Source organism: Pseudoalteromonas sp. A25, from assembly GCF_009176705.1.
Classification (GTDB): Bacteria; Pseudomonadota; Gammaproteobacteria; order Enterobacterales; family Alteromonadaceae; genus Pseudoalteromonas.
In genome coordinates, this window is sequence record NZ_AP021846.1 from 568357 (window position 1) to 626027 (window position 57671).

Genomic DNA, 57671 nt, shown 5'->3' on the forward strand with positions numbered 1-57671 from the left:
GCGTTACCAGCTTAGTGAAAGCCTGAGCAAGATAGCTAAACCTTGGGGGGAAGACGAAGTGGCAGCACAAACTGACATTGAGCTTTTTTAAAGCATATTTATTTTACACTGCAAAACTTTATCTGATTGGAGGCTATGTAGCGTGTGGCGCTTTAGGTATACTAGGCGGGCATGAACACAGGAGTTTGCAGTGCTTATTCATACCCCATTTGTTGAAAATCATCCTTATTTAATAGAGCTTGAAGCGCGTTTTGCATTAACGCAATGGGCATCTCAGTCTAACAAAATAGATAATCCTCAGTTTCAGCTACTATACGATGAGAAAGGCTTACAGTTAGCCAAAGTGGATGAGCCAAAACTTGGTGCAGTATTGGTTGATTTTGTGACCGGGGCGGCAGCGCATCGTAGAAAATTTGGTGGTGGTAAGGGCCAAGCAATAGCAAAAGCCGTAGGCCTAAACAAAGGGGCAACGCCGCATGTACTTGATGCAACCGCAGGTCTTGGGCGAGATGCATTTGTACTCGCGGCCCTTGGCTGTAAGGTAACGCTGCATGAGCGCCATCCCGTTGTTGCTGCTTTATTGTACGATGGTTTGCAAAGGGCTTATCAAGATATTGAGATTGGGCCGTGGATGAAACAAAATATGCAAATGCAATTTGGCTCTAGTCATGATTTGTTAGCAAGCTCACAAGTACAACCAGATGTGGTTTACTTAGATCCGATGTTTCCTCATCGAGAAAAAACAGCCCTTGTTAAAAAAGAAATGAGGGTGTTTCAAGATCTTGTCGGAGCCGATGGCGATGCCGATAACTTACTTGATTTTGCATACCAATTAGCGCAAAAACGGGTGGTAGTAAAACGCCCTGATTATGCGCCTTTTTTAAATAATAAAACGCCAAGTATGCAGATCAAAACCAAGAAAAATCGCTTTGATGTTTATGTAAAAGCAGCAATGAAATAAAGCCGGTACTTTGATTTGTTTAGTGAATATACGATGAAAGTATGGTTTTATGTTTGTTTGTATGTTTTTTAGGTAATTTACATTAAATTGTCATAAAAGAGTAATACTCTACGCGCGCTTAAAATTTATAGGGCTGTGCTTATGCGTGTTTCATCGTTTACTCGATTATTGGCAATTTTATTGGCATCTGCCAGTGTATTTTTGGCTGCTGTATTGGTTTGGGCCTCTCAGGTTCTAAGCGCGCTCGATAGCCAGAACATGGCATATACCCAACTCAAAAATACGATTTTAATTGACCTTGAAGGTAGTATTGAAGACTATCTTGGCACGGGCGATGGTCAATACCTTAATCAGTCTTCAGAGCTGATTGAAAAAATTAAACAACAGCATTTACGTGTGCTCCCCCCTGTACTCAGTGAAAACATGCACATGCAACTTGAACAGCTAAATACTGATATAAATGGTAAGTATCGCGCTTTAGGCAAGCTCTCTGGTAATGAAATGGCGTTATTAGATAATGCACTAAGACAGATGTCAGGGTCGGCTTCTTCGCTTATCAATTACACACTAAAAGCGCCCGAGCATGAACTAGCAGCAAGCTATCATCAACTGGCTGGCGATTATTATGCACAGGTGAGTAACTTGAGTATTTATACTTATCAATTAGTGATGAGTTTTGATGAAGATACTGAAAACAACCTACAGCAAACGGTTTCTCGTTTGCAGAAGTTAGCAGATCAAATCAATCGATTAGATAACCTTGGCGTTATGTCTGAAGTTGACGAAGATGAGCTGTTTTTTGGTGCTGAGGCAGAAGACTTAGCTGAAGAGATAAAAGCTGAGCTAACAAGTTGGCCAAATCGTTTTGAGCGAGACTTGAGGTCAACGCTAACCCAATCTAAAAAGCGTCAATCAGGTATTCGCAGTTTAAGGGCTGATATTAAAAAAGTATCAGGGGTGATGCTCAGTGCTGAGCAACAACTTAAAACACAACAAGACGCCTTATCTGAGCGCGTATTAATTATTTTTGGAATAGCGATAGGGTTGTTGATGCTGTTGGCGGCAGGGGTGTATTTAGTACAGCGCAATCAGGTATTACAACCGCTACGTCACCTTCGAGATGGGTTTGCGTATTTAATTGAAAGTAACGATTTGAAGAATATTCAGAGTAAAAACCCTAATACCGAATTAGGCGAAATCGCTACTTATTTTAACCAGCTAATTGAACGCCAGCGCGCTGAAGCACAAGAACGTGAGCAAATGCTTAAGGTGATCAACGAATTTATGCAGCAGATGAGTGACCACTTAGCAAAAATCAGTGAGCAATCAGACACAACATATGCGCGTGTTGAACAAACACAAACGATGCTAGAACAAGTTAAAAGCTTAGGCAGTGAAGCGAGCGATATTAATAGCCAAGTCTCTGATAATGCTAACCAAACTTTTAGCGCAATGAATCAAAGTGTAAACTTTGCGGAGTCAATGCTCAGTGCTAGCTCTAAAAACCAACAGCGTGTAGAAGAAGGACTTGAGAGTTTGAACGAGTTACTCACAGGTGTAGCTGATGTTGGTAAGGTAATTGAAATTATTCGTAATATTGCAGAGCAAACCAATTTACTTGCTCTAAATGCTGCGATTGAATCTGCGCGTGCCGGCGAGCACGGACGTGGGTTTGCGGTCGTGGCAGACGAAGTACGTAAGCTGGCACAGCAAACTCAAGATTCATTAACTGATATTAATGCACAGCTGAATATTTTGGGTGAAAACTCTGGTCGCGTATCAACACAGATCTCAGCATTAGCTGAAGACGCTGAATTGCAAACCCATCATGCCCAAGAGCTGAAGAAGAACTCTGAAGGCGTGGCAAAAAGTGCTCAAAACGCAAATCAAGTTGCTTCTCATGCAATGGAGCTTGCGCAGCAACAAAGTGGGCTACTTGATAATTTCAGTGAAGAAATGGACCAAATGAAGTCACAAGTAAATAGCTCAAGCCAACAAGTATGTGATATTCAAGCACGCTTGCAAGAGCAAATGCAGCAAATTAAACACAGCTTAGGGCTTGTTTAATCTTCTGTTTACAGGTTGAAAGTAAATGCACCGACTTTCAGCCTCCTACTTTTTTCTGCGTGAGTATATTGTGAAGTATAGTAAGATAGTTTGAGTGTCTGTACCTTTATATTGAGCATGTAAACAATTAAGGAACGATATTTTGAAAAATAAATTGATATTAGCAAGCGCAACAGCATTGTTACTTTTGGCCCCGCAGTCATACGCTAAAGCAGTTTAAAGTGTCGCTATCACTCAGCCCCATCCATCGAGAACACAACGGACAAAGATATCAATGTGTTTTGCCCTGTGAACCTTGAGCAAGGCAAGATGATTGATAAAGTCGTGGTATATGGGAGTAGGCAAAAAGCCATTCCTTATCATTTTCTTATACATTATCTGTAAGAGGTATGTTCAACGAAGGTGTCACAGTTGGTACCTTTTCAGCTGCAAATAGCGAAAAGAGTAAAGTTCGCTTAGAACTATTGCTCTACGATGATTATGAACAACGCTTAAACTCATATAGACAAGCGTATGCAGGTCAGGATGAACTTACACTGTACATTTAACGTGTTCAATCCCGAGTGTTGCCCAGCACTACTTAACCTCAGCTGAGGTTACTTAGGTGCACCTTTTGCTTACATACGTTTCACTGGATATGCGGTGACGTATCAGTATTATTAATTATACAACCCGACTCATGGTGTATTTAAGCCTATTTAGGCTCAAGATAAGACCCGATTGTTTTGATCTTTTAATATACCTTCAGATGAGTATTAGCAGAGGTATTTATCATACCTTGCTGGTGGACGGAAAATAAGGCTAACACTTTTAGATGTTTCGGTGGTATCGCCGTCATTGTCAGTAACGCGGCCTCTTACTTCAAAAGAGTCTCCCTGCGCACCAACTAATTGAGCTGTATTGCCTGTTTGACGAACTCCATCAACCCATAGTTCATATCTCGTAATGCTACCATCTTGGTCGCTGCCATTGAGTGTGACAATTGCAGTGGTATCACCTTCTACTCTATACAAGGAAATAGGTGTTGTGGGTTTGTAATCACAGATTTCAGTGGTGCTCGCCTGCTGCCTTTCAAAGGGGATTTCAGCCCAGCAGCTTTTATAGTCAAGTCCGCTACCTTTAGAGAGGTGTACTGAGCGCAATATAGAATAAGAGTAATATTTCGCTAACCATTCGCCTTGCGTATAACACTTTGCCTTACCCCAGTATATTGTTTGATAAGTTGTGTGTTCTACAGTTAACTGGATCACCTGCTGCATTTACATTCAATGTGGTTAACGTGGATAGAGCGAAAAGAGCGAGTAGTGTACCTTTCATAACATTTCTATATTTAACATTAGTGAGTGGTGCTTGGTTGTTTTTTGAACTTACAATAGCTGTATGGTAAACAGTTGGTGTTGTATATCAACCAGGGTGGATTTCAATTTGCTCACATATTAACCAAAAAGCGATTCCGTCCTAAAATCACCGTTCCAAGCTGCTCCTCTTAGTTTCGCAGCTAAACTGTCTTTTTTACCTTGATGTTGCCTGGTTATGTTTAGACATATCCTGTTGAACAAGGCTATGTGTGCCGGCCCGTCTGGGTCTGACACCTTAAATTTACCTTCTTTTAAAAAATATCTAAGACCCAATGTAGCCGGTTTTCAATGTGCCAATGTTCGCGTATTGCTTTTGCCACTAACTCTGGTTTTACCGCCAATGAGCTGACATAGAAATGGAGGGGATAGCTGGTTTTGTTACCTAATTTACGACTTCTTGCGACCTCAATCACCGTTTTTACATGAGGCCATTTTTCTTTGAATTATTTTGGTAATTTGCTCGGTAGCTGCATAACCAGACGACTTTCACTTCTGCCATGAGCATGATCATTGCTTTGGGTTTCTTCGCGTTGGCCCTTGCTGTCATAGTGAGCTTTAAAGTGCTCAGTGATGGCATTGTGTAAATTGCGCTGATTGGCTTTGACTTGGATAATAAAGTCGCCTTTATTCTTTACAATTGTCTCTAACGTATTAGTTTGGCGATGCAGGGCGTCAAGCGTCACAATGCAATCTTTGCACGCCAATATGTCGATGATATCACGGTCAATTTGACCTTCTTGGCCTTTATTTTGCGCGGCTTGTTGATATAAAGAAAGGCCGTTACCAACGTCAAATGCACTGACCACATTGAGCGCGTTATACACATTGTCTTTCCAACAACCTCGAAGTACTTTGCCGTCAATCGCAATGTGTGGCTTTTTAGTTTGTTCACGACGAGAGTTAATCCAATCTAACAGCGCCTTGAGTAAAGCACCTGTGATTATATTTGCAATATAATGCCGCTTTGGAATGCCATATTCAAAGCGACGATGCTGCCTTAATCAATCTAATTGCATCTCACCAAATTCTTGAGTTGACTTCCAACTGTCGGCGCCACTGTTTTTTAAATGGTTTGTTTTTTGTTTGTTTTCGGCGTTCATACTAAAAGAACGGTATAGCGATAAAATAAAGCACTTAGCACCTTTTTAATAAAAAAAGCGAGCTTGAGTTAGTAGAAGTCTCTTAATTTCATTAGGTGCATTAGTGTTCCTTGTTTTTTTTACATTATTTTGTGATGTGTTTTTGGTATTAATACTTATTAAATGTATGCTTGTTGCTAAAATGTGTTTTAAGTTTAATCTTTATTAAATAAAAGATTAAATATTTTTAAATATATTTGTTATAATCTAGATTTGGCTATCGAATGTAGCCAATTTACACGTAAGTATAAGCTTTGGCATATTTAGCTATAGATTTGAGCTATTCATGCTTTTTGTAATTAAAAGGATTATTTTAATGAAAGTTAGAGTACTTAAAAATACTGCGGTTTTGGCAGTGTTATTAGCGTCATCAAGTGTATTTGCGAATGCTGTTCAAAATGACAGCAGGCTGGAGTATCAAACTGGTAACGTAATTTATGCTATTCCTGCTAATCAAGCAGAAAACGTTGATACAATTATTGATCTAATAGACTCAAACAATGACGTTAGCCCGTTTGGAGTGACTAAAGTAGAGCTAGAGGGTAGCGAAGTTATTCATACGGGCTTTGCTGATATTAAAGCATCTGGCAATTTGATTGCTTTAAAACCTTATAATGCAACAGATGTTAACGCTCCAGATGAAACATTCAGGTTCACTTGCCCGAGCAATATGTTTTTACAGCGAGTGTCTAGTTATCATGTTAACTGGGCTGAAGACCGTCGTTTTAGTTTTGAATGTGCTAAGTTCAAAACAGCATCTGGCAGCAGAGTATATCGTGGTTCTGTGAGGTGGTCAGGTTTTGTTAATGAGCCAGATCAAGCGCTAAATTACACATGCCGTGATGGGGAGTTTTTGGTAGGTATGTACTCTGAACACGTGCAATGGGCAGAGGATCGCAGATTTAAATTTGCGTGTGCGGCAATGCGAGAAAACTCTTATTTAGGTACTTTTTTAAAGCCAGAGCTATGTTCAGAAGATGGTCCATCATCACTTGATAGACCTTGGGATCTAGGTACAACCCGAGGCGCATTAATTGGCATGAAAAGTGAGCATGTAAATTGGGCTGAAGATAGAAAAACGACAGTAACTTACTGTTTAGACGCTAATAATGACGATTGGTAATGATGATGTACTGCTATAGGTTACACACCTAAAAAGCGGCATAAAAACAAAATTGAGTCGCCTCACTAGTTGTTTATGTGGCGCGACTTTATTTATAAGCTGTTCCTTTATGAATATATTGGTGCAGCAAGCCATTATATATCTTATTCACATCTCGTTCTTGTGATGAGTAGGGATTAGCAAAGCGAGAATTTTATTTAAAATGCACCACCCGCTAAACTGGGATGCTTTGCGCAGCTCATCGGTTTTATGCATTGTAGTATGTGTTTTTTGCTGAGTCTTTTTCGCTTTGGAAAACGGCGTAACAACCTAAACATTACCCTGTGTTTATTTTGAGTAACCTTTGGTTTTACGTAATAAGCAACTGCTTACTCGTCTCTGTACGCTTATATATGAATCTTCAATTGACTTTCATCTGGTTTAATTCTTTGTTTTTAAAGTGATTTTTATGGTTGGTGGAGTTGTCATGATATATGATATTGTTCCTGCTTACTTCATTTCACTTTGATGTGTAATGCTGTGTAATAGACAGCATCCTTGAAATAATAATAAGGTCACCTTTAACCTTAAACCGCCCAATCTACTGTTTAAAATAATTACAAAGTACTAGTAAAGGTTAATTTGTAGTTTTTATTTTGTGATTTTCTTATTCACATAACTTTGGTTGCTACGTCATCGCTTCGTAAATTCAATTTAAAGCGGAGAGATGATGTTAGTATCAAGGAATTCTTACCTAGCTGTATCAAATGGCACCAACCCACATGTTGAGTTTTGGGGAGTGTGGGCTGAATATAATGAGCGCGTTTTGTCATGCTGCTATAAATGGTTACATAATGACAGTGACCAAATAGAAGATGCCATGGCATTAACGCGCGAAAAAGCATTTCATGCCTACAGAAATAATATCGGTTGCATAGAAAATATGTTCGCCTGGTTATGTCGCATTGCACACAATGTGTGTATGGATATTCATCGTTTAAGTAGTAAAGAAAATGATTTGGTTGGCATAGTCAGTGGCAGTCCTTCTCAGTTTTATTTTAGCGAAAATTATTCTCGAACACTTGAAAGTGATTATGAAAGTCGTGATCTGTATCAGCAATTATCACATGCAATAAATGACCTACCAAATGATCTTAAGCAGGCGATTCAATATAAATTTATTTATGAAATGGAATATGCCGAAATTGCACAGCGGCTGCAAATCACCCCAGAAAATGTTCGAAAGCGTGTGCAGTTAGCCAGGAAAAAGCTTAGTGCACTGCGTGCTTGTTAAGGGTTGATACAGCAGCTTAAACCCCGTTAAATATTTTTTATTGAGGGGGTTCACAAACTGCGACTTAATCCGTTATCGAAATAGCAAAAAAGCGAATATCGCTTTTGATTTTAATCAATACGTAATTACATCATCTCGCTGGGGGTGATGTGGCGGAGCTTGGCTGGAGCATTTTAATGAATAATCAAAGACAGTGGTTTGTGGTGTATACCAAAGCCAATTGCGAAAAAAAGTTTGCGGATCAGGTTAATAAGTTACAAAGTAATTGTGAGGCATTTTTACCCGTTATACAACAAAGTAAACAATGGAGTGATAGGGTAAAGGTAATAGATACGCCTTTATTTAAATCATATGTTTTTGTGTTTATTGATGGTAATGAATTTCAGCAGTTAAAGCGTTTTTCTGGGTTTGTTTCTTACGTTAAATTTAATAATTTGCCGGCCATTATTAACCAAAATGAAATCGAAAAAATAAAGCAGTTTGTTTTAAATGGCAATATTGTTGACGTTTTAGCTAATCGTTTAGTTAAAGGCATGCATATTGAAATAACCAGTGGCAGTTTGAAAGGTTATCGCGGGAAACTCGTAGAGCGACGCAATAAAAAGTTTGTTGCCGTAGAAGTAGAGGGGTTAGAGCAAAGTATGTTGCTTACATTACCCGTTGAATTACTTAAACCAGTACAAGAGGATTAATCATGGCAGTGTTAACAGAGCAAGGACTACAAATGCTTAAAGAGCAGTTATTACGATATGAGGGGTTGTCTTTAAAGCCTTACCAGTGCACGCAAGGTAAAGTAACCATAGGCATTGGTCGTAATTTAACAGATAGGGGGATCACACTTGAAGAGGCCAATTTTTTACTAAGCAATGATATTAAAGATGTACTGGTTCAGGTTAGCAGCAACATCAGTGTTTTTAATACGCTAAATGAAGCGCGTAAACTTATCTTATTAGATATGGCGTTTAATTTAGGTGTGGCTGGCTTAACTAAATTTAAAAAAATGATAGCGGCACTAGAGGGGCAAAACTATGAAGATGCGGCCCGAGAAATGCTTGATTCAAGATGGGCAAACCAAGTTGGCCATCGTGCAAAAGAGCTCGCCGAAAAAATGATAGAGGGTTAAAGCATGTCGAGCCATGCCTTTAACCTTGATAGTGGGCAAAGTGCGCTAGAGCGAGAAACAGCGCATCGACTGTATGTGTTTGCCAATGCATTAAAATCCCAAGACGAGCAAGTAGGTGATGCGTTTGCTAACTTGCATGAAGTGCTTGATAAGTTAATTGCAACTCCACGCTTTAAGCACGTTTGCCGCGTATTTTCGCTCTCAACACAGGAAATAAGCATGTTGGCGCTGGTGTATTTGCAAGCGCAAGACCCAGATTTAATCGCGCCATTTTTAGGTTTAAGCTGGTTTGAGCAAGGCCCGATGCTGAGTTTAGATAAGCTTTTGACTTTGTTGGATAGCGCTCTAAACAAACAGCAGAGCATGGTGCATATTAATTGCGGCTCTGCTGTATTTAAATGGGGCTTGCTACGGCTACAAAACGACGAATATGATTTACAGCGCAGCGTATATATAACGCCCTTTGTACAGTCGTTCTTGTGCTTTGGTAGTTACAAGAGCACGGAACTAAACTATTTTGCTTTGTTGCCATTACAAGCTGATCCTGTTTTTAGTGCGTGTGGCTATGTGCAGCATGAATTAATGAACTTTGATTTGGTGCAACTGCAAGGGGGTGATGAGCAACTCAATCAGTGGTTTGTTGCGCAAAGTGCTGTGCAGCATCAGGTTAAAGCGGCGCAATATATCACCGAGCAAGCTGAGCAGATTAACTTTAATGATGTAGTGAGAGAACTGGCTTGTTTGTTACTACAGGCAAGTGGTGAACCTGTGTTGTTGTACTGGCCTAACTTAGCCGCTTTGCCAAAAGCATATCTTAGAAAATTAAGCACCTTACTTAGCTCAAACAACACACTCACACTGATCACACAAAGTGAAGACCTAACACTTGGCGATATTTTTACGAACACGCACAGTGAGCCTATGCAAGAGCCAAGCCTTGCACAGCGTGCCCAAGCGTGGTTGGCATTGTGTGCAAATGAAGTGGCTACCGAGCAAGATAAAACTTATGCCAATCAGCTGGCTGCCAAATACCCAGTGGCGCTTGCCAATATGCAGCGCTTGGCAGAAAAAGCCAAGCAGTATGATCCAAGCGACTATTGGCAAACATTGCAAGGGCTATGTTTTGAGTCGCAAAGTCAGTATTGCGACGAATTGGCCAAGCTTTGCCAAGCACGTTACACCCTTAAAGACATGATGCTACAAGACAAAGTGGCAACGCAACTGCATGAGCTGGTGGCGCGGGTAAATATGCAAACGACCTTACAAGCACGCTTACCTAGATTCAATCAAGGCTGTAAAGCATTGTTTTGGGGCAAACCCGGCACGGGTAAATCAATGGCGGCTGAAGCCATCGCGGGAGAGTTACAACTGCCTTTGTACATTGTTAACCTTGCCAATATTGCGAGCAAATGGATAGGCGAAACCGAAAAGCACTTGGCCAAATTATTTGACTCAGCTGAGCGCAATAACGCGGTACTGATGTTTGATGAAGCCGACGCTATTTTTGCCAAACGCAGTGAAGTGGAGTCGAGCCACGACAAAAATGCCAATATGGGTGTAAGTTACTTATTACAGCGCATGGAGCATTACTCAGGGTTACTGCTACTAAGCACCAACTTTAAAAACAATTTGGATGAGGCGTTTTTAAGGCGTTTTCATGGGGTAATTGAATTTACCCTACCCACCGAGCAAGAACGAATCGCCATCTGGACACACCATTTGGCAGGCAACGCCGATAGTCATTTACAGCAAGGCATCAACAAACTCGCCGCGTTGTTTGAACTGAGCGCTGCACAAATTATCAATATTTGTGAAGTGGCACTGCTACAAAGTTTGATGGCTAACAAGCCCCTCATTGGCCGTAATGAAATCGCCATGGCCATTCATCGTGAAATGGCGAAACAGCATGGTGGTTTTATGGCGCAGCAATCTCTAACCAATTGGTTACAGGGAGACAAACATGGATCCAACGCTTATCTATAAAGTGCAGCAAGCACTCAAAGCCTTACTTGAACAAACTGTTTTACCTTACAGCAACAACGTCTTACTTGGCCTAGGAGGGTCACAAACCAAGCTGAGTTTTCAAGCGCCCGACAAGGCATTCTTCGACAAAATCGTTTCAGACATTCCAGTGATTAACTGTTACTTGATAGGGATCACCGAAGATATTCAGCGTCGTCAAAGCGAGCCACCACGCACGCAAATGAACTTTACGCAAACCCACCGCACCCGTTTTATTGAGCCAAGGTTTATATCGCTTAGCTACATGATGACGGTGTGGAGCAAAGACGAGGAGCAAGGCGCTGAAATAGAGCATTTGTTTTTGAGTCATTTAATAGCAGGTTTAGGCAAATTTGATTTTATCCCAGAAGACATTATGCAAGCGCAGCAAATTGATATTTCGCCTTACGGTGTACGCAGCCAGTTATTTGGCAACGAACATAGCGAAAAAATCACCGGGCAAGTGTGGCAAGCACTGGGCAGTACGCCAAAACCAACGGTCATTTATTCGTTATCACTACCTATGCCAGTGTTCGACCCTGTTCAGTTGCCTATCATCAAGGAAATGAACAACAAACTTGATAACAAACCCAGCTAGTTTCTTCTTTTTCCCAACATTCATTCTTTATTCGGCTAGTGTTGAGCGCTCGCTCTGCGGCTGACATTTATATTTAAAGATCACAAAGGACAATTATGAGTACTTCAGATCGTAATGCTGAAATAAAAAGCTATTTCCAGCGTGGAGATATTCCAACGCAAGAAGATTTCGGCGAACTTGTTGACGCCGCAACCACAGATAAAATTGCGAATCAACGCTTACCTGAGCAAATAGACCTTAGTGTACTTGGCCAAAGCTCGTTATTAAAAGCTAAAGTGCTTATCGGCGATGGCGCGCAAATCACCAATATTGCAAATCAACACTTACCTAAGCAGATTGATTTAACCACTGCAACTGGTGATGGCACGGCGAGTTTAACAACAGAGCAACTTACCGCGACAACCGTCAGTGCTGCGGCTTTGATTGGCGATGGTGCGCAAGTGACTAATCTTGCCAATAGCAATTTACCTAAGCACATAGATTTAACCGCTGCAACTGGTGATGGCTCGGCGAGTTTAACAACAGAGCAACTCAGTGCGACAACAGTTAGTGCTAATGCTTTGATTGGCGATGGTGCGCAAGTGACTAATCTTGCCAATAGCAATTTACCTAAGCAAATTGATTTAACCACGGCAACGGGCGATGGCACTGCGAGTTTGATCGCGGATAAAGTTTACGCCACGTTAATCGGTGATGGCTCACAAGTGACAGGGTTAGATGTCAGTAACTTAAGCGGTGGCAAGATTGATAACAGCTTATTGAATGAAGCGAGCCAATCAACACAAGGGATAGCAAAATTTGCAACTGTGAGTGATTTAGAAAATGGCACGATAGATAGCGTAGTCTCGGCAGGCGATTTAAAAAGCGCGTTAGATAGCAGTAAAGGCTATGTCGATCAGGAATTAGCGCTACTCCAAGCTGGCATCAAGTTTAAAAGGGAAGTCGCAACGGTTTTTACTGACAATTATGATTTAACGCTGGGGGTGCCAACAGAGCTAGTAAATGGCTACCTTATTCAAACTGGCGACAGGGTGTTGTTTAGTGCTCAAGATGCACTTGCAGAAAACAAAGTGTGGGTAGCACAAGCAGATAACACCTGGTTACTGGCTGAAGATTTTGATAACACGCCAGAGCAAGAGCTATCAGCTGGCATATCTGTTGAAGTGTTAAAGGGCAGCGACCTTGAATACTCAATTTGGACTGTGAGTGAGGTAAGTACAGTTGATACGCAAGTGCTTTTAACATGGCGCAAGCGCAATGATGTTGTTAACTACCAGCCGGGAGACGGCATTGTTTTTGACGGTTTAACCATTAAGGGCGATCAAACTTGGGTTGAGGGGGTGGTACAAAACACCACGATTAACGCGAGCAGTTTACAAGGCGAAATCGCCAGTAATCAAATTGCGAACACCATTGAAAACAAAACGTTTACAGGCAATGGTGCAGGATTAACGGATCTTAACGCCGACAATATTATTAGTGGTAGTCTTGATATTACACGTTTGCCTTCGCAGCTAGACTTTACGCGCGGTGATACGGTTGCTAACTCAAGTGTTCAAGCGTCGCGCTTTATTGGTGATGGCAGTGAGCTATCCAATATCAGCATAGGTAACTTACCAGTCGCTAGTTTAGAAGAAGTTTTAGCCGGCGATCAGAGCAAACTCACCACCGCACAGCATGGTGCGTGGTTAAATCAAAAAATTGATGTTTTAAGTTGCCTAACACGCATACCTTTACCTATTGCTTGTATTGAAACTACACAAGACATTGATATTGATAATGTGCCTAGTGAAATAGATGGGTATGCACTTAAAAATGGCGATTTAGTGCTTTTTAACGCACAAGTTAACCAAAGAGAAAACCATATTTGGCAAGTCAACAAACTCACAGAAGGGTTCAGTGCACAGCCGACCGACTTATATTTACCTACAGATATGCGACAAGGCGATGCAGTTATTATTAGCCACGGTGACAGGTATCAAAATCAGGCATTTTTGCTAAAAACACATCATAGAACAGAAAGTGGTGACGTATATAAATGGCAGGCCACAGAGACGTTATCAATTGCTGGTACTGGTTTAGTGCAAGACAACAGCCGCTTTAGTGTAGACTTTGCTAGTGAAGATGATGTTACCAATCGAGCATTAGATAAAGTGGTTGGTAGTGCCTTGTTGCAACAACAGCTGACCACTCTTACCCCAAGTCAGTTGCAATTTTCAGGTGCTAATCAACCATCGGTGCAAAGCATTGCGCAAAATTTAGAGGCTATTGGTGCGCAGGCAGAGCAAACCTTACCGACGGTGTCTGCAGTAAATACATTGCTAAATAAGATCCAAGCAGTGGACTCACAGAGTCATAACACAGACTTTACCATTGAGCATAATACCACCTGCTTTTTGCAGTTGAATGCTGGACAAGAGGTAACGATAACATTGGATGAGTCAGTGAATCACTTTAGGGTTATAGACTTTGCCAGTTGGGACAATACCAATGCAATTGTATTGAGCCAGGCTTCGCAAGCAAACACGCTAAAGCTTCAGCTAGAAACCAGTTTAAAGAAAATTGATTTTTATAAAGTAGATAATGGATGGCATATTTTTGACGGCATGGGTAACAAAGGAGAGTTACAGGCATCACCCGCGTAAAAATGCCTTTGATGGGCCTTGTCTTTATCACTATTCGGCTCGCTATCAATCAGTATAGCGACGACAAAACTCCCCGCGGGAAACCGCTTCTAACCAAAGGAAATTCCTATGAATAACTTTATTAACGTGATCCAAAAACTGGAAGAGCTGAGCGCTCGTGATAGTAATCAAACTCTGAATATCAACCAATTAAGCAGTGCGCTATATAAGGTGCGAACCGATATGGCCCAACACCTTGATACACAAAGCACCGACCTGCATCGCATCGAAGATATTGCTGATGTACTGGGATATTCGGGCCGAGTGCAGGCAAAACTCACCGAATGGCCTACAGATCAATTGGCTAACCCATCTCTAGATCTTGTTTTGCTAGGCTTAATGGACGTTTTTATAGATGATCGTATCCTTATTCAAGAGGGACAATGGCAAGGTATATACCAAGTTAAAGATCAAGGAGGCACGCGAGTGATCGATCAAACTGATCGGCAGCTTATCCCTGAAGATGCGGTTGTTGTTGTTAAGCGCTTAGATGGAGTTGGTACAGTTATTGAGCATATTATTTGCCAGTTATCAGGTAATGTGTGGACTGAACGCGTTATTCTTGCTGCACCTTAATTTGTGAGCTCCCATGTTTACCACATTGCGTGAACGACTGAAGCGCTATTTTATTACTGGGGCAAAACCCACTCAGGCGCAGTTTGCCGAGTTTTTAGATGCAGCGCTTATTCAAAGCGATGATGGCATTACCAAGCAGTCGTCTGAATTGGGGCAAGTACTGACTTTTTCACTGCCAGAACACCATCAAGCCAATACGGTTTTTCAACAAAGTGTGTGTATTCAAGGGGATTTAATTGTTGAGGGGCAGCTACTCGGTGCCCCTTCATCGAGCACTACCACAACCCCAACAAACCAGGTTTACAGCGCACCAGCAAACCAACATGTAGCTTATGCAAATACCCAATCCGCCAGTGTGCCTATTGGTTGTATTTTACTTTACTGCGGCGCGCACATTCCCGAGGGCTTTTTAGCCTGTGACGGTTTAAATGGCACACCGAACTTAGCACCACCGGTGGACAACCCCATTCAACCCATTCGTTACATTATTAAGATGCGTTGATTGTGCATCCCTTTACTTTTTTGTGCTCATACCAAGCTATGAGAGCGAACTAAAATCTCATTATCCTTAAAGGAATCAAAATGTATCAGTCACTTAGTCATGACCAACAAGAGCTGGAAACACGCCCCGTACAACGCCAAGCTATGAGCCGAGAAGCGCGCTTAAAAGACAACGTAGGCAGCATGATGGGCGTTGATTTAAGCCACGTAAATGTGCACACCAACTCATCAAAACCTGCACAACTCAATGCGCACGCCTATGCCCAAGGCAGCGAAGTACACATCGCCCCAGGGCAAGAACGCCACCTTGGCCACGAACTGGCCCACATTGGCCAACAAATGCAAGGCCGCGTACAAGCCACCACCCAATTTGCAGGACAAGCGGTTAACGATGACCCCAAGCTGGAGCACGAAGCCGATGTGATTGGCGCTAAGGCAGAGAGTATGTGATGAGAAGAGGAAAGGGAGCAAAGAGAGAAGTCGTGATGGCTATATTATAAAGCAAGCGACTTGACCCTTTTTCTTTTAGGCAATAGAGAAAAGCCTATAACAAGCGATAAAGAAAAATTGAAAGGTTTAAGATATGTATGAACAAATAGAAAAACCGAAAGAGAATACCGCGTCCGCCGACAGCAGGAAAAGTAGGGCGGTTGCTAATTCTTTTTCTCAAAAGAAGAATGGCGGTAAGTTGGCTAATCAATTTTTAGACAATCGACCAGAAGCGGTTACTCAGCGCCAACTTTTGAAAAATATTTCGAGCGATGTGTATGAAAAGCAACTTACCCCAGTTCCTTTACTTCAGCATCAGAGCGCCCTTCAAAAAAAAGATTTGACTCAAAAAAATGGGGGTCATCTTTTGGGTGCTGCAACAGATACAAATTTTGCGTTGGCGCCTGGAATGCAAGTTGCACCTGATAGAGGGAATTTGTATGCAAAGACATTGGCTCCTGCTGTAACACCAGCCAACAAAATTGCTGCTATTGGCGAAATAGCGACTGAAATGGGGAGAATTGGGGCATTCGAATCAAAGAAAAATTATCACTATAGAAAAAGCTGGGGGCAAGTCGGAGGACCTTTAAAAATGAATATGCTTCGACGTATAGAAGCAAAAGTGAACAATAAAATCCCTGAGGCAGACCGCAATATAGATGATTTTTACTATGCTTCAGGGCCTTCTTTCATATTTGGTACCGACCAAGACAAAGCTGATCTAGATAGAGAGGGGCAAAAATTGGCAACTAGAAAAAATAACCTTGAGCGAGGTGTAGGTCCAGAGGCCGATTATCTGAATATCGAGGAAATCGATTCAGCTGACATGAACGCATATCGAGGAAATAATACATTAAGATTTTTAGATCCTTTTGTAGTGGATATTTCAGTTCCTTATGGAGCTGGAGCGCCTTACTATACCTTAACCATGCGTGTACAATATTCTGTAAATGCTCATGGTTACGTAATAAAGGTTACTGACACAGGAGCTGGAATAGATTCTACAATTAATGATGGAGATGCAGCAAACCCAACTGGAACAGGTATCCCAAGTACTTTTAATTTTAAGCATGACACAACGGATAATAGAGATTTAGGAACTCTAGTGGCTGGGGTTAACCCAGCTAATACACGCAAGCAAAATGAAATTGGAATTGACGCTCATGCTAAGGTGGCGGCGGAAGGTTCTAGATGGTTATGTGTAAAAGCCTTAGGGGGAACTTTACACAACAATAGCAAGTTCTACATAGCGCATGTTTTGACTGCGGCAGATGTTTTTGCAGGAACCCCTGGTCAACTTGGTGATAACATGACTTATTACGTTGATTTTAAAACGCTTTGGGGATTATGGGACTCTGATTTTTCAGCTGACTACAATATTACAAATGCGGTTACTCGTTCTAAACTTGTTGAAAAATATAAGAAGGCCAGTTATCGGGAAAATCTAATTTATAGGGTTGCGACAGCTGGTTTTGCTGCAGGAGCTGGTGGGTATGATTTGAATCAGTAACTGCCGATTATCTAATAATAGCAATAAACCAGAACTTTTGAGAAAGAAAAGGGGTCAAGCCACTTGTTTCATAACTAATTTAAACTACGCTTAGTCAACATGCTCAATTAGATGATTTTAGATGCCAAGACTACAAAGGATTGAGTACCCCCATGCGTTCTATCATGTGATGAATAAGGGCGATAAAGGCAAACCATTTTCCATGATGAGCGTTATTTTCAAGCATTTTTAGTGACCTTAGATGAAGCGCAACGTCGTTTTTGGTGCATTATTCATACATACTGTTTGATGTCGAACCATTACCATTTGCTGATTGAAACGCACAGCGCAAATCTGGGCCGAATTATGCGTCACGTCAATGGGTCTACACCTAGCGTTACAACTGATTAAAACAGACCGACGGACCTCTTTTTCGGGGGCGCTACAAAGCTATTCTGGTAGAAAAAGACGCCTATTTGCTGCAACTATGAGAAAGAAAAGGGGTCAAGCCACTTGTTTCATAACTAATTTAAACTACGCTTAGTCAACATGCTCAATTAGATGATTTTAGATGCCAAGACTACAAAGGATTGAGTACCCCCATGCGTTCTATCATGTGATGAATAAGGGCGATAAAGGCAAACCATTTTCCATGATGAGCGTTATTTTCAAGCATTTCTAGTGACCTTAGATGAAGCGCAACGTCGTTTTTGGTGCATTATTCATACATACTGTTTGATGTCGAACCATTACCATTTGCTGATTGAAACGCACAGCGCAAATTTGGGCCGAATTATGCGTCACGTCAATGGGGTCTACCTAGCGTTACAACTGATTAAAACAGACCGACGGACCTCTTTTTCGGGGGCGCTACAAAGCTATTCTGGTAGAAAAAGGCGCCTATTTGCTGCAACTAAGTCGCTATATTCACCGTAATCCCATAGAAACACAATCACCGTTGGTTGAAGATTTGGCGCAATCCCCTTGGTCGAGTTACCCAGCATGCATTGGGCAGGCGAAAGCCGAGCCTTGGTTGGAGTGTGAGTATACTTATGCTGTACTTGGGCATCGGTATAAGTTTAAGCAGTACCAACGTTTTGTGCTGGGTGGTAATGACGAAGAGCTAATGACGTTTTACTCGAAAGGAAATACCGCATCGGTGCTTGGTTGCCCGAGCTTTAAAGCGTGGGTGCAAACCCAATATTTCACCGAAGTAACACGTGCTGCGGTTATCCAACAACTGCAACCAGAGCTCGATATTACCGCAATTATTGCAGCTGTGGCGGCGTTTTATGATTGCCCAATTTCGCAACTCACAGAGGTGAACAAAGGGCCAACTAAAGGGTTCGAAGGGCGAAAAGTCGCGATGTATTTTTGCCAAGAGTTGCTTGCTGCAAACCTTCGAGATATTGCTAAGCACTTCCAATTAGGGCATGGCGGCTCGGTAAGTTTTATCACCCATCAAATCAGGCAAAGACAAAAATCGGATAAAGTATTTGCGCAATTTTTGGGTGAGATATTTACGTTTATTATGAAGCAAGCGGCTTGACCCCTTTATGGCCCCTTTAATCTGCATTATTCTCGAGTTAGTCGAATAATAGCAAAAGGCAAGACTTGACCCTTCAGGTTTGCTAATAATAAGTCAAAACCGTAATTAAAAAGATTGAAACCGTCATCATCGGCCAAAACCAAATATTGGCCAGCTGTTTATATATTTTTCCATCGCCATTGAGCGCCATCGCTTTGTAATACTGATGCGCGATGAGCATAAACAACGAAGACACCAAATAGAGTAAGAAGTAAAAGATCTCAAAGTAAACGACCTCGTCTATTTGTAAGTGCTCCCTAATACTGTAGTGGGCCAGCAAAATAGTGAAAACCACTGCGGTAATATTGTTTCTCAAGTCTCCATAAGGCGTATACTTCATGCTTACTACACAAGCATAAAGCAAACACACCATCACCATAACGGGTAGTAAAGTGGTAACAAAAGGCCCGACAAATTCACGTTCGATATTGATGCTGTAATTGAGCTCTGGCGCGACGTTTTGATTGAAAAAAGTATCTAAACCAAAATTGGTGTTGTAGTTTTCAAACCGATAGACAAAATAACTGCTTTTGAGCTGCCATTCATCTAAAACAATGGTGGGCGACACTGCTGGGTTATCCATTTTGGATAGTTTGTCGTACGATTCTAAGTCGGGTACTAGGATCACATTGCCACCCATGTCTGCTTCGTTAAAGCTTAACTCAATGCTTTTATGATCAAATGGATATTTGCTGTAATCAAATTGTTGTCGCGTTTCTATCGAGAAGCGCCAGCCAACCAGCAAACCACCGCCTTGTAGTTCCTTTCGATATGCTTGGGTGACTTCGCTGTTTACTGTATGGTTGAATGACAGCTTAGGTTCAATCAGCTTGCGTTGTTCAGCGGTGAGCTTTTGCCAAGCGTGGCCGGTAAGGTGCACATTATTGGCGTTAAGAAATTCTAACGACTCAACATATAGCCCTGTCGCTATAAACACTGGGCTAGCTACGTGCATTTTTTCTAAGCGATCTTTGTAGCTTGAGGCGAATGCCTCACGTTGCGCTTGCGTGGTAATGGTTACATTGCTGCTTTTTTCAAGCGTTTTAAAACTTCTCGCCAATTCTAGTACCATCGTGGTGCTGAGTATCAAGATGACTGATAGCAATACATTATTTTGTGTCCAAGTCAGTTTCCTATTTTTGGTAAGCAGTAAAACCATGAATGTTAAAGACGCACAGCCCCAAGCAATAATTTGGATCAGGCTTTGCCTGCGCTTATCTTTATCCATTGTGAACATGTCTGCCGACATTCGAGTGATCAATGTCCAATTTGTATTGGGGATTTTGGTGCATGCAGCATAGTGCTCATCATTACTCAGTGTTTCACCATTGAAAAACAAATACTCTAGGTCGTTTTCAAAACACCCCGATATTTTGCTGAGATAAGCAAATTCAGGCTCTTTAACCAGTTCATTAAAGTGAGCCATTTCCCTAACATGACTAAAAACGGGGTGAGAAATCAAATTTTTCTGCTGCGAAAATAAAATGCCATAACCGCCAAGCCCTAAGTCTAACTGCTTCAAAGATATCGTTAACTGATTTAACGAGATATCAGAGGGCACAACACCCAAAGGGGGCTCGCCTAGTGACTGGGCATCTTTGGATTTATAAAAAGGCACAGAGTAGGTGGTCATTAGCACATTATTTTGCGGCTCATAATAAGGTTCGGTCCAAACGGGTCCTTCTTTGAGCGGTCTGTGGTACCAACTAAACTCGTCGTATGGCTTATCATAATCTACCAAGTTGTACTTGCGTACGGTCCCAGAAAACCGTTCATAATATGGGCTAAAATAGCGAATGTTGGATTGGTACTGATACGGGTGAAACGTGACATTCAGTGAATACAGCTCTTCGTTGACAGTAAATTCATCTTCTAGCAGTGTCGCAACATACGTTTTGTCATGAATAGTTGTCACGTTATCAGCAAAGCTATCAACACTGGTCATGATAGTGCTAAGCGCATTATCAACCTCTTTTGCTGCAGCTAGTGTTTGATATTTCACCTGTTCGCGTACTTGCTGGCCAAATGTGCGGGATTGCTTCACTTGATACGCACCATTAATGACAAAGGCTAAAACAGAGACAATCAACAAAATACATAAGGTTGGCACCGTTGCTTTATGAGCCCAATGGTCTTGTAAACGCACGTTTATTTCCACTTTTAATAAATAGAGATTGATAAAAAGCGCAATACACTCCCTAAGTCAGAGGACCGTCACTGATGGAATTGTTGTGTAAAGCGACATAAAAGGGCGCAATAATACAACAAATTGCATATTTGTCATAGTTTGTCGAAGGCGGCTTTTTCTTCACAGAAGGGGCCTTCAAAGTTGGTTTACAGGTATTGATTGCACAAGGCTTAGCTCGAAACCTACATATTTGATAAATAAAAAGTGTACTCAGATTAAGCACAATTGCGGTTAATACATCTGCTAATGCACTTACGTTTGATATTGAGGTTCCTCAGTTTATCTTAAACTCAGCGTGGCAGTGTTCAAATAGCCAAGGGGAAGTGTAGTAAAAAGCAAGACCTGACCCCGAAGATCAGCTAAAGTAACACTGAGTATTCGCTAAGAAGGAACACGCTGTGAAACTCCCCCTAGCTTGTAACGCTTACTACTATTCAAACTTTATGTCGGATGAATTGAGCACGTCATTGCTTAATTGGCTCATGAGCGAATTTGATTTGTCTCAACCTGAAGAGTTGGAGTTTCCTGATGGCACCCGCAGTTCTATTTTACCGTGGCGTATGATGTTTTTAGCGCCGAATTTGGCCAGCTCGGATCAGTTTCCTTTGCACCATGGTCGCCGCGCGGATACATGTGCTGAGCTTGAGCAGTTAAGGCATCAAATTGCGCAATGTACCGGGGTTAATTTAGCTGTTGCGGTATGTTTGTATTATCCAAATGGCGAGGAAAGTTTGGGCTTTCATAGTGACTTACCCGCTTTTGGCTCTACCGATGTAATCGCCTCGATAAGCTTAGGTGCGCAGCGAGAGTTTTTAATTCGTTCTCAAAATAACCCGAGTGAACAACAAAGTGTGACTTTAGAACATGGCTCATTGCTTGTGATGGGCAAAGGTTTTCAAGATATGTATGAACATGCTGTTGCCCGCGGCGCTGTCGACATGGGGCCTCGATTTAATATTTCGTTTCGGCAGTTTGGATACAGGCAAAACGAAGTGTGATTGTATTTGCCTCTTACTGCCTTACTTTATTTATACATTGATAAATAAGTTTTTTTTATTTTAGTTAGACGTCAGCCAAAAATCATCAGTAACTCAAGTTTTTAGTTTTTGCTTTATGTAATGTGTTCATACACTGAACCACATTAGGTAGAACAATAAATGAAGTCAAATGTACTTATTGCACTTTTCTCGCTACAAGAAAAGGGGTCAAGTCTCTTGTTTCATAACTAATTTTAACTACGCTTAGTCAGCGTGTTTAATTAGGTGATTTAAGATGCCAAGGCCACAAAGGATTGAGTACCCACATGCGTTCTATCATGTGATGAATAGAGGACGAGAAAGGCAAACCATTTTCCATGATGAGCGTTATTTTCAAGCATTTTTAGTAACTTTAGGTGAAGCGCAAAGTCGGTTTGGGTGCATTATTCATGCATATTGTTTGATGTCGAACCATTACCATTTGCTGATTGAGACGCCTAACGCAAATCTGGGCCGCATTATGCGTCACGTCAATGGGGTCTACACCCAGCGTTATAACCGATTAAAGCAAACTGACGGGCCACTTTTTCGGGGGCGTTACAAAGCCATTTTGGTAGAAAAAGGCGCCTATTTGCTGCAACTAAGTCGCTATATTCACCGTAATCCCATAGAAACACAATCTCCGTTGGTTGAAGATTTGGCGCAGTACCCTTGGTCGAGTTATCCAGCATACATTGGGCAGGCGAAAGCCGAGCCTTGGTTGGAGCGTGAGTATACTTATGCTGTACTTGGCCATCGGTATAAGTTTAAGCAGTACCAACGTTTTGTACAGGGCGGTAATGACGAACAGTTGATGACGTTTTACTCGAAAGGAAATACCGCATCGGTGCTTGGTTGCTCGAGCTTTAAAGAGTGGGTGCAAACCCAGTATTGCACCGAAGTAACACGTGCTGCGGTTATCCAACAACTGCAACCAGAGCTCGATATTACCGCAATTATTGCAGCTGTGGCGGCGTTTTATGATTGCCCAATTTCGCAACTCACAGAGGTGAACAAAGGGCCAACTAAAGGGTTCGAAGGGCGAAAAGTCGCGATGTATTTTTGCCAAGAGTTGCTTGCTGCAAACCTTCGAGATATTGCTAAGCACTTCCAATTAGGGCATGGCGGCTCGGTAAGTTTTATCACCCATCAAATCAGGCAAAGACAAAAATCGGATAAGGTATTTGCGCAATTATTGGGTGAGATATTAACTTTTATTATGAAGCAAGCGGCTTGACCCCTTTATTTTATTTTATGAAGCAAGCGGCTTGACCCCTTTATTTTATTTGACCCCTTTATTTTATTCCGATTGACCATGGTCCATCTCCAGCTAACAGAGACTCTTTGAATAGGAGAAAACGCGATGTACGATTATGCACATCAAACCAAATCACAGCTCGAACGAAGTCACCAAGCCGCTCAACTTAGCACTAAATTAATGCCATCTGCGATACAAAAAAGAGGCAGAGACTTTTCGCACGTGAGTCAACCGTTTTGCTCATCATACTTATCGAAGCGACTTTCATCTCCTTCAATAACGACAGTGCTCCAAAGAGCGGTGCTTACCCGTGCTATGCATAACATAAGTCAAGAGGCTGATACGAAAGAAGAGTTGGGCGAAGCGTTAAAGCAGGCAAATTATTCAAATGACATCGCCAGTGAAATTATTCATCGATGGCTCGAAAAACATAGTATAGCGGCAGATGAACATGTGTATGCGTACTTCAAAAACGGCTATGGGATTGAAATAGAAAAATTCTACGGCGGTGAAGAGCCGTCTGATGAAGTAGATGAGTCTTATGAAACTCAGGTAGCCGAACTTGTGTTAAATGACACAGCTCATGGTGGAGGATTATATGCTGAATATCTACTCGCAGAAGGTACTGACCCTATTCAAGCGAAAAGAACACCTAACAGCATGTCTGGTCCAAAGGACTTTACGACTTCTAACTCTGGGGATTTTGAAGATTCCTTTTATATTTTAGGTGGAAGTGGTGAGATTGACTTTGAAACTTTGCCTACCAAAGCAGCCCATACTGCACATGTTCCGCCTGGGAAAAGAAAAAAAACACCTTTAAAGCATGCCAATATTACTTGGACTGATCCCCATTCATCGGGGAGTAAAGCCGACTCATTAATTAACTTGAACGATCACCCAGATGTAAAATCCAATGCTGTGACAATTGATACTGATGATAGACCACAGCATTTTAGGCTTGCTGATTATTTATACGCAAAGAAAAAGGGCTGGAAGTTTGCGAGCGATACCTCAAAGTTTCGCAATGGGAAGTGGACCTGGCACCATCTAGCAACGCAATATCATATGGTGTTAGTGGATATGGAAGTGCACGCTAAGCACGGTCACAATGGCGGTGTGTTTTTATGGTAATAAATCAACGAAATAAAGAGGAGACGAGGTAATTTCCCCATAGTCAGAGTATCTGGCTCGGAGTCCTATTCACAACTACAAGGTGTTAAATATGTCTAAACATAAAGCACAGCTAAAAAGTAACTAAAAACAGCAAGCAGCTAAGCAAAGGCGTTTAAATACACCGGGCGAGCAGCCAGTACAAAGAATGATCGCAAATGTGGGAAGAAAAAGCCTCACGGAATTGCATAAAGATTGGGCACCTCGTATTTATAAGTAAGGGATGTCGAGCTATGTGCTTGGTAACGCTATGCTTAATATTTTAAATATCAGGTAAATACCACTTACCGATAGCGCTTTTTGTTGTTTCAATCTGCAATTTTTTGTACCTTAATCTGTAACTAATCAGCAGTTAAGGAAGAAAAATGAAAAATAAATTGAGACTAGCCAGCTTCACAGCTTTGTTGCTTTTTGTACCACAGTCATACGCTAAAACCGTTTCATATACGGGCACAAATTGCGTCGACAAATATGCTAAACAGGGAGAGAGTCGATTAAAATACCGTCACCATTCAGCATCAGGTATTGAGAACACAACGGATAGCAGTGTCACAGTGTTTTGTCCTGTTAATTTAGAACAGGACAATTTAATCGATAAAGTGGTGGTATATGCAAGTACGCATAAGGCAAACTCTTCGATATTTTCATGCTCATTGTCAGTAACGGGTATGTACAATCCCGGTGTAACAATAGCGAGTTTATCTGCCAGCAATAGCGACAAAGCGCGCTTTGGTTTGGAGTTGCTCGCTAACGATGCGTATGAACAACGCTTGCAATCTTATAGACAAACATATGCAGACAATAGTGAAGCATCAGCATATTTGACTTGCTCAATACCAGGTGTTGCACAAGCGCACTTAAATACGAAATACGGCTATACGCGTTTAATTGGGTATACAGTGAAATACAAAGATTATTAATCGTGTAAACGTCATCACCTTTGTGACTCAATACATTTAGTTGCTTTGAGTCACTTCTTTCGCCTTCAAACGCTAATCAATAACCTCATTGTTTATCCATGCGTGTATCTGATCTGAATAATAGCAAAAGGCAAGATCTCACCCCAAAGATCAGCTAAAGTAACACTGAGTATTCGCTAAGAAGGAACACGCTGTGAAACTCCCCCTAGCTTGTAACGCTTACTACTATTCAAACTTTATGTCGGATGAATTGAGCACGTCATTGCTTAATTGGCTCATGAGCGAATTTGATTTGTCTCAACCTGAAGAGTTGGAGTTTCCTGATGGCACCCGCAGTTCCATTTTACCGTGGCGCATGATGTTTTTAGCGCCGAATTTGGCCAGCTCGGATCAGTTTCCTTTGCACCATGGTCGCCGTGCGGATACATGTGCTGAGCTTGAGCAGTTAAGGCATCAAATTGCGCAATGTACCGGGGTTAATTTAGCTGTTGCGGTGTGTTTGTATTATCCAAATGGCGAGGAAAGTTTGGGCTTTCATAGTGACTTACCCGCTTTTGGCTCTACCGATGTAATCGCCTCGATAAGCTTAGGTGCGCAGCGAGAGTTTTTAATTCGTTCTCAAAATAACCTGAGTGAACAACAAAGTGTGACTTTAGAACATGGCTCATTGCTTGTGATGGGCAAAGGTTTTCAAGATATGTATGAACATGCTGTTGCCCGCGGCGCTGTCGACATGGGGCCTCGATTTAATATTTCGTTTCGGCAGTTTGGATACAGGCAAAACGAAGTGTGACTGTATTTGCCTCTTACTGCCTTACTTTATTTATACATTGATAAATAAGCTTTTTTTTTATTTTAGTTAGACGTCAGCCAAAAATCATCAGTAACTCAAGTTTTTAGTTTTTGCTTTATGTAATGTGTTCATACACTGAACCACATTAGGTAGAACAATAAATGAAATCAAATGTACTTATTGCACTTTTCTCGCTACTGCCATTTTTTGCTCTGTATGCTAATGAATATCAACCCGTTAGCATGGCTGGTACTCAAATGGTGCCGATACAAGATAGTAAAAATAACAGGCAGTATGCGTTGTATATCAAGCTTCCGAAAAGCTATAGCACAGAAACAGCAAAGCGCTATCCGGTGCTCTATTTTACCGATGCATTATGGCATATGGAGTTACTATCTGGGGCAAGTTACTTTTTGTTAGAAGAAATGATCTTGGTGGGGATCTCTTGGCAGACTGATATTTCAGAGCAAGTAAAAGCGAAGGAGGGGGGGTATTTTAGCCGTTATCGAGATTATTCAGTTCAGCCATCCAAAGATGCGGCTAAGCAAGAAAAGTATCAATTTGGGCAAGCAAACAGGCATGTCGCGTTTATTAAAAATGATGTGTTCAGTTATGTTGATAACACCTTTCGTACAAAACCTCACGCGCGTACTTATTTTGGGTTTTCTTTAGGCGGATTATTTGGTGCTTATGCACTGCTTACACAACCCGATATGTTTAAAAACTACATTCTTGGTAGTCCCGCTATCTGGCGCAATAGCCCTTATTTATTTTCAAAACAAAGCGCTTTGCTCAAAGATAAAAATCTAAAGATCAATGTGTTTATATCTTATGGAGAGCGTGAAGAGCGGCTAAGTAAGCATGTCGACGAATTGGTTACTACCTTAAAAGGCAAACAGTATCCGAGTATATCAACCATTGAACATATGGTAATTGACTCTTCAGGGCATAGCGATTCATTTCCAATGATGGGGGTTGCCAGTATAAAGTGGCTGTCATCTTTGACCTCAGAGCTCTAGTGTTAATTGAGCCTAGTTAACCTCAGGTGCGGATAAGAGTTTTGATAGCTCAGAAGAGAGACATTGCAACCCCTTCAATATCCAATGACGATATTTCGCTCACTATCAAGGCATTTTCGTGAAGTAATAGCGAGCTATTACAAATGAAAATAACGAAGAGAGTGAGTGAAATAGCTTTATTGGGCAAATTCTCTTATGTGCAGCTGAGGTTAGTTAGGGGCTGTTTTATGCTCCAAATCACTGCTGCAATATAACCAGCTCTTGATCTATAGCAATAAATTGCTCAAGCAGTAGTTTGTTGCTCGTTATATCGGTTATTTTCCATGCTGTGGGTTTGAGGGTTGCTAGGGTCTGTATCAGATCACCGCTTGTGCTGTATTTATTAAGTGTAAAAGTTTGCTTATCTACGCTGTAGATAGCATCGTTTTTAATCACTAAAGCATTGCCGTTTATTGCTGGCAAAGGAACTGGCGAGGTGGTACTTGGCGTAATTGAGCGACGGAATACGCCGCCTTGCGAGGTACTAAAAATGAGCTGATCTTGGTTTACCCACGCATTTTGAACATGTTCAAGTTTTAATGATGTGAGCGCGTTGTGGTGGATATCGAATTGGTATAAAGCATTAGGAGCCTTATCGTTGATGAGCACTAACAGCGTGTTGTTATCTACCCAATTGAGTACCGAATAAATCGGTTTGTGGGTACTTACAACGTTAGTATCACCGGTTAAATCGGTTATTTTCAATTGACCATTGCTCGCCCAAGCTAACTGGTGGTTATCATTCGACCATGCGTAATTATGTATTGCACCGCCCTGTTTGTTGCTTGTTAGTTGTGTTTTACCGTTATTGGTGTGCGTTAACCACAGTTCATCCTGCCCAGTAAGATTACTAATAAAAACAGTACGTTGCTCATCTATAAAGCGAGCTTGACGCTCTTGTTCTTTGCTGCGTGCCAGGCTTGGGTAAGGCGTTGCAATCGTGTTGAGGTCGTCTATTGTCGGTCGTTTGCTTTGTGTGTTTAATTCAATAACTGCAATATCAATGTCTTTACTGCCTTGCACGGCGATCAATGTATGCTTATCGGGGTGCTGGGCTGCCGAAACCAGTCGTGTGCTTGGGGTTGCTATTTTACTTACTTTACCATCAAGAGAAATCTTAAAAAGTTGATTATTATGAACAGCAAGTAAGTACTCACCTTGTGCGTTGTAATTGCCTTTTAGCGGCTCAATAGCGTGATGTGATGGTGAGGAAGTTAACGTCACTTGATGTTGCACTTTTGCTTGCTTATCTAACAAAATAAGTTGGGGCTGAGCGTTCTCTGCTCGTGTAAATAATGCAAATTGTTGGCGCTTGGGGTGATAGTCAAAATGATAAACAGCATACTTTTTAGAGGAATACAGTGTGCTGGTGGTTTTATTTAAATCATTATAGTGCATTAACACATTGCGGATGCCATCAAATTGTAAAAATACATATTGGTGATTGGCAAGTGCTTTTGGAGTCATTAATTGCTGTGCATTGCATTGGTAACGTTTGTTTGGCGTAACTGGTTTACTCAATGCCTGAGCAAAGTCTAAAGTTGCCAACGCCCAGCATTGCGACTGTTTTTGTGTGTTGTTGTGGGTTTTATTACATTGCTCATGAGCGGCAAACACTAGCTCTCTGCCGTCGGGTGTAAAGCTTACAGCCCCAAACTGGCCGGCTTTTGATGTCAGTTGAGCTTCGTGACCACTTTGCAACTGTTTTGCCCAAATATGACTTTTACACTGTCCTGCGTAGCGGTTGAATACCACATACTGAGCATTTGGGCTGTATATCGCATGAGATTCATGGGCGTCGGTGCGCGTTAGTTCACTCAGTTGCGCGTATTGACTGTGTGGGTCTTCAACCCAAAATAACTGCAAAGCTAATAACAATACGCAAGCAAAGACCAAAGAAAATGTCGCCGGGGTTAACTTTAATGCTCGCAGGTGTTTGTTTGATTGTGGCTTTTTACGCTCATTAGAGGGGGGATCCCAAACAACGTTGCTTAATAATCGATAACCAATCTTGGGGTGAGTGGCGATAATTTTAGGAGCTTTAGCGTCATCACTTAGCTCTTTTCGCAAGATGGCAATGCAGCGCTGCAAGGCATTGGGCACCACCTCTGCGCCTTGCCAAACCTGTTCCATTAAAACTTGGTGAGTGACCACTTCATTTTGATGTTTTGCCAGCACATACAATACTTTGAGTACTTTAGGCTCTACTTTACTGCATTGCTCGCCTCGAATTATCAGCGATTGTGATAAGTCTATTTTAAAATCTTGAACATAAAATATGGTTGGCTGCGTCATGCTGGTTACTCAAATACATATGCTGACAGTGTATGAGGTATTGAATTTGCTGTCTAGGCATGAGCTTAGTGAGTTAAAAATTACTTAAATAAAATAAGTTCAAAAAACAAAGATTTATAAACCATAAGCTATTAATCAGCTTTTTATAAGTCAGGCTTTGTAGTGTTGATGATGTTGTTTTGTTTCACTGGCGTTGTCTTAGATAAGCAAAGGTTATGCTATGTGGAATAAAAAAGTGTGGTATTGGGCTGTGGTCTTGTTGGCAAGTTCAATGACTTTGAGCGTTTTTGCAAACAGCAAAGCGCAGCAGGTAATAAAGCATGCGGTGAATGCCTATGGTGCAAATAAGCTGAACACGCTAAAAAACATTAAAGTGCACGATAAACAATTGCATTTTTCGCAGTGGCAAAGTGGTCATGCGCATCAGGGTGACATGGTGAGTTACTTAAATGAGCAGCAATTAGAGTTTGCCATCGACTTTAGTAATCAGCGTAAGGTGTTTAAACGCGCAACCACGTATTTGGTTGGTGGTCATGGCTCAAATAGCCCCAGTATTTTACATCGGCTCTATAGTGATGGCAAAGGCTATACCGTTGATCATGCCTTACTACAAACGATTTTGTCACAGCGAGTCACCTTTGAGAATGTTGACCTTGGGCAAAGCCTGTTGGTAGATACGCTGATTGTTAAACAGCTAAATAAAGATAAAGCAGCGAGCCTGTGGAGCGACATTGCATATATTCAAGGTCAGGCACATGACGTGCTTACGGTCTTTGCGGGCACAAAGCAAGAATATGTGGTGTATATTAATCGCCAAACTGGCTACCTTGCACGCGTGCTAAAAAGGCAGGGTGGTCAACTTGCCAGTTACGACTTTTTAAATCACCAGCACAGCAAAGGACTTGTCTGGGCAAAGCAAGTTTTTGCAGGTACTGAGAAAGGACCACTGTTTTACACCGATAACAGAAAAGTTGAATTTAACGGGACAGATAACGCATTGTTTAGCCTACCTGAGAATTATCGGCCACGTCCAAAAGTGAGCCCTGTAGATGTGTCAAAGCACACAATTAGGGAGCTAGCACCGGGCGTGTATTATGTGGGTAAAGGTTGGTCGTATACTTTATTTGTTGATGTTGGTGATTATTTTATTTCAGCGGGTGCTTGGCAGATGGCAGAGCAAAACCAAGATTGGTCAAACAATGTTGCTTTGCTGCGTCAAACAACGGGCAGTGATAAACCAATCAAGCAACATGTGATCAGTCATCATCATACTGACCACCTTATGGGCGTAAAAGATGTACTGGCCCAAGGCGCAGCTCTGATTATTCACCCTAACGATATCAAGGCTGTACAAACCCATTTAAATACAACGCTAGAAGAAAAGCAGCTCATTAAGGTTAGCAAGCAGGGGCAACGTATAGCTGGTAAGTTACAGCTATTTGATGTGCCAAACAGCCATGCGAATCACAACCTAGTTATTTACTTGCCTGAACATAAATTATTGTTCACGGAAGACATGTTTGGCAGTAGTTTTAAAAAGGCGTTTAACTCGCCAAGTAATTGGCCGGATCTCGATGCCTTTCATCGCCTAAAGTTATTAAGCGACAAAATAAATCAGCTTGGCCTTGATGTTGAACAGTTTGTTTCTTCACATCATTATCGTGTATTAAACAAAGCTGAACTTGAGCAGGCGAAAGCGATAACATTGCATGCAAAAGAGGTTTTGCTAGACCGAGTATTTTGAGTCTAAAGAGACCGTAAGTAGCAACGGGTTAGCTGCTTACGGTTTGCCTAGTTTAAAGGTGATAATATTAATTGCAGTACCTTGTTTTGTCTGACTACTTAAGTGGCTGGAAATACTAGGTATAGGGCAGCCTTTAGGGTGTGAAGTTATAACTCTTGCTCCACCATGGTTTTTATTTTTAGTGCTTTTTCAAAATGGTCGAGCTGATGGGTGTGTATCCACCATGTGGCGGCTTCCATTAGTAGTTCTGGATCTTTGTTTTTATTAGAAAAAAAAGCGTAAAAAGATAGGCCTACATTGTCGCCTTTATAGGCTATTTTACTGTTACAGACTTCGATTATTCTTGCTTTTAGACTGTCTCTCATTGAGGGTCCTATTTTTGGAGGAATATTTTATAGCATGCAGTGTAACATTCATCGTCAATAAATAGGGGATTAGTTCTAGGTTTGAGCGCCATACAGGTTAAGTAATCTCAGCAGCGATATGTATGTAAAGGCCCAAAATACGTCAGTGTTAACGTATTTTGGGCCTTGTGTAGTTAAAAGCACCAGTTAAGGTTTACTATGCGGTTTATCTGATGCAAAGCAACGCACTTCAATTTCAGTTATTGCTTGTGTGTTGTGCTGACAAGCAAGTCGGTAACCTTGCTCAAGTTTAGAGCTGGATAGTTTTGCTTTATCAGCATCAGTCACGCCAATGCTGTGGTTACACTTTACTCTGCATAGTCCACAAGTGCCGCCACCCCCACAGTTTGAAGGCAACTGAAGGCCAACATCAGCTAAGCCATCAAACAAACTGATATTCGTTTTTAACTCAAGCTCATGGGTTTGCTTTTGTGCAAGCTCTTTTATGGTTATGCGCTGTTTTTTAGATTTAAAAGCAATACTCAGTTGGCCCGCTTTATAGCGTTCAACCAGCCAAGTGACGCCGGTCATTGAGAGCAGCAAAGTGGCGATAGCAAATACAATAATGAGCCAATGATTAAAACCGCCTGTACCAAAGTAGTCCATAAAGTGCAGCATAAACATCAAGTCACGCAGTCTGCGATCGTCATTGATATGCGCAATGACATGACCTGAGTGGCTATCTATATACACATTGGTGTTCTCAGCATCGCTTAACATAACTTGCCACAGTGGGTTTTCTTGTTTTGGCAGTTCATTAATGGGTGGCTTAAGCAAAGTTGCACTGATGATATCAGTGGCGCCTTTAAAAGATTTAAGCGCGATGGTGCGAGCTAATGTCTCGTTTATAGCTGCCTTTTGCCCAGTATAGGCATCCAGTAAAGTAACCTGCTTGGCCTGATAGCTATGAACTCCAGATTGATGAGTAATTTGATAATAAGGATGGCCCAAAACCCACAGCAGTTTGACTTGCTTTGCAGGTGCAAACTCTAAGCTTTTTAATGGGAGTAGCGGTGCATTTAGGTTTCCGGCTGTATGTGCAACAGGGCGCAGGTTGGCGTTGCCTGAGCCCTTTTTATGGTCCATTAAATTAAAATACAAGCCAGTAGCAAGCCAGATAATAAGTTGTAAGCCAACAAATAAGGACAGCCATTTATGTAAGGATTTATTTAACTTAAACATTGTTTAGTTAGCTCCTTGACTGTTTGGCTTAAATACACGCTGGTAGGTGAGCGTAGCCCCAAATAAAGCTGCTAGCGTGCCCAGCAGTGCAATGAGCAGCAAGAACCAGTTGGCAACATTTTCACCGTCGTCATAATCCATGATATGAAAGCGCCACATCCAATCAAATAACCGCCAGAGGAAGTGACGTTTGGTAACGATATCTCCGCTATTTTGGCTAATGTAAAAGGTGGGGGCCCAAACGTTGTCGAACACCACTTGCCAGACGGGTAAATGTCTTGATGCAAGCTCACTTGGCAGCTGACTTTGGTTGTCGATTAGCTGCACAGATGCGATTGCGTCACCGCTTGTATATTGATGTTTAGCGATTTTTAACGCTTGCAGCTTATCAATGAGTGGCAGTAGCTGACCGGTTTTTGCATCGATAAGGCGCTGCGTGTGGTCTTTATCAATAAAATGATAAACGGGCTCAGCCATTAACTGCGTTAACGTTACCTGGTGCGCACCAGGATACTCACTGTGCAAATCGCTGAGTGAGTAGTTTACTTGGTTAACGGCAATAGGGTGTTGGTTTTGGCGCTGCAGCGATTCACCATGAATATAGTGGATGTCCATCGTCACCATATATAGCCCGGTAATTGACCAAATTAAAAACTGCACGCCTATAAAGGCCATTAACCACTTATGGTATTTTCTAATTGTTCTTATCATTATTTTCGATACCTTTGTTGAACTGCGCAATATCAGCTTGCTTTACCATACTATAGATAGCTGGCAGCACAATCAGCGTGAGTAATACGGCACTACTCATACCGCCAACCATAGGCGCGGCAATGCGGCTCATTACTTCTGACCCCGTGCCTGAACCATATAAAATAGGTAGCAAACCAATAATAATGGTGGCAACCGTCATCATGACAGGGCGTACACGCATGCCTGCTCCGTGTAACAACGCCTCGCGGTACATGTGTTGACTGATCGTTTGGCCCGCTTGCTGTGCATTAGCTTTGAGCTCTTGCAGTGCTTGGTTTAAATAAACCAGCATGATCACTCCAATTTCAACAGCTACCCCAGCCAGTGCGATAAAGCCTACACCCACCGCAACCGAGAAATTAAAGCCTTCTAGATACATTAGCCATAATCCACCGATCATTGCCATTGGCAGGGTTACAATAATAATGGCTACCTCACTTAACGCTCTGAAATTTAAATAAAGCAGTATGATGATGATGGCTAAAGTCAGTGGCAGTACGTAGCTGAGTTTAGCTTTTGCACGTTCCATGTATTCATACTGACCTGCCCAAGTGATCGAATAACCTGCTGGTAAATCAAGATTCTTGGCTAAATGCGCCTGAGCATTGGCAACATAGCTGCCAACGTCCACGCCGTCGATATCGATAAAAGTCCAACCGTTAATACGGGCGTTTTCACTTTTTATTCCCGGTGGGCCAGTCTCAATATAAACACGTGCTACATCACCCAGTGCAATGCGCTCGCCGGATGGGGTAACGACAGGTAAGCGGGCAAGCTGCTCAGGCGAGTCGCGGTAGTCTTGAGGGTAACGTAAGTTAACCGGATAACGCTCTTGTCCTTCGATGGTTTGAGTTACGTTCATACCACCTATGGCCGTGGCAACCACTTGTTGTACATCAGCGATGTTTAAGCCAAATCGACTGGCTTTTTGCCGCGAAATATCCACCTTAATGTAGCGCCCACCGGCAACTCTCTCAGAGTAGACCGATGCCGTGCCAGCGACCTCTGGTAAAATACGCTCAATCTGCTGGCCAATATCTTGAATAATATCAAGATCAGCGCCTGCCACTTTAATACCCACAGGGGTTTTAATACCCGTAGCTAACATGTCTATGCGTGTTTTTATTGGCATAACCCAAGCGTTAGTGAGCCCAGGGAAGGTGACTAACTCGTTTAGCTCAGCTTTGAGCGTTTCGGTTGTTACCCCTGCTCGCCATTGAGATTTAGGTTTTAATTGAATAAAGGTTTCAATCATTGTCAGTGGGGCAGGATCGGTGGCGGTTTCAGCTCGGCCTACCTTACCAAATACGTTTTCTACCTCAGGCACGGTGCGAATTAACTTGTCGGTTTGCTGTAGCAATTCGCGGGCTTTACCTATAGAAATACCCGGATAAGTGGTGGGCATATACATTAAGTCGCCTTCATCCAAAGGGGGAATAAACTCACTGCCAATCTTATTAACGGGATAAAAACCGACGACGGTTATTGCGATAGCGAATACGATAGTGAGCTTTGGAAACTTCATAACCTGCTTTAACACTGGCATATACAGTGCGATTAGCATGCGATTCAACGGGTTTTTCCTCTCAGATATCACTTTACCGCGAATAAAATAGCCCATAAGCACCGGCACCAACGTGATAGCAAGGCCCGCTGCCGCTGCCATTGCATAGGTTTTGGTGTAGGCAAGCGGTGCAAACATACGTCCCTCTTGCGCTTCTAAGATAAATACGGGCAAGAAAGAGACGGTAATGATCAGTAGGCTAAAGAATAACGCAGGGCCAACTTCCGATGCCGACTTGGCAACGATTTGCCAGCGGTTTTCATCGGTTAATGGGGTTTTTTCCATATGCTTGTGCATATTTTCAATCATTACGATAGCACCATCGGTCATCGCGCCAATGGCAATGGCGATGCCACCTAGCGACATGATATTAGCGTTGATCCCTTGCATATACATGATGATAAAAGACACTAAAATGCCCAAAGGCAGGGTAATGACTGCCACGATAGATGAGCGTAAGTGAAATAAAAACACCACGCAGACAATTGCCACCACGGCAAGCTCTTCGAGTAGCTTACTCCAAAGGTTATCTACGGCATTTTCAATCAGCTTTGAGCGGTCGTAAACCGTGACTACTTCTACGCCCTCAGGCAATGAACCTTGCAGTGACGCGAGTTTAGCTTTGACTCCTTCAATGGTCTTTTGGGCATTTTCGCCAAAGCGCATAACGACTACACCCCCAACCACTTCACCTTCGCCATTAAGCTCGGCAATGCCCCGGCGCATTTGCGGGCCCAAGTTCACGGTCGCTACATCGCCAACTCGCAAAGGCGTGCCTTGCTCATTGATCCCCAGTGGAATTTTTTCAATGTCACTGACCGACTGAATATAACCCGTGGCCGTGACCATGTATTCTGCTTCTGCCATTTCAACAACCGAGGCGCCGGTTTCTTGGTTACCGCGTTTAAGCGCGGTTTGAATATGATCCAGTGGAATGTTGTAGGCGCGTAACTTGTCAGGGTCAACTTGCACTTGGTATTGCTTGACCATACCACCTACAGCCGCCACTTCTGACACGCCCGGTACGGTTTGCAATTCATATTTTAAAAACCAGTCTTGCAGGCTTCTTAGCTGACTTAAATCATGTTTACCGGTTTTGTCGGTTAAGGCATAGATGTATACCCAGCCCACCCCTGTTGCGTCAGGTCCAAGCTGTGGCTTAGCGCTATCGGGCAAGCTTGCTGCCACTTGGCTTAAATACTCCAGTACGCGACTTCTGGCCCAATAAAGGTCAGTATCATCATCAAAAATAATGTAGACGTAGGAGTCACCAAAGAACGAATAGCCACGCACTGTCTGTGCCCCCGGCACAGATAACATGGCGGTGGTCAATGGAAACGTGACTTGATCTTGTACCACTTGCGGTGCTTGACCTGGGTAACTGGTTTTAATGATCACCTGAACGTCAGATAAATCGGGTATTGCGTCAACGGGGGTATTTTTTAGTGAAAACACCCCTGCAAAGGCGATAATTAATGTTGTGAGCAAAACAAAAAAGCGGTTGCCCACAGACCATCTAATGACTGCTTCAATCATGCTGACACCCCTTATTCATGATTTGTGTGCGCATCAGACGCATCGCTATTATCAAGGGCTTTGAGCGCTATCTCGGTGACTACAAAGTCATCTCTAATCTCAAAGGTAAAGGTAATTTCATCCCCTGTGCTGAATTGGCTCAAATCAATTTCATCGCTGACTAAAAAGTCCATGGTGGCAGCAGGGCGGTCCCACTTTTTAATGGCACCGCGACTAATATTCAAAACTCTAGCGCCTTTGTCGATAGCGTTGATTTGGCCATCAACGGTTGCGCTAGACACCTCATTTGATGGTTCTGACATTATGTGAATACCGGTTACTTGATAGTTACCATCATCGGTTTTAGTTACTTCAAAGTGCAGAGTTTGACCCGCTTTTAAGGTGTTAATGTCTACTTGCTCTGCAACATCAAAGTCCATTGTCATCGCAGGCCAATCCCACTCTTTAACAGGGTCATGGGTAATATTCACCATGCTGTGAGTGGCCATCACGCTGTTCACCTCACCTTGCATCCAAACAGCGTTGGCAGGTGCATTATCTTCCATGCGTTTAAAGTCGGAGTTTTTACTTGATTCTGAGTCAATTAAGAATTGCGCTGACGTGACGACTTCATCATCTTGATTTAACCCGTCTAACACCTCTATGTACTGCTCGCCCACGCGACCAATGGTTATTGCGATTGATTTAAATTGGCCATCACCGAGTGCTAACACCACGCGGTCTTGCTTACCGGTGCGGATCACCGACTCTTTAGGCACTAGGATCACCGGGTCGTCGATGTTGGCGTCAATGGCCACTTGCGCAAACATATTTGGTTTTAGCTCGGAATTAGGGTTATCAAATTTAAGGCGTACTCTTAAAGTGCGCGTTTTGCTGTTTAACACTGGGTAGACATAATCTACGCTGCCTTGCCATGTTTTGCCGGGCAAATAGTCTAGCGTCATGGTTACAGGCAGACCTTGTTTGATTAATGCGGTATCACGCTCGAATACTTCAGCCTCAACCCATACCTGATCCAATTTGGCGATACTCATTAAGGTATTGCCTGGTTTTACATAGAAGCCTTCGCGGATCTTCAGCCCATCAATCACCCCAGACTGAGGAGAGTAGAAGGTAATGGTTTGATGTACCTTTTGGGTTTTTTCTAATTCACGGATGAATTGTTCGGATAATTGCAGGGCTTTGAGCCTATCTTTAGCGGCATTAATAAGCGACCCATTGTTACGTTTTAGGGCGATCAGTAGCTCTTCTTGAGCATTTACTAATTGCGGAGAGTATAAGGTATAGAGTGGCTGACCTTTTTCAACGGGGTTACCTACCGCCTTTATATACAGTTTTTCGACCCAGCCATCGACGCGTGGGTGGATGTGCACCAGCTGATCTTCATCGTATTGCACATAACCCACAGTAGAGATTTGTGTGTGCATGCTTTTAAACTCAACGGGCGCGGTTCTAACCCCAAGATTATTGACCACATGTGGGGCAATTTTAACGCTGCCAGGGCCGTGGTCGTCGCCACTATCTTCTTCATAAACGGGTACTAAGTCCATGCCCATGGGAGATTTGCCTGGTTTATCGCGACGATAGTTCGAGTCCATTGGCGCAACCCAATACAGTGGCTTTTTTTCCCCTGAACTATCTGTTGTGTCTGCATTTGAGGCATTGCCTGAACCAGGGCTTTGCAAACTCGCGGTAACTCCGACACCCAGTGCAAGCCCTACTAATAATGCAATAAGAGTTGTTTTATTCGCTGACATTATTGGTCTCCTAGCTGCTGTGTTGGCTCAGTCATGGTGTGATTTGATTGCGTTAGTAAATAGTTGATTTTAGCCACTGATTTAAGTGCATCGACATCAATTTTTAATGCAGCAATATTGGCATTAAGCTCTGTGATCCTAGCGCGAACCACATCTGAAAAATCACCATCGTCATTGGTATAGGCTGTCAATGCGGCCTCAGCCTGATGATGGGTTTGTTCTATGAGTTGTTGTTTATAAAGCGCTTGTCGTTCAGATAAACGCGTTAGCTGTGCAAGTTCTTTTTCGAGAGCACTGAGCATTTGTTTCAGCATGAGGTATTTTTCTGTTTTGATCGCTTCAGACTCTGCAACGGCTGCCGCAACTTGCTTATCTTGTTTATTCTCAGTAAATAAAGGTAGGTCAAAAGACACGCCTACTGAGAATAAATCAGCTCTACTGCTGCCTGAGGGCATATCGTCGCGATAGCCATAGCTGGCATTAACCCCCCATTGCGGTTGGTATTGTTGCTCACTGAGCTCGATTGTTTTTTTAGAAACTTGGTGCTTTACATCAATTGCACGCAGTGCTGGGTGGTTAAGCAGTAGTGTTACAGCGTCGCTGCGTTGATATGCATCGGGTTTGAGCTGTTGTGCATACGTTAAAGCGATTTTGGGTAGCTCATTGGGCAAAATAATAGGGGGTGTGGCAGCTTTTAAACTTTGCAAATTATCAAGATTATCTATGCTAAATAGCTGTAACCACTCATTTAAACGCTCTAAAGCCGTTTCTCGCTTTTGCTGCTCAACGGTTAAACGGTCCTCGAGCTGAATGATTTCTAACTGCGCTCGAATGACATCTTGCTGCCTTGTTTTACCAATAGCGTTGGAATAATTGGCTTTGGCGATTTGGGCCATCTGTTCAAACAAGACTCGGTCTTGATTGATCAAGGCAATAGTGCGCTGAGCTAGATAGGCTTCTAACCACAGCTCTGAAATGAGCCGTGTGAGTTGCGCATGGCGGTCTTCTCGCTGTAATGGGAACTGCTTTGCGGAGGTTTTTAGCTGTGCAGATTTAATCGCCAAGCTATCGCCTCTTGGGAACATTTGCGATACGCCCACTTTAAACTGGGTCATGCCTTCTTGCGCAAAATCCCAGCCATCGGTAGGTAGGTTCATCATACCGATAGACACTTTTGGGTCGGCCAGGGTTCCTGCCGCAACACTCTTATGCTCAACAGCACTTTGCTTCAAACGACTGCTATGTAACCAAGGATCGTTTTGCTGCGCCAGCGAAATGGCATCATTGAGTGATATGGTTTGTTGAGCGGCTTGTTCAGCATTGATACTGGCACAAAAAGGTATCAATAAACTTGCTAATGCCGCTTGTATAAATACTTTTGTCATGGTTTTTACCAACTTAAATTGGATTTAATTATCTGATTCTAGTGTTTTTTTAAGTGGAATTGGTAGATACGCTTAAATTTGGACGCACCTATCCTGTGTTAGGCAATAATCGGTGGACGATAAAGGGAAGCGGTAACCGCGTGAGGAGATTGCGGTAAAAGGTGAAGTCTAGGCTCTGCTATTTGATATTCAAACGCTGGCAAATGCTCATTGTCGAGATAAACAACAGATAAACAAGCACTTGCAGGGCAGGTACATTGTGTATCGCAGCAGTCCATCGTGCTTTTAGTTTGGCCATGTTCCATCTCCATCATACTTTGATGATTAGTCAGTGACGTTTCACAAGGCATAGTAGCCACCGCCATAGCTTGCCCTGTCAGGGCAATCAATACAGCGAATGCAACTAATATAAGTGAAATTGGCTTAAACATAGCAAACTCGATGAAATTATTGGCACAGATGCTACGACAATTTTCTAAGTAAGTAAATTACCACAGGCAAGAAAGTAAAGCCTAAAAAAGAGAATTATGAATTTGTTAATTATTTTGATGATATTTATTCAACTGTAAATAAAAAGCGATAATAATTGGTGAATAAAATTCAGCTTATAAATTTTGAAAAGCTTAGTCGTTGCTTAATTTAAGTAAATTATAGGGTTACGGCGCAGGAAAGTTTTTGTTGAAATAAGTGAACCAATAACTGGGCGATTTATTCCTAAAACTGACACAAAAATGTCATGAAATCTTGTTAATTTGCTGGGCTATTATTTAGTCAATTGTTTGTTGGTTATGGGTGTGAATAAAACAGCTGAGCTAGAAAAGAGTATTTTAAAAAACATAATTGAGCACGGCACTGTAACTACTTTATTTCAACCCATCTATGATATTAGCAAGCAAGAGGTACTCGGGTTTGAGGCTTTGAGTCGAGGTGCTGATTGTTTAGAAATGCCAGAGCGGTTATTTAAAGCGGCAAGTGAGCACAATAAATTGTCGGAACTGGAATTGTTGTGTCGCGAAAAGGCGATAGAACGGTTTGTTGAGCAACAATTACCCGGTAAATTATTTTTAAATGTAAGCCCTAATACCTTACTAGACCCTTGCCATCCAAAGGGAGAAACACGTCACCTAATTGAAAAGTATGGTTTGGCAGCAAATCGTGTGGTGATTGAAGTGACCGAGCAAGACAGGGTTGATGATGGGTTTTTGTTACTAAAAGCTATCGAGCATTATCGTCAACTTGGTTTTAACATTGCGATTGATGATCTCGGGGCTGGTTACTCTGGTTTAAAGCAATGGTCAGAGTTATGTCCTGAGTATGTAAAAGTAGATCGTTACTTCATAGATTTTTGCGATCAGAGCATTGTTAAACGAGAGTTTTTAAAGTCAATCATAGAGTTGGCAAAAGCGACCAGTACTGCGGTCATTGCTGAAGGGATCGAGCGTGTCGAAGAGCTAGCATTATTAGAGAAGCTAGGCATCGTAAATGCACAAGGTTACTTGTTAGCTTATCCTCAAAAGGAACCAGAACGAGCACTTGAAGCGAGTCAGTGGCTGGCACTAAACCTAAAGCCACCAACCTCTTCAATTGAGCACTCAATGTCGATTGGTTGGTTAGCACTGGCACAAAGCGCTATTCACCAATGTACGCAGTGTAAAGATGCCCACAAAAACTTTGAAGCAGATAAGCAGCTCATGAGCTTAGCTGTGGTGAACGATAACCGAGAACCAATAGGTTTGCTGCACAGAGATCAACTAACAGAAGTGTTTGCTGCACCTTATGGCCATGCACTTTATGCTAAAAAATCAGTGATGGAGTTGATGGATAAACAACCACTGATTGTTGATGAAAATGCGCAGCTCGACCAAGTAAGCCAACAGATCACCGAACAAGAGTTTGATATCCGTCGCCACATTATTATTACGCGAGATGGTAAATATTTAGGGCTAGCGCCGTTACGAGACATACTAAAGCACATCACTGAAGAAAAAATTCGTCACGCACAGCATGCCAACCCTTTGACTATGTTACCGGGTAACGTTGCGATCAATGAAGCAATTGAAACGCGGTTACGAAAACAATCTGGGTTTTCATTGGCATATATCGACTTAAATCACTTTAAGCAATTTAATGATTTATATGGTTACGCCAGTGGCGATAGTGTGATTAAACTTCTTGCTGATGTTACTGTTCAAGCTTGTGAGGGCAGCCCGTGCTTTGTTGGCCACATTGGTGGAGATGACTTTATGGTGGTATTTGATGGTGATGATGCACAGCAACTATGCCATCAGATCATTAGTAACTTTGAGCAGCAGTCAAAAGCATTTTTCACTCCCGAACATGTCAAATCTGGTGGTTACTGGGCAACAAATAGAGAAGGTCAAAAGCAGTTTGTACCTCTGTTGACGCTTTCTATCGGACTCGTTAGACCAGATTTAGACAATTGCAAAAATAGTCATCAAGTAGCGGCTTTGGCAACTGATGCTAAAAAAGAAGCGAAGCGCTATCGAAATAGCTATTTGTTCGTTTGTAATCGACGTAGACCAAGTGTATCCAGCGTGCAGCATCAACATATAGAAACCGAGTGCTCCGCATAAAGTTGGTGATCGATTGAATATCTTGCAATAAAAATATTTATAAAGACTTGAGTAAAAGCTCGGCTGGGTGTAGCGTAATCAAAAACATGTTTGGAACAGGTATATGCGTAAATTCGTATTGCTGTGCCTATTGTGTAGTTGGGCGGGTTGTGCAGTCGCGGGACAAGTTATTTATGTGGCTAAAGAGCAGCGCACTTTATACGACAGAGATCTGTACTTATACGAACTGCTCGACTTAGCGCTTAAAAAAGCGCAGTTTGATGTGCAAATTGAGCATGTCAAGGTTCATCCCCATCAGCAGCGTACTCTTTTGGCATTGGGCCAAGGCGAAGTGGACTTGCATTGGAGTATGACCAGTCCTGAGCGAGAACAACTTGCTACTGCTATTCGCGTTCCTTTATTTAAAGGCTTTATTGGAAAACGCGCTTTACTGGTTAACAAATCTCATTTATCTCAATTTGATGAAATCAAATCTTTAGCAGATCTATCTAAACTAACGGCTGTTCAGGGCCATGATTGGCCAGATACGAAAATATTAGGTCATAATAATTTATCGGTTCGACCTATGGCAAACTATAAAGCCATGTTCGCAATGATCTCTCGCGGTCGGCTTGATTATTTCCCTCGCTCATTTATTGAAGTCGGGGCTGAGTTGGCAAATCAAAAAACTGACAATTTAGTGGTTTTACCTAGTATTTATTTGCATTACCCCAGTGCATTTTACTTTTTTGTCAATAAAGAAAAACCGCAGCTAGCTAACGCATTAACGAAAGGGCTTGCAAGATTACAAGCTTCGGGTGAATTTGATGCGTTGTTTGAGCGATATTTTGCAGATGTTTTGGCTAAGCTACCTTTTGATAAAGATACGCAGGTTTTGGAGCTACAAAATCCTTATTTTGAGATACCTGTTACAGCTGAATTATCAACGCCCCCAGTGGTACTCAATGATAGTCAAGCAATACCATCTAAAAGTAAGAAACATTAAAAAAGGAGCCTAGGCTCCTTTTTTAATGTTTAATAACCTGTGTTATTAACGCAGCAGTGACTCAGTGAGGACTGGACGCATTTCTTTGACCATTAATTGGCAAAGTTTTGGTGCGCCACAGATAATGTTACCGCTTTGGTTGTAACCTGCGCCACCTGCAAAATCCATCACCATGCCGCCAGCTTCTTTAACTAGCAGTTCGCCTGCGGCTGTATCCCAAGGCTTAAGGCCGATCTCAAAGAAACCATCCAGACGACCTGCCGCAACGTACGCCATATCCAATGCTGCAGAACCTGCACGACGAATATCTGCAGTGTGCACAAAGAGTGCTTTAAATGCTTCTGTGTATGCGTCGATGTGGTGTTTTTGCTTGAACGGGAAGCCAGTGCCAAGAACAGAACCTGCAATCTCAGTACTTTTTGTAACGCGGATACGTTTTGAGTTTAATTGCGCACCTTGACCACGTGACGCTGTGAACAGTTCACTGCGGATAGGATCATAAATAACGGCCTGTTCAACACGGCCTTTAACTTTTAATGCGATAGAAACAGCAAAATGAGGGATGCCTTTGATGAAGTTTGTAGTACCATCAAGAGGATCGATAACCCACTGGTAATCAGCATCTTTGCCTTCTATTACTCCAAGTTCCTCACCCACTATTGAGTGCTCAGGAAAGGCTTTAAGAATGGTATCACGGATGACGGCTTCAGCGTCTTTGTCTACGTTAGTAACAAAGTCGTTAGTGCCCTTTTGTTGAGCTTCGACTTTTGATAAATCTTCACATGCACGTAAGATCACTTTACCTGCATTACGCGCAGCGCGTACCGCAATGTTTAACATTGGATGCATAGCATTACCTTTGGGTTGTAAAAGAACATATTCGTATAGAGCCGGCGTATTCTAGCGATTTTTATCACAAAGTAAATAACTAGGCTTAAATAAAGTTGCTGTTTTTTTGTACGGTACTGTTCTGGATAAGGAATTAATTAATATCAGGTTGCTTCAAGGCTTTTTACTATGGTGCGCCCTCGTGGCTGTGGTAAACTTCGCCATTATTTTTTTCAAGGCTAGTTTATCAATGGCATTACAAGACATTCGTATCGTGTTAGTAAACACATCTCATTCAGGTAACATTGGCTCAGTAGCTCGTGCGATGAAAACCATGGGCCTGTCTAAATTGTATTTAGTTGACCCAGCGTGTGAAGTTGATAGCCATGCCAGTGCATTGGCAGCAGGCGCAACGGATGTGTTAGGTGATGCGACAATTGTAAACGAGTTATCTGAAGCCATTGAAGATTGTGCACTAACGATTGGCACAAGTGCCCGCTCTCGTACACTATCTTGGCCGATGGTGGAGCCAAGAGAATGTGCTCAAAAGTTAGTTAAAGAGTCACAAAATGGCCCTGTAGCACTGGTTTTTGGTCGTGAAAACAGTGGTTTAACAAATGAAGAACTACAGCTATGCAACTACCATGTGTGTATTCCAGCGAACCCTGAATACAGCTCGTTAAATTTAGCGATGGCTGTGCAAACGCTTACTTACGAAACGCGCATGGCGTTTTTAGATACTCAGGATGCTCAGCCAGAAGCTGACGAAGCTGTATACCCAAGTGCTAAGCAAATGGAATTATTCTATGCGCATCTAGAAAGCACACTCAATGATACGGGTTTTATTATCAAGCAACACCCCGGTATGGTAATGACCAAGCTTAAGCGCTTGTTCAACCGTGCTCGCCCTGAAGATCAAGAACTCAATATTCTACGTGGGATTTTGACTTCAATTAATAAATCAACAAACAAGTAAGTCGTATTTGCCAACGTGCCGCTATATATAGACGGTTAGATAGCAATATGAGCGGCATTGGGTAGCGATTAATACTTGACTAAATTACTCAGGTAATTACAATAAGCCTAGTACTTGACTATTTTACTCGGGTATTAGGTAACTTTAGTCGCATTACTCGTGAGTAATACTTGACTATCCTAGTCAGGTAATTAAAATTTGCTTTTTGGTAAAAAGCTAGGGGGCTTCATGAAACTGACATCAAAAGGCAGATACGCAGTAACAGCAATGTTAGACGTTGCCTTGCATGCCGAAATAGGTCCGGTCCCGCTGGCTGATATTTCAGAGCGTCAGGAAATATCTTTATCATACCTTGAACAATTATTTGCCCGACTACGTAAACATGGATTAGTCAGATCTGTACGTGGTCCAGGCGGCGGCTATCTACTTGGTCGCGATGTGCAAAGTATCTCTGTGGGAGACGTTATCAACGCGGTTGATGAGTCTGTAGACGCAACGCGTTGCCATGGGGAAGGGGGCGGTTGCCAAAGTGGTATGCGTTGTTTAACTCATACGCTTTGGTCTGATCTAAGCGTGCGCATCGAAGAGTTTTTAAACAATATTTCCCTTGCCGAGTTAGTCGCTAATTCTGATGTGCAATCTGTTGCATCGCGTCAGGACAAGAGCGTCAACAGTGCGATGAAGCAATTAGACAATATTCAAGTGAGCTGTCAACTGTAAGGTTGACGTCAAGCGGAGAAACAAATGAAATTACCGATTTATCTAGATTATGCAGCAACCACTCCGGTTGATCAGCGCGTTGCAGACGAAATGATGCAATGCCTGACGATGGATGGCAACTTTGGTAACCCAGCTTCACGCTCACACCGCTTTGGTTGGCAGGCAGAAGAGTTAGTTGACCAAGCGCGTAACGATATCGCTGATTTAATTAACGCTGATCCGCGTGAGATTGTGTTTACTTCAGGCGCAACTGAATCAAATAACTTAGCAATTAAAGGTGCGGCGCATTTCTATAAAAAGAAAGGCAAGCACATCATTACTGTTAAAACCGAGCACAAGGCCGTACTTGATACGTGTCGTGAACTTGAGCGTCAAGGCTTCGAAGTTACGTACATGGAAGTGGAAGAAAACGGCTTACTTGACTTGAAAAAGCTTGAAGCGGCAATGCGTGATGACACTATTTTAGTGAGCGTAATGCATGTGAACAACGAGCTAGGCGTTATTCAAGATATCGCGACTATTGGCGAAATGTGCCGTGAGCGCAAAATTATGTTCCACGTTGATGGTGCACAAAGCGCAGGCAAAGTGAAAATTGACTTACAAGAGCTGAAAGTTGATTTCATGTCATTCTCGGGTCACAAAGCTTATGGTCCGAAAGGGGTTGGTGCCCTTTATGTTCGTCGTAAACCACGTGCTCGCTTAGAAGCGCAGATGCACGGTGGTGGTCATGAACGTGGTATGCGTTCAGGTACGCTCGCAACGCACCAACTTGTTGGTATGGGCGCTGCGTTTCGTATTGCTAAAGAAGACTTTGATAAAGATCACGCACATATCAGCGCATTGCGTCAGCGTTTAATCGACGGCGTTATGTCAATGGATGAAGTTTATTTTAATGGTGCCATTGAGCAGTCAGTACCAGGGATTGTGAACATCAGCTTTAACTTTGTTGAAGGTGAGTCGTTATTGATGGCAGTCAAAGACATTGCGGTTTCATCAGGTTCAGCTTGTACGTCAGCAAGTTTAGAGCCGTCTTATGTGCTACGTGCATTAGGGCGTAACGATGAATTAGCACACAGCTCAATTCGCTTTAGTATTGGCCGCTTTACAACAGAAGAAGAAATTGATTACACCGTCAACCTAATCAAAGATTCAATTGGCCGTTTACGTGAAATGTCACCGCTTTGGGAAATGCATCAAGAAGGCATTGACCTAGATAGCGTTGAATGGGCACATCATTAAGCAAGTTTTTGCTTGTAGCCAAGCGTTATGAGCACATAGTGAGGAAATAGTTATGGCTTACAGTGAAAAAGTAATAGACCACGTGGAAAACCCACGTAACGTTGGTTCATTAGATAAAAATGACCCAAGCGTAGCAACTGGCATGGTAGGCGCGCCTGCATGTGGTGACGTAATGAAACTGCAAATTAAAGTATCTGAGCAAGGCATTATCGAAGACGCTAAGTTCAAAACATACGGTTGCGGTAGTGCAATTGCGTCATCATCATTAGTAACTGAGTGGGTTAAGGGTAAGAGCCTTGAAGAAGCGGCGACTATCAAGAACACGGATATCAGCGCTGAGCTTGAGTTACCACCAGTGAAAATTCACTGCTCGATTTTGGCAGAAGACGCTATTCAAGCAGCAATTGCAGACTATAAAAGTAAACAAGCGAAGTAAGAGTAAAGAACCATGGCAGTGACATTGACAGACGCAGCGGCAAACCGAGTTCAGGCCTTTTTAGCAAATCGTGGCAAAGGCATAGGTTTACGTGTTGGCATTAAAACCACGGGCTGTTCAGGTCTTGCATATGTACTCGAGTTTGTTGACGAACTAGACGAAGGCGACGAAGTATTTGAGCACAACGATGTAAAAATAATCGTTGATGCTAAGAGCCTAGTTTATATTGACGGCACCGAGCTTGATTACACCAAAGAAGGTCTTAACGAAGGGTTTAAGTTTAATAACCCAAACCAAAAAGACGAATGTGGTTGTGGTGAGAGCTTTACGGTATAAACGCCGAACTGGTTGATTTTCAAAGCCCTGCCTTGGTAGGGCTTTGTCGTATATTTGCAATGCGCGTTAAGCGCACATCTTAGGTAAGTAAAAGACATGCGCTATTTTGAGTTATTTAACATTCCAGTCGATTATAATGTTGATCTTGCAAAGATAAATCAACAATACCTAGAGCTTCAACGTGTTGTGCATCCTGATCGCTTTGCTGGTAAAGGCGAGCGAGATAAATTGTTAGCAGTGCAAAAAACGGCAGAAATAAACGATGCTTTAGCGGTATTAAAGCACCCAGTAAAACGCGCTGAGTATATGCTTAGCGAACGCGGTGTTGATATACGTGCCGAGCAGCAGACACTGCAAGATCCGATGTTTTTGATGCAGCAAATGGAGATGCGTGAAGCGCTCGAAGAGTTGCCGCAAAGTGATGATGTAGAAGCGGCAATAGAACAGTTTGAGCAGCAGATTAAGGCCCTTGATGTGGAGTTTAGTCAGCAATTAGCACAGCAGTTAAGCAGCGACAGCGAGCAAGACTTGCAGCAGGCCGCCGATAACATTCGTAAACTCAAGTTTGTATACAAGTTGCGTGACGAATTAGCGCGTATCGAAGACAGTTTATTTGATTAATTTTCTCGACCCGTTTGTTATAACGAGTCTAACAGTGAAAGAGCATTATGGCATTATTGCAAATTGCTGAGCCGGGGCAGAGCGCGGCACCACATGAACATAAATTAGCAATTGGTATTGACCTTGGAACGACTAACTCTTTGGTAGCCACAGTACAAAGCGGTGAAGCAAAAACGCTTGCTGATTTTGATGGCTCAGTGATGTTGCCATCAGTGGTACGTTATCAAGCTGAAGGTGTCGTTGTGGGCAGTGCAGCTCAGCAAGCATCTGCTGAAGACCCAACCAATACTTTGATTTCGGTAAAACGTTTTTTGGGTAAAACTCAGTTAGAAATTGAGCAAAGTTACGGCCAATTACCTTATGAATTTGAGCAAACTGATAGTGGTCTAGCGGTTAATACTGTGGCTGGACCTGTTAGCCCCGTTCAAGCTTCTGCTGAAATTTTAAAAAGCTTGCGTGCTCGTGCTGAAGCTAGTTTTGCTGGTGAAGAGCTACAAGGTACGGTGATCACTGTGCCTGCGTATTTTGATGATGCGCAGCGACAAAGTACCAAAGATGCGGCGGAGCTTGCGGGTTTAAAAGTGCTGCGTTTACTTAACGAACCCACTGCTGCTGCGGTGGCTTACGGTTTAGACTCTGGCCAAGAAGGCGTGATAGCTGTATATGATTTAGGTGGTGGTACGTTTGATATTTCTATCTTACGTTTAAATCAAGGTGTATTTGAAGTACTAGCCACGGGGGGCGACTCAAGCCTTGGTGGGGATGATTTCGATTCAGCATTGGTTAGCCTATTTAAATTACAAACGGGTATCAATGATTTAAATGCCAAAGAGCTACGTTTATTTATCAATAAAGCCAAAGCGTGTAAAGAAGCACTTAGTAGCTATGAAACCGTTAACGTTAAGCTTGAGTTGCGTGAACAAAGCCACACAGTGACAGTTACGCGTGCAGAATTTGCAGAGTTGGTGATGCCACTGGTTAAGAAAACACTAAGAGCATGTCGCCGTGCGGCAAAAGATGCTGGTGTCAGCAATGAAGAAATCTTACAAGTCGTGATGGTCGGTGGCTCAACCCGTATGCCGGTTATTCGTGAGCAAGTAGAAGGCTTTTTTGAAAAACAACCGCTTACTTCAATTGACCCAGATAGAGTTGTGGCGATTGGCGCGGCAATCCAAGCCGACATTCTCGTTGGTAACAAGCCTGATTCAGACATGTTGCTACTGGATGTACTACCATTGTCGCTAGGGTTAGAGACCATGGGGGGGTTAGTTGAGAAAATCATTCCTCGTAACACCACTATTCCAGTTGCTCGCGCGCAAGAGTTTACCACTTTTAAAGATGGCCAAACCGCGATGTCATTGCATGTGTTGCAAGGTGAGCGTGAGCTGGTAGATGACTGCCGTTCATTAGCGAAGTTTAGTCTTAAAGGTATTCCACCGATGGCGGCGGGCGCGGCGCATATTCGCGTAACTTTTAAAGTGGATGCCGATGGTTTACTGAGCGTGTCAGCGATGGAAAAATCAACCGGTGTACAGGCTGAAATACAGGTGAAACCTTCATTTGGTTTATCTGACGACCAAGTGGCACAAATGCTAAAAGAGTCAATGAGTAATGCCAAAGAAGATATGCAAGCGCGTATGCTTAAAGAACAGCAAGTTGAAGCACTGCGAGTGTTAGAGGCACTAGAAGCGTCGCTAGCGACAGATAGTGCGTTGCTTAATGAGCAGGAGCTTGCACACCTACGCGAGCAAATGACCTTGCTTGCGCAAGCGCGTGAGCAGGCACAATCGCCAGATGAAATCAAAAATGCGATTGAAAAAGTAGACGCGGCGAGCAGTGAGTTTGCATCGCGCCGTATGGATGTATCAATTAAACAAGCACTGCAAGGGCAGTCAGTAGACGAGGTTTAACATGCCACAGATCATCTTTTTACCCCATGAAGAGCTTTGTCCTGAAGGCGCAGCCATTGAAGCACCAAAAGGACAAACGGTACTAGACGCAGCGCTTAAAAATGGTATTAGCATTCCACATGCCTGTGAAAAGTCATGTGCTTGTACAACGTGCCATGTAATTGTACGCGAAGGCTTTGACTCATTAGATGAAAGCGATGAGCTAGAAGACGACATGCTAGATAAAGCATGGGGCTTAGAAGCTGAATCGCGTCTAGGTTGCCAAGCGGTGATTGCTGATGAAGATTTAGTAGTTGAAATTCCGAAGTACAATTTAAATATCGTTAACGAAGAGCATTAATCGTTACACGAGTTAAAGTATTTAAAAAGCCACAGCAAAGCGCTGTGGCTTTTTAGTATGTTTTTATCGTGATGCTCTAGTTTGGGGGGGGGCTATCGAATGCAGCAAACAATGTGTTTAGAAAGTTGCTAGCAACCTATTGGAGCTGCATCGACTCGATTTGTCCTATCACCAGTTTAAGATTAGTATTAGGTTACTAGATATAATATAAGCCGTAGTGATTGCTACGGTTTTTGTGTTTTTATGAGGTATAGCATGGTTTTATTTATGCAGTTGAAACACTCATTGATTGCGGGTGAGTGGTATCAAGGCGCACAGCATTTTGCAGTGATTAATCCGGCAAACGCTCATGTTTTAGAAGAAGTGTCAGAAGTAGATGAAGAGGGTGTCAACCAATCTCTTAGCGCGGCAAAAGATGCATTCGTGCAATTAAAAAACACCAGTGCAGCACAGCGAAGCCAGATACTGTATCGTTGGTATGAGTTAGTTATCAAAGAAAAAGAATCCTTAGCAAAGCTTCTTACTCAAGAGCAAGGCAAACCATTAAAAGAAGCACTTGGAGAAGTAGAGTACGCAGCTGGGTTTATTTTGTGGTTTGCTGAGCAAGCAAAACGAAATTATGGTGAAATTATCCCTGCAAATGATGATGAACACCAATTACGTACAATTAAACAAGGTGTGGGCGTGGTGCTTGGCATTACCCCGTGGAACTTTCCGCTGGCAATGATCACCCGCAAAGTAGCACCAGCCTATGCAGCAGGATGCAGCTTTTTATTAAAGCCCTCAGAGCAAACACCTTTGAGTGCGCTTGCTTTAGCTAAATTAGCTTTAATGGCTGGTATGCAAAAAGGGGTGTTTCAAGTTTTGCTGACCTCTGATTCTGCTGGGCTCATAAAGCCTTTGTGTGAAAACCCCGATATTCGCAAACTGACTTTTACAGGCTCAACAAAGGTTGGAGCTACCTTACTTTCCCAGTGTGCAGGCACAATTAAACGCACATCGATGGAACTTGGTGGTAATGCGCCGTTTATTATTTTTGAATCAGCCAATATAGACCATGCAATTACTGGTTTAATGGCGGCTAAATTTAGAAATGCAGGGCAAACATGTGTTGCCGCCAACCGTATTTTAATTCAACAGAATATTGAACAAACAGTGTTAGATGGCTTGCAAAAACAAGTAGCGCAACTCGTTGTTGGGGATGGTTTAGCTGAGGACGTAGATATAGGTCCATTGATCACGGTAGAGGCAAAGCAAAAAGCACAAAAACTTGTTGACGACGCAATAGCCCAAGGCGCGCAAGTTGTATATGAAGGTAAAAAGCTTGATGGTCATTTTATGGCACCTGTAATTTTAAAAGGTGTCACAGCTGATATGAAAATAGCTCAACAAGAAGTATTTGCGCCAGTCGTTAGTGTGATGTCTTTCTCGGATGAAACTCAAGCTTTGAGCATTGCTAATGGCGTAAATGAGGGGCTTGCAGCATATTTTTACTCTCAGGATGTTTCACAGATACATCGGGTTTCTAGCGCTCTCGAATATGGAATGGTCGGTATTAATGAAGGGATGGTTTCTAATCCCGTGGCACCTTTTGGTGGCGTAAAGCGCTCAGGGTTAGGTCGAGAAGGGGCGCACCAAGGCTTAGATGAGTACCTTGAGATTAAATACCTATGCCAAAAGTTTGATTGAAGCAATTTTTGCAATGACTTTTCATTAGTTGTAAAGAGCGATACACTTTCTCGTCTGATTACGTTTTTATCTTTATTGCAAGGAGCAAGGTAGTTGCAACAACGAGTAGATGCGCCCACCTTAATCGTGTTGGCAGGTGGCTTAGGAAGCCGCTTTGGTGGTAGCAAGCAAATCACGCCGTTACCCATACTTAACCGCACCATTATGGAACTCAGTATCGAGGATGCTTATGCCGCGGGAGTGCGGCGTGCAGTATTGATTATTAATGCGCATATACGGCACCGTTTGGAGCAACAGATATTACCGCGCTTACCAAGTGATTTAGAGATCCTATTGGTTGAACAGCATGTGAGCGCTGTGCCTGAGCAATTTATGGAATATGCGAAGCATCGTCAGAAACCTTGGGGAACAGGGCATGCTTTATTGACGGCTAAACCTTACATAGTTGGACCCGCTATCGTTATCACTGCAGATGACTACTATGGCAAGCAAGCGTATATTCAAATGGTGCAGCACTTTGATAGAGCCCCGCAACATATGGCGATGGTTGCATACCCCTTAAAACATACACTTTCTTCGTTGGGAGGAGTGAACCGAGGAATATGCCAATTAGAGGGAGATAAGCTCGTAGCAGTTAAAGAGTGTGAGAGTATTCAACAAACCGAACGTGGGATCACAGGTCTGATAGACAATCAAGAACAAGCAATCCCCTCTGATACTTTAGCTTCCATGACATTTTGGGGGATCACTGAGGCGCTTTTTGTGGCGCTAGAGGTTGGGTTTCATGAGTTTCTAAGAAATTATGACAGCGATGTCAAAAAAGAGTATTATTTACCGACTTGTATAGAACAATGTATCGTATCAAAACAGATGGATTTGACTGTCTATTCAGCCGAAGATCATTGGTATGGCGTTACGTTTAAAGAAGAATTAGCAGCGGTGGCAGGAAAAATAAATGAACAACGCTCATAATGAGAGTGACGCTCTCAAAAGTTGCATGCCATTAGTCAATGAGGTTAGCATGGAAAACAGTGCAGTAGCGGCACAATTATCGCAACAATTTGGGTTGGATGGTGAACAATCTGTTATGAACCCGATTGGTAATGGCCACATCAACACAACAATGTTGCTTAAAGATGGCGAGCAAGCCGTTGTAGTACAAAAATTGAATACAGATGTATTTCCAAAACCTGAACACTTGGTAGAAAATGCGCGAGCCATTGAACAACACTTAGCTGAAAAAGCAAATAATGGTGAGTACACTTTAAATATAATTAAGCATTTGCCAACAGTAGAAAATGATTATTTAGTTAATCTTGAAGGTGGAGTTTGGCGCGCGCTAGAATTTATTGGCGGCAGTTATAGTGAGGACGTTGTTGACTCTGTTGACAAAGCACAAACGGCGGCCAATGCATTTGGGTTGTTTGCTAAAGCTCTTGACGATTTTGAAGCAAAGCAATTACATCATGTGATCCCTGATTTTCATAATCTTGCCAAGCGTATAGAAGCATTTGAACAAGTGCTGGCTGAGGATCCTCATGGCAGGGCATCTGAGTGTGCACAAGTGATAGCATTTTGCCAATCTCAATTTTCGCTTGCAGACGAATTGCATAACACATGTAAGGAAATCCCGCTAAGGCCGTGTCATAACGATACTAAAATCAATAACATGCTGTTTTGTAGTAAGACCAACCAAAGCAAGGCGGTGATTGATATGGACACTTGTATGCCAGGTTATTGGTTATTCGACTTTGGCGACATGGTACGCACTTTTTGCTCTCCCGAAGCAGAAGATTCGCTCAATTTAGACAATGTGATTGTGCGAGAAAATATCTTCTGTGCCATTGTAAAAGGATATGTAGAACCTTTGGCTGAAATTCTCACCGAACAGGAAAAACAAAGCTTTCTATTAGGCGCTAAAGTGATGCCATTTATGATTGGTTTACGCTTTTTGACCGACTACTTAGATGGTGATAACTACTTTGCAACTCATCGAGCACAACACAATCTGCAGCGTGCACGTAATCAATTCAAATTATACCAAGACGTTTTGGCGAAAGAAGAAAGCCTTAAAAATATTCTGGCTCGCTATTAACAACCACCCAAGGTGCTGTAAGTACCTTGGGCATGCTTTGCTGACTTAATCGCATTCATTTTGCATTGTGACTCAGATCGGGTAGCTTGCTAAATGAAGTATCTTTTAAGGAATAATCACAATGACAAAAATGAATCGCCGTGCCTTTTTAAAGGCTGCGGGTAGTGCTGTTGGTGCTGCGGCGTTGACTAGCACATTATCTGGTTGCGCGCAGAGCGCATCAAGTATACCCACAACACGACAAGGTCGCTCTGTAATGGGGCTAGTAAGCGAGAAGCTAGATATTGTTCGTGTGGCGTTTATTGGCGTAGGCCAGCGCGGTTTTGGTCATGTAAAGCGAATGAGCCAGATCGAAGGAACGCGCATTGTTGCAATTTGCGATACTCATGGCGAGGTACTTAACCGTTCGGTCGACTACTTGGTAGAGCAAGGAGCACCAAAACCAAAGGTATATACAGGAGCTGATCTTGCGTATCTGGATATGCTGGCGAGTGATGATATTGATATAGTCATAATTTCTACACCATGGAAATGGCATGCTCCAATGGCGATAGACACCATGAACAGTGGTAAGCACGCGTTTGTTGAAGTGCCTTTAGCACTGACAGTGGAAGAAATGTGGGACATCGTTAACACCGCCGAGCGCACGCAACGTCATTGCATGATGATGGAAAATGTGAACTATGGGCGTGATGAATTAATGGTACTCAATATGGTTCGACAAGGGCTATTTGGAGAGTTACTTCACGGTGAAGCCGCATATATTCATGAACTGCGTTGGCAAATGAAAGAGGTTGAGCACAAAACCGGCTCTTGGCGCACTGACTGGCATACCAAACGTAACGGTAATTTGTACCCAACGCATGGTTTAGGTCCCGTGTCTCAATATATGAATATTAACAGAGGGGATCGTTTTGATTATCTAACGTCTATGAGCTCTCCAGCTTTAGGTCGTGCAGCTTATGCACAGCGTGAATTCTCGCCTGAACATCAGCGTAACCAAGCAAAGTATATCGCGGGCGATATGAACACCACGATGATTAAAACAGTACAAGGCAGAAGCATCGTTGTTCAACACGATACGACGACGCCTAGACCGTATTCACGACATAATTTAATTCAGGGCACTAATGGCATATTCGCAGGCTTTCCAAATCGTATTGCATTAGAACATGGTGGGGACAAGAGTTTCCATGATTGGGATTATGATATGCAGCGCTGGTATAACGAGTATGATCACCCGCTTTGGCTGAGAATGGGCGAAGAAGCTCAGCGTAACGGCGGACATGGCGGCATGGACTTTTTAATGTTTTGGCGCATGATTTACTGCTTACGCAATGGTGAGCCGCTGGATCAAGATGTGTATGATGGTGCCGCATGGTCGGTGATATCGCCACTATCAGCACAATCTGTAATGAATCGAAGTGTATCTGTTGATATACCTGACTTTACCAGAGGTGCTTGGCAGCAAGGTAAGCCACTAGGTATTGTAGGCGTATAAATTTAATAGGTTGTTAGATAAGTTATGATTAGAAAGTCACTGTGTTTTATCGTATTCGTTTGTGGATTATGTGCTTGCCAATCCATGCCGAGTGAAGTCGCACTAGAGCATACTGTTGCTGATTATATAGAGGTATATCAAGAGCGTAAGAACTTTGAGCGGCTGCTATCTTTTTATGCCCCGAGTGCTCAGCTTGAGGATATGATTTATGGCCATTTTGCCACTGACCGTAATGCAATAGCAAAGTTTTACGATTGGCCAAACAGTAAGTTAACAGTGCTTGAGGGCAAGCCTTTGTTTACTGTGGAGCAAAAGGTCGTTGATCCGTTACAAAACATCGCGTTTTTTTCTGGGGTATTTCATCGCTTTTCGTATTTTGGTGAAGAGCTTGGACCTTGGCGATTTTTAATTAAATTGCAGTTTGATAAGCAAGGTAAAATTATTCATCAACAAGACTGGATAAATTACACACCTCGTTCCTTAATTACAGAAGGCAAGAATCTGAATACGCCTTTTTTGGTTGACGATAAAAAGGGAAAATAAATGAAAATATCAGTAGAGATCAGTAAGTATCCATTACACCAAGAGTACATTCCTTTTATTAAAGACTTTATTGAGCGACTAAACCAACACCCAGAACTCAAGGTGATGACAAATAGTATGTCTACCCAAGTGTTTGGCGACTACGACGTGGTAATGAGCGTGTTGCAAAAAAATATGAAAGCGTCTTTTGAAGCTTATGGAAAAATAGTGTTTGTTTGTAAGTTTATTAGTGGCGACTTATCAGTTTGATGACACATTCTATAGAGGGTATTTTTAGTTCACTGATCGCATCTGTGTATTGGGAGTATATGGCTGCATTGTCAGGTCTAATTTATGTGGTACTTGCCGTACTTGAACGTCGAAGCTGCTGGTATGCGGGGTTTGTCAGTACAGGTATGTATGCCGCTATGTATTGGTATGACGATGTACTCGTAGAGTCAATATTGAATATTTACTATATGCTTATGGCTGTGATTGGTTGGTGGGTGTGGCGTCAAGGCACAAAAAACTCACCGCTGCCCATCGTCTCTTGGTCTTGGCAAAAACATATGTGCATTATAGCTTTGACCTCTATATCAGCGCTAATGTTAGGGGCTTTATCACACGCGCTCTATGATTATATAACACTGAGTTATTTTGATAGCTTTACTTTGTGTTTTGCTGTTGTTGTAACTTACTTAGTTGTTAAAAAGGTACTTGAAAACTGGTTGTATTGGGTTGTGATCAACATGGCACCTATGTATGTGTACTTTATGAATGGATACTATCCAACGCTGGCGCTGGCGTTATTATTTACCCTCATTTCTTGTATTGGTTATAAATGCTGGTACGAGAGCTATGAGTTAAAACAAGGAAAAGCACTTGC

The 57671-nt window shown here is 42.5% G+C and carries 54 protein-coding genes and 1 pseudogene (3 of these 55 cut by a window edge); 43 read left to right on the forward strand and 12 right to left on the reverse strand.

Annotated elements, in window-relative coordinates; translation table 11 throughout:
• From GDK41_RS02660 to GDK41_RS20185, 4 genes are all read left to right on the forward strand, one after another.
• Nucleotides 1-91, forward strand: partial view of a response regulator gene (locus GDK41_RS02660; protein WP_152084962.1) — the 3' portion only. Its footprint begins 1058 nt before the window's first position; the window shows 91 of its 1149 coding nt (coding positions 1059-1149); the start codon falls outside the window, past its left edge; the stop codon is at nucleotides 89-91.
• A 99-nt stretch (nucleotides 92-190) separates the two neighbouring features.
• Nucleotides 191-961: a class I SAM-dependent methyltransferase gene (locus tag GDK41_RS02665; RefSeq protein WP_152084963.1), complete on the forward strand. Its 771-nt coding sequence runs from the start codon at nucleotides 191-193 to the stop codon at nucleotides 959-961.
• Nucleotides 962-1102: 141 nt separating this feature from the next.
• Nucleotides 1103-3028 carry a methyl-accepting chemotaxis protein gene (locus tag GDK41_RS02670; protein WP_152084964.1) on the forward strand — a complete coding sequence of 642 codons (1926 nt, stop codon included), beginning with the start codon at nucleotides 1103-1105 and terminating at the stop codon, nucleotides 3026-3028.
• A 389-nt stretch (nucleotides 3029-3417) separates the two neighbouring features.
• Nucleotides 3418-3576 carry a hypothetical protein gene (locus GDK41_RS20185; RefSeq protein WP_172971536.1) on the forward strand — a complete coding sequence of 53 codons (159 nt, stop codon included), beginning with the start codon at nucleotides 3418-3420 and terminating at the stop codon, nucleotides 3574-3576.
• A gap of 207 nt (nucleotides 3577-3783) precedes the next feature.
• On the opposite strand, the gene GDK41_RS02675 is transcribed toward GDK41_RS20185, so the two are convergent.
• Together GDK41_RS02675 and GDK41_RS02685 are read right to left on the reverse strand one after the other, a co-directional pair.
• Nucleotides 3784-4287: a hypothetical protein gene (locus GDK41_RS02675; RefSeq protein WP_152084965.1), complete on the reverse strand. Its 504-nt coding sequence runs from the start codon at nucleotides 4285-4287 to the stop codon at nucleotides 3784-3786.
• 350 nt (nucleotides 4288-4637) lie between these two features.
• A pseudogene (locus GDK41_RS02685) lies at nucleotides 4638-5357 on the reverse strand (ISAs1 family transposase).
• A gap of 484 nt (nucleotides 5358-5841) precedes the next feature.
• On the opposite strand from GDK41_RS02685, the gene GDK41_RS02690 reads away from it, so the two are divergent.
• The 14 genes from GDK41_RS02690 to GDK41_RS02755 all read left to right on the forward strand — a co-directional run bounded on the left by GDK41_RS02690 (nucleotide 5842) and on the right by GDK41_RS02755 (nucleotide 18931).
• Nucleotides 5842-6648, forward strand: coding sequence for a dermatopontin-like protein (locus tag GDK41_RS02690; RefSeq protein WP_172971537.1), 807 nt, complete (start codon nucleotides 5842-5844; stop codon nucleotides 6646-6648).
• Nucleotides 6649-7354: 706 nt separating this feature from the next.
• Nucleotides 7355-7921 (forward strand): RNA polymerase sigma factor, encoded by a 567-nt coding sequence (locus GDK41_RS02695; protein ID WP_232056512.1) that lies wholly within the window; start codon nucleotides 7355-7357, stop codon nucleotides 7919-7921.
• Nucleotides 7922-8097: 176 nt separating this feature from the next.
• Entirely contained in the window at nucleotides 8098-8613 is a 516-nt protein-coding gene (locus GDK41_RS02700; protein WP_152084969.1) for a UpxY family transcription antiterminator, read from the forward strand.
• A gap of 2 nt (nucleotides 8614-8615) precedes the next feature.
• Nucleotides 8616-9044 carry a glycoside hydrolase family protein gene (locus tag GDK41_RS02705; protein WP_152084970.1) on the forward strand — a complete coding sequence of 143 codons (429 nt, stop codon included), beginning with the start codon at nucleotides 8616-8618 and terminating at the stop codon, nucleotides 9042-9044.
• Nucleotides 9045-9047: 3 nt separating this feature from the next.
• On the forward strand, nucleotides 9048-11027 hold the full coding sequence (locus tag GDK41_RS02710) for an ATP-binding protein (RefSeq protein WP_152084971.1): 1980 nt from the start codon (nucleotides 9048-9050) through the stop codon (nucleotides 11025-11027).
• Complete coding sequence (locus GDK41_RS02715) at nucleotides 11005-11643, forward strand: Pvc16 family protein (RefSeq protein WP_152084972.1); 639 nt, start codon at nucleotides 11005-11007, stop codon at nucleotides 11641-11643. The genes GDK41_RS02710 and GDK41_RS02715 overlap by 23 nt, the downstream gene beginning before the upstream one ends.
• Before the next feature lie 95 nt (nucleotides 11644-11738).
• Nucleotides 11739-14288 (forward strand): hypothetical protein, encoded by a 2550-nt coding sequence (locus GDK41_RS02720; protein ID WP_152084973.1) that lies wholly within the window; start codon nucleotides 11739-11741, stop codon nucleotides 14286-14288.
• A 108-nt stretch (nucleotides 14289-14396) separates the two neighbouring features.
• Nucleotides 14397-14903, forward strand: coding sequence for a hypothetical protein (locus tag GDK41_RS02725; protein ID WP_152084974.1), 507 nt, complete (start codon nucleotides 14397-14399; stop codon nucleotides 14901-14903).
• Nucleotides 14904-14916: 13 nt separating this feature from the next.
• Nucleotides 14917-15405, forward strand: a complete 489-nt coding sequence (locus tag GDK41_RS02730; protein ID WP_152084975.1) for a hypothetical protein — start codon at nucleotides 14917-14919, stop codon at nucleotides 15403-15405.
• An 80-nt stretch (nucleotides 15406-15485) separates the two neighbouring features.
• A complete protein-coding gene (locus GDK41_RS02735) occupies nucleotides 15486-15854 on the forward strand; it encodes an eCIS core domain-containing protein (RefSeq protein ID WP_152084976.1) in 369 nt (122 codons plus the stop codon).
• Nucleotides 15855-15987: 133 nt separating this feature from the next.
• A complete protein-coding gene (locus GDK41_RS02740; protein WP_152084977.1) occupies nucleotides 15988-17403 on the forward strand; it encodes a hypothetical protein in 1416 nt (471 codons plus the stop codon).
• A gap of 231 nt (nucleotides 17404-17634) precedes the next feature.
• Nucleotides 17635-17793 carry a transposase gene (locus GDK41_RS20475; protein WP_172971538.1) on the forward strand — a complete coding sequence of 53 codons (159 nt, stop codon included), beginning with the start codon at nucleotides 17635-17637 and terminating at the stop codon, nucleotides 17791-17793.
• A 270-nt stretch (nucleotides 17794-18063) separates the two neighbouring features.
• Nucleotides 18064-18318, forward strand: a complete 255-nt coding sequence (locus tag GDK41_RS20480) for a transposase (protein ID WP_172971539.1) — start codon at nucleotides 18064-18066, stop codon at nucleotides 18316-18318.
• Nucleotides 18287-18931: a hypothetical protein gene (locus GDK41_RS02755; protein ID WP_232056513.1), complete on the forward strand. Its 645-nt coding sequence runs from the start codon at nucleotides 18287-18289 to the stop codon at nucleotides 18929-18931. Before GDK41_RS20480 ends, GDK41_RS02755 begins: the two co-directional genes overlap by 32 nt.
• A gap of 82 nt (nucleotides 18932-19013) precedes the next feature.
• Here GDK41_RS02755 and GDK41_RS02760 read toward each other — a convergent pair whose 3' ends face one another.
• A complete protein-coding gene (locus tag GDK41_RS02760) occupies nucleotides 19014-21116 on the reverse strand; it encodes a PDC sensor domain-containing protein (protein ID WP_232056514.1) in 2103 nt (700 codons plus the stop codon).
• Between the two features lie 440 nt (nucleotides 21117-21556).
• Between GDK41_RS02760 and GDK41_RS02765 the strand changes: the two genes are divergently transcribed.
• From GDK41_RS02765 to GDK41_RS02790, 6 genes are all read left to right on the forward strand, one after another.
• Nucleotides 21557-22156, forward strand: coding sequence for an alpha-ketoglutarate-dependent dioxygenase AlkB (locus GDK41_RS02765; protein WP_152084979.1), 600 nt, complete (start codon nucleotides 21557-21559; stop codon nucleotides 22154-22156).
• 274 nt (nucleotides 22157-22430) lie between these two features.
• Nucleotides 22431-23411, forward strand: a complete 981-nt coding sequence (locus GDK41_RS02770; RefSeq protein WP_152084980.1) for a transposase — start codon at nucleotides 22431-22433, stop codon at nucleotides 23409-23411.
• Between the two features lie 126 nt (nucleotides 23412-23537).
• Complete coding sequence (locus tag GDK41_RS02775; RefSeq protein WP_152084981.1) at nucleotides 23538-24563, forward strand: HNH endonuclease; 1026 nt, start codon at nucleotides 23538-23540, stop codon at nucleotides 24561-24563.
• Nucleotides 24564-24967: 404 nt separating this feature from the next.
• Entirely contained in the window at nucleotides 24968-25522 is a 555-nt protein-coding gene (locus tag GDK41_RS02780) for a hypothetical protein (protein ID WP_152084982.1), read from the forward strand.
• A 193-nt stretch (nucleotides 25523-25715) separates the two neighbouring features.
• A complete protein-coding gene (locus GDK41_RS02785) occupies nucleotides 25716-26315 on the forward strand; it encodes an alpha-ketoglutarate-dependent dioxygenase AlkB (protein ID WP_152084983.1) in 600 nt (199 codons plus the stop codon).
• 161 nt (nucleotides 26316-26476) lie between these two features.
• The gene (locus GDK41_RS02790) at nucleotides 26477-27334 is read left to right on the forward strand and encodes an alpha/beta hydrolase (protein WP_152084984.1); all 858 of its coding nucleotides are present in this window, start codon (nucleotides 26477-26479) and stop codon (nucleotides 27332-27334) included.
• Between the two features lie 237 nt (nucleotides 27335-27571).
• Here the strand turns inward: GDK41_RS02790 and GDK41_RS02795 are convergent, their stop codons facing one another.
• Entirely contained in the window at nucleotides 27572-29668 is a 2097-nt protein-coding gene (locus GDK41_RS02795; RefSeq protein ID WP_152084985.1) for a winged helix-turn-helix domain-containing protein, read from the reverse strand.
• Nucleotides 29669-29888: 220 nt separating this feature from the next.
• On the opposite strand from GDK41_RS02795, the gene GDK41_RS02800 reads away from it, so the two are divergent.
• Complete coding sequence (locus tag GDK41_RS02800; protein WP_152084986.1) at nucleotides 29889-31412, forward strand: MBL fold metallo-hydrolase; 1524 nt, start codon at nucleotides 29889-29891, stop codon at nucleotides 31410-31412.
• Between the two features lie 146 nt (nucleotides 31413-31558).
• Here the strand turns inward: GDK41_RS02800 and GDK41_RS02805 are convergent, their stop codons facing one another.
• From GDK41_RS02805 to GDK41_RS02835, 7 genes are all read right to left on the reverse strand, one after another.
• Complete coding sequence (locus GDK41_RS02805) at nucleotides 31559-31777, reverse strand: DUF6500 family protein (protein ID WP_152084987.1); 219 nt, start codon at nucleotides 31775-31777, stop codon at nucleotides 31559-31561.
• A gap of 186 nt (nucleotides 31778-31963) precedes the next feature.
• Complete coding sequence (locus GDK41_RS02810) at nucleotides 31964-32998, reverse strand: 2Fe-2S iron-sulfur cluster-binding protein (protein ID WP_152084988.1); 1035 nt, start codon at nucleotides 32996-32998, stop codon at nucleotides 31964-31966.
• A gap of 3 nt (nucleotides 32999-33001) precedes the next feature.
• The gene (locus tag GDK41_RS02815; protein ID WP_152084989.1) at nucleotides 33002-33709 is read right to left on the reverse strand and encodes a PepSY domain-containing protein; all 708 of its coding nucleotides are present in this window, start codon (nucleotides 33707-33709) and stop codon (nucleotides 33002-33004) included.
• Complete coding sequence (locus GDK41_RS02820; RefSeq protein ID WP_152084990.1) at nucleotides 33693-36851, reverse strand: efflux RND transporter permease subunit; 3159 nt, start codon at nucleotides 36849-36851, stop codon at nucleotides 33693-33695. Before GDK41_RS02820 ends, GDK41_RS02815 begins: the two co-directional genes overlap by 17 nt.
• A gap of 11 nt (nucleotides 36852-36862) precedes the next feature.
• Nucleotides 36863-38608, reverse strand: a complete 1746-nt coding sequence (locus GDK41_RS02825; RefSeq protein WP_152084991.1) for an efflux RND transporter periplasmic adaptor subunit — start codon at nucleotides 38606-38608, stop codon at nucleotides 36863-36865.
• A complete protein-coding gene (locus tag GDK41_RS02830) occupies nucleotides 38608-39993 on the reverse strand; it encodes a TolC family protein (RefSeq protein ID WP_152084992.1) in 1386 nt (461 codons plus the stop codon). Before GDK41_RS02830 ends, GDK41_RS02825 begins: the two co-directional genes overlap by 1 nt.
• Before the next feature lie 98 nt (nucleotides 39994-40091).
• Complete coding sequence (locus GDK41_RS02835) at nucleotides 40092-40424, reverse strand: hypothetical protein (RefSeq protein WP_152084993.1); 333 nt, start codon at nucleotides 40422-40424, stop codon at nucleotides 40092-40094.
• A gap of 363 nt (nucleotides 40425-40787) precedes the next feature.
• On the opposite strand from GDK41_RS02835, the gene GDK41_RS02840 reads away from it, so the two are divergent.
• On the forward strand, nucleotides 40788-42587 hold the full coding sequence (locus tag GDK41_RS02840; protein WP_232056515.1) for a GGDEF domain-containing protein: 1800 nt from the start codon (nucleotides 40788-40790) through the stop codon (nucleotides 42585-42587).
• Between the two features lie 103 nt (nucleotides 42588-42690).
• Entirely contained in the window at nucleotides 42691-43572 is an 882-nt protein-coding gene (locus GDK41_RS02845; protein WP_152084995.1) for a substrate-binding periplasmic protein, read from the forward strand.
• A gap of 45 nt (nucleotides 43573-43617) precedes the next feature.
• Here GDK41_RS02845 and suhB read toward each other — a convergent pair whose 3' ends face one another.
• Nucleotides 43618-44421, reverse strand: coding sequence for an inositol-1-monophosphatase (gene suhB / locus GDK41_RS02850; protein ID WP_152084996.1), 804 nt, complete (start codon nucleotides 44419-44421; stop codon nucleotides 43618-43620).
• Nucleotides 44422-44650: 229 nt separating this feature from the next.
• On the opposite strand from suhB, the gene trmJ reads away from it, so the two are divergent.
• Entirely contained in the window at nucleotides 44651-45376 is a 726-nt protein-coding gene (trmJ, locus tag GDK41_RS02855; protein ID WP_152084997.1) for a tRNA (cytosine(32)/uridine(32)-2'-O)-methyltransferase TrmJ, read from the forward strand.
• Between the two features lie 228 nt (nucleotides 45377-45604).
• Complete coding sequence (iscR, locus tag GDK41_RS02860; RefSeq protein WP_152084998.1) at nucleotides 45605-46096, forward strand: Fe-S cluster assembly transcriptional regulator IscR; 492 nt, start codon at nucleotides 45605-45607, stop codon at nucleotides 46094-46096.
• Nucleotides 46097-46120: 24 nt separating this feature from the next.
• Nucleotides 46121-47335, forward strand: coding sequence for an IscS subfamily cysteine desulfurase (locus GDK41_RS02865; protein WP_152084999.1), 1215 nt, complete (start codon nucleotides 46121-46123; stop codon nucleotides 47333-47335).
• Between the two features lie 52 nt (nucleotides 47336-47387).
• Nucleotides 47388-47771 carry a Fe-S cluster assembly scaffold IscU gene (iscU, locus tag GDK41_RS02870; RefSeq protein ID WP_152085000.1) on the forward strand — a complete coding sequence of 128 codons (384 nt, stop codon included), beginning with the start codon at nucleotides 47388-47390 and terminating at the stop codon, nucleotides 47769-47771.
• Nucleotides 47772-47783: 12 nt separating this feature from the next.
• Nucleotides 47784-48107 carry an iron-sulfur cluster assembly protein IscA gene (gene iscA, locus GDK41_RS02875; RefSeq protein WP_152085001.1) on the forward strand — a complete coding sequence of 108 codons (324 nt, stop codon included), beginning with the start codon at nucleotides 47784-47786 and terminating at the stop codon, nucleotides 48105-48107.
• A 96-nt stretch (nucleotides 48108-48203) separates the two neighbouring features.
• Nucleotides 48204-48728: a co-chaperone HscB gene (gene hscB, locus GDK41_RS02880; protein WP_152085002.1), complete on the forward strand. Its 525-nt coding sequence runs from the start codon at nucleotides 48204-48206 to the stop codon at nucleotides 48726-48728.
• A gap of 47 nt (nucleotides 48729-48775) precedes the next feature.
• Nucleotides 48776-50638: a Fe-S protein assembly chaperone HscA gene (gene hscA, locus GDK41_RS02885; RefSeq protein ID WP_152085003.1), complete on the forward strand. Its 1863-nt coding sequence runs from the start codon at nucleotides 48776-48778 to the stop codon at nucleotides 50636-50638.
• A gap of 1 nt (nucleotide 50639) precedes the next feature.
• Nucleotides 50640-50978, forward strand: coding sequence for an ISC system 2Fe-2S type ferredoxin (gene fdx, locus GDK41_RS02890; protein WP_070983411.1), 339 nt, complete (start codon nucleotides 50640-50642; stop codon nucleotides 50976-50978).
• Between the two features lie 255 nt (nucleotides 50979-51233).
• On the forward strand, nucleotides 51234-52667 hold the full coding sequence (locus GDK41_RS02895) for an NAD-dependent succinate-semialdehyde dehydrogenase (protein WP_152085004.1): 1434 nt from the start codon (nucleotides 51234-51236) through the stop codon (nucleotides 52665-52667).
• Nucleotides 52668-52760: 93 nt separating this feature from the next.
• Nucleotides 52761-53639, forward strand: a complete 879-nt coding sequence (locus tag GDK41_RS02900) for a nucleotidyltransferase family protein (protein ID WP_232056517.1) — start codon at nucleotides 52761-52763, stop codon at nucleotides 53637-53639.
• A gap of 49 nt (nucleotides 53640-53688) precedes the next feature.
• Nucleotides 53689-54762 (forward strand): phosphotransferase enzyme family protein, encoded by a 1074-nt coding sequence (locus tag GDK41_RS02905; protein WP_152087497.1) that lies wholly within the window; start codon nucleotides 53689-53691, stop codon nucleotides 54760-54762.
• 121 nt (nucleotides 54763-54883) lie between these two features.
• Nucleotides 54884-56263: a Gfo/Idh/MocA family protein gene (locus GDK41_RS02910; RefSeq protein WP_152085005.1), complete on the forward strand. Its 1380-nt coding sequence runs from the start codon at nucleotides 54884-54886 to the stop codon at nucleotides 56261-56263.
• A 24-nt stretch (nucleotides 56264-56287) separates the two neighbouring features.
• The gene (locus GDK41_RS02915) at nucleotides 56288-56806 is read left to right on the forward strand and encodes a nuclear transport factor 2 family protein (protein ID WP_152085006.1); all 519 of its coding nucleotides are present in this window, start codon (nucleotides 56288-56290) and stop codon (nucleotides 56804-56806) included.
• Entirely contained in the window at nucleotides 56807-57055 is a 249-nt protein-coding gene (locus tag GDK41_RS02920; RefSeq protein WP_152085007.1) for a thiamine-binding protein, read from the forward strand. It abuts the gene before it with no gap.
• Nucleotides 57055-57671, forward strand: the 5' portion of a protein-coding gene (pnuC, locus tag GDK41_RS02925; RefSeq protein ID WP_152085008.1) for a nicotinamide riboside transporter PnuC. Its footprint extends 10 nt past the window's final position; 617 of the gene's 627 nt are visible here — the first part of the coding sequence; it begins with the start codon at nucleotides 57055-57057; its stop codon lies beyond the right edge, outside the window. Before GDK41_RS02920 ends, pnuC begins: the two co-directional genes overlap by 1 nt.
• Nucleotides 57668-57671, forward strand: the start of a protein-coding gene (locus GDK41_RS02930; RefSeq protein ID WP_152085009.1) for a phosphotransferase. Its footprint extends 818 nt past the window's final position; the window shows 4 of its 822 coding nt (coding positions 1-4); its start codon is at nucleotides 57668-57670; its stop codon lies beyond the right edge, outside the window. The genes pnuC and GDK41_RS02930 overlap by 14 nt, the downstream gene beginning before the upstream one ends.

Excerpts from the sequence above, each read along its gene's own strand:
- GDK41_RS02670 (WP_152084964.1), top strand. The coding sequence starts at position 1,103 with ATGCGTGTTTCATCGTTTACTCGATTATTGGCAATTTTATTGGCATCT.
- GDK41_RS20185 (WP_172971536.1), top strand. The coding sequence starts at position 3,418 with ATGTTCAACGAAGGTGTCACAGTTGGTACCTTTTCAGCTGCAAATAGC.
- GDK41_RS02675 (WP_152084965.1), bottom strand. The coding sequence starts at position 4,287 with ATGCAGCAGGTGATCCAGTTAACTGTAGAACACACAACTTATCAAACA.
- GDK41_RS02690 (WP_172971537.1), top strand. The coding sequence starts at position 5,842 with ATGAAAGTTAGAGTACTTAAAAATACTGCGGTTTTGGCAGTGTTATTA.
- GDK41_RS02695 (WP_232056512.1), top strand. The coding sequence starts at position 7,355 with ATGATGTTAGTATCAAGGAATTCTTACCTAGCTGTATCAAATGGCACC.
- GDK41_RS02700 (WP_152084969.1), top strand. The coding sequence starts at position 8,098 with ATGAATAATCAAAGACAGTGGTTTGTGGTGTATACCAAAGCCAATTGC.
- GDK41_RS02705 (WP_152084970.1), top strand. The coding sequence starts at position 8,616 with ATGGCAGTGTTAACAGAGCAAGGACTACAAATGCTTAAAGAGCAGTTA.
- GDK41_RS02710 (WP_152084971.1), top strand. The coding sequence starts at position 9,048 with ATGTCGAGCCATGCCTTTAACCTTGATAGTGGGCAAAGTGCGCTAGAG.
- GDK41_RS02715 (WP_152084972.1), top strand. The coding sequence starts at position 11,005 with ATGGATCCAACGCTTATCTATAAAGTGCAGCAAGCACTCAAAGCCTTA.
- GDK41_RS02720 (WP_152084973.1), top strand. The coding sequence starts at position 11,739 with ATGAGTACTTCAGATCGTAATGCTGAAATAAAAAGCTATTTCCAGCGT.
- GDK41_RS02725 (WP_152084974.1), top strand. The coding sequence starts at position 14,397 with ATGAATAACTTTATTAACGTGATCCAAAAACTGGAAGAGCTGAGCGCT.
- GDK41_RS02730 (WP_152084975.1), top strand. The coding sequence starts at position 14,917 with ATGTTTACCACATTGCGTGAACGACTGAAGCGCTATTTTATTACTGGG.
- GDK41_RS02735 (WP_152084976.1), top strand. The coding sequence starts at position 15,486 with ATGTATCAGTCACTTAGTCATGACCAACAAGAGCTGGAAACACGCCCC.
- GDK41_RS02740 (WP_152084977.1), top strand. The coding sequence starts at position 15,988 with ATGTATGAACAAATAGAAAAACCGAAAGAGAATACCGCGTCCGCCGAC.
- GDK41_RS02770 (WP_152084980.1), top strand. The coding sequence starts at position 22,431 with ATGCCAAGGCCACAAAGGATTGAGTACCCACATGCGTTCTATCATGTG.
- GDK41_RS02775 (WP_152084981.1), top strand. The coding sequence starts at position 23,538 with ATGTACGATTATGCACATCAAACCAAATCACAGCTCGAACGAAGTCAC.
- GDK41_RS02780 (WP_152084982.1), top strand. The coding sequence starts at position 24,968 with ATGAAAAATAAATTGAGACTAGCCAGCTTCACAGCTTTGTTGCTTTTT.
- GDK41_RS02790 (WP_152084984.1), top strand. The coding sequence starts at position 26,477 with ATGAAATCAAATGTACTTATTGCACTTTTCTCGCTACTGCCATTTTTT.
- GDK41_RS02795 (WP_152084985.1), bottom strand. The coding sequence starts at position 29,668 with ATGACGCAGCCAACCATATTTTATGTTCAAGATTTTAAAATAGACTTA.
- GDK41_RS02800 (WP_152084986.1), top strand. The coding sequence starts at position 29,889 with ATGTGGAATAAAAAAGTGTGGTATTGGGCTGTGGTCTTGTTGGCAAGT.
- GDK41_RS02805 (WP_152084987.1), bottom strand. The coding sequence starts at position 31,777 with ATGAGAGACAGTCTAAAAGCAAGAATAATCGAAGTCTGTAACAGTAAA.
- GDK41_RS02810 (WP_152084988.1), bottom strand. The coding sequence starts at position 32,998 with ATGTTTAAGTTAAATAAATCCTTACATAAATGGCTGTCCTTATTTGTT.
- GDK41_RS02815 (WP_152084989.1), bottom strand. The coding sequence starts at position 33,709 with ATGATAAGAACAATTAGAAAATACCATAAGTGGTTAATGGCCTTTATA.
- GDK41_RS02820 (WP_152084990.1), bottom strand. The coding sequence starts at position 36,851 with ATGATTGAAGCAGTCATTAGATGGTCTGTGGGCAACCGCTTTTTTGTT.
- GDK41_RS02825 (WP_152084991.1), bottom strand. The coding sequence starts at position 38,608 with ATGTCAGCGAATAAAACAACTCTTATTGCATTATTAGTAGGGCTTGCA.
- GDK41_RS02830 (WP_152084992.1), bottom strand. The coding sequence starts at position 39,993 with ATGACAAAAGTATTTATACAAGCGGCATTAGCAAGTTTATTGATACCT.
- GDK41_RS02835 (WP_152084993.1), bottom strand. The coding sequence starts at position 40,424 with ATGTTTAAGCCAATTTCACTTATATTAGTTGCATTCGCTGTATTGATT.
- GDK41_RS02845 (WP_152084995.1), top strand. The coding sequence starts at position 42,691 with ATGCGTAAATTCGTATTGCTGTGCCTATTGTGTAGTTGGGCGGGTTGT.
- suhB (WP_152084996.1), bottom strand. The coding sequence starts at position 44,421 with ATGCATCCAATGTTAAACATTGCGGTACGCGCTGCGCGTAATGCAGGT.
- trmJ (WP_152084997.1), top strand. The coding sequence starts at position 44,651 with ATGGCATTACAAGACATTCGTATCGTGTTAGTAAACACATCTCATTCA.
- iscR (WP_152084998.1), top strand. The coding sequence starts at position 45,605 with ATGAAACTGACATCAAAAGGCAGATACGCAGTAACAGCAATGTTAGAC.
- GDK41_RS02865 (WP_152084999.1), top strand. The coding sequence starts at position 46,121 with ATGAAATTACCGATTTATCTAGATTATGCAGCAACCACTCCGGTTGAT.
- iscU (WP_152085000.1), top strand. The coding sequence starts at position 47,388 with ATGGCTTACAGTGAAAAAGTAATAGACCACGTGGAAAACCCACGTAAC.
- iscA (WP_152085001.1), top strand. The coding sequence starts at position 47,784 with ATGGCAGTGACATTGACAGACGCAGCGGCAAACCGAGTTCAGGCCTTT.
- hscB (WP_152085002.1), top strand. The coding sequence starts at position 48,204 with ATGCGCTATTTTGAGTTATTTAACATTCCAGTCGATTATAATGTTGAT.
- hscA (WP_152085003.1), top strand. The coding sequence starts at position 48,776 with ATGGCATTATTGCAAATTGCTGAGCCGGGGCAGAGCGCGGCACCACAT.
- fdx (WP_070983411.1), top strand. The coding sequence starts at position 50,640 with ATGCCACAGATCATCTTTTTACCCCATGAAGAGCTTTGTCCTGAAGGC.
- GDK41_RS02895 (WP_152085004.1), top strand. The coding sequence starts at position 51,234 with ATGGTTTTATTTATGCAGTTGAAACACTCATTGATTGCGGGTGAGTGG.
- GDK41_RS02905 (WP_152087497.1), top strand. The coding sequence starts at position 53,689 with ATGGAAAACAGTGCAGTAGCGGCACAATTATCGCAACAATTTGGGTTG.
- GDK41_RS02910 (WP_152085005.1), top strand. The coding sequence starts at position 54,884 with ATGACAAAAATGAATCGCCGTGCCTTTTTAAAGGCTGCGGGTAGTGCT.
- GDK41_RS02915 (WP_152085006.1), top strand. The coding sequence starts at position 56,288 with ATGATTAGAAAGTCACTGTGTTTTATCGTATTCGTTTGTGGATTATGT.
- GDK41_RS02920 (WP_152085007.1), top strand. The coding sequence starts at position 56,807 with ATGAAAATATCAGTAGAGATCAGTAAGTATCCATTACACCAAGAGTAC.